Genomic DNA, 57,671 nt, shown 5'->3' on the forward strand with positions numbered 1-57,671 from the left:
CTTGAGGACGATGCCTACACCGGAGTTGAGGAAAGACAGTTCACGAATGCGCTTGGCCAGGATATCCCAGCTGAAGTGAATGTTCTTGAAGGTTTCGCTGGAAGCCTTGAAGTGAATCTGGGTGCCAGTGGTTTCGCTGTCGCCAACGATCGCCATCGGTGCCTGAGGCACGCCGTGGACGTAGGTCTGTTCCCAGATCTTGCCGCTGCGGCGCACGGTCAGGACCAGTTCTTCAGACAGCGCGTTCACGACCGAAACACCTACACCGTGCAGACCACCGGATACCTTGTAGGAGTTGTCGTCAAACTTACCGCCGGCGTGGAGGACGGTCATGATGACCTCGGCGGCGGAAACGCCTTCCTCTTTGTGCACGTCTACCGGGATGCCACGACCGTTGTCTTTAACGGTGATGGACTCATCCGGGTGGATGATGATGCTGATGTCGTCGCAGTGGCCGGCGAGGGCTTCGTCGATCGAGTTGTCGACCACCTCGAACACCATGTGGTGCAGACCGCTGCCATCGTCGGTGTCACCAATGTACATACCGGGACGTTTGCGCACGGCATCCAGGCCTTTCAGCACTTTAATGCTCGATGAGTCGTACGTATTTTCTTCGCTCAATGCCTTCACTCCCGATGGTCGTGGGTCTGGGTGATACGGCCCTGTTCCACGTGGAACAGAGCGACTGGCGTTTCCGTCTGCCAGCCTTCCCTCAATAATTCGTGATCTACACAGGTGATAAAAACCTGGCAGCGTAAGTCTTCCAGCAAACGGCACAGCGCGCGACGGTGGCTCTCGTCCAGTTCGGACGGCAAGTCATCCACCAGATAAATACACTGGCCGCGTCGGGCCTGGCTCACCAGATGCCCCTGGGCAATCCGCAATGCACAGACCACCAACTTCTGCTGCCCCCGGGACAAGATGTCCGCGGCGTTGTGTGCGCCCAATCTAAGACGCAAGTCAGCCCGTTGTGGCCCAGCCTGGGTATGACCCATCTGCTGGTCCCGTTGCACGGATCCGGCGAGTACAGCGCTCAATTCCCGGTCTTTGTCCCAGCCTCGGTAATAGCTGAGCGTCAAACCTTCGAGCTCAACCAGTTCGCTCAAGGTTTGTTCAAAGACTGGTTTCAAGGCTTTGATGTAAGCGCGGCGGTATTCATCGATTTCAGCGCTGGCCTGGCACAGTTCCCTGTCCCAAACCGCTTGCGAAACGGCGTCAAGTGTACCATGCCGCAGCCAGGAGTTTCTCTGGCGCAAGGCCTTCTGCAAACGCTGCCAGGTGGCCATGAACCGCGGTTCAACGTGGAACACGCCCCAGTCGAGGAACTGCCGGCGAATCTTCGGCGCCCCCTCCAGCAGGCGAAAGCTATCGGGGTTGATCAACTGCAGCGGCAGGATCTCCGCCAGTTGTGCCGCACTGCGTGCATTCTGACCGTCAATGCGAATCTGGAACTCGCCCTGACGATCGCGGGATATCCCCAATGCACTATGGCCGCCCTCGGCAAGTTCAACCTGACCGAACACGGTGCAGGCGAGTTGCTCGTACTGGATGACCGGCAACAACCGCGTGCTACGAAACGAACGGGCAAGCCCCAGCAGGTGAATGGCTTCCAGAACACTGGTTTTGCCGCTGCCGTTGGCGCCGTAAAGAATGTTGATTCGGGGGGAGGGGGAGAAGGTCACCGGGTGCAGATTGCGCACCGCGGTGACCGAGACGCGACTTAGCGACATCCAGAATCAGCTGATTACAGACGCATCGGCATGACAACGTAAGCCGAATCGTCATTGTCGGACTCTTGCACCAGCGCACTGCTGTTGGAGTCGGACAGGATCAGACGAACCTGCTCGGTGGTCATCACGCCCAGCACGTCCAGCAGATAGCTGACGTTGAAGCCGATTTCCAGGGAGCCGCCGTTGTATTCCACGCCTACTTCTTCTTCCGCTTCTTCCTGCTCCGGGTTGTTGGCCTGGATCTTCAACTGACCGCTGGCCAGTTGCAGACGGATACCGCGGTACTTCTCGTTGGACAGAATCGCGGTACGGCTGAACGCTTCACGCAGCGCCTGACGATCGCCCAGTACCAGCTTGTCGCCACCTTTTGGCAGAACGCGCTCGTAGTCCGGGAACTTGCCGTCGACCAGTTTCGAGGTGAAAGTGAATTCACCGGTGGTCGCACGGATGTGGTGCTGGCCCAGGACGATGCTGACATTGCCATCCGGCTCGGTGAGCAGACGTGCCAGTTCGAGAATACCTTTGCGCGGCACGATCACCTGGTGGCGATCCTGCTGACCGATGTCGGCCTGCATCGAGCACATGGCCAGACGGTGACCGTCGGTAGCCACGGCACGGATCACACCGGTCGACACTTCCAGCAACATGCCGTTGAGGTAGTAACGCACGTCCTGCTGGGCCATGGCGAAACTGGTGCGTTCGATCAGGCGACGCAGCTTGCTCTGTTCCAGACTGGTAGTCAGCGACCCCGGGCCTTCTTCCACAGTCGGGAAGTCGTTGGCCGGCAGCGTCGAGAGGGTGAAGCGGCTACGGCCGGCTTTCACCACCAGCTTCTGCTCGTCGACCTTGATGTCGATCAGCGCATCGTTCGGCAGGCTCTTGCAGATGTCCATCAGCTTGCGCGCCGGCACGGTGATGGAACCTGTTTCAGCCGGCTCCTCGAGTTGCACGCGACCGACCAGCTCGACTTCCAGGTCGGTACCGGTCAGCGACAGTTGTTGGCCATCGACAACCAGCAGCACGTTGGACAGTACCGGCAAGGTCTGTCGGCGCTCGACGACGCCTGCGACCAGTTGCAGGGGTTTCAACAGGGCTTCGCGTTGAATGGTGAAATGCATGGTCTAGTCCCTTGCCTTAATAAGCTGCGCTGGTGTTCATCAAGTGGTCAGTGTACGCAGCAGGTTCTTGTAGTCCTCGCGGATGTCCGCGTCGGATTCCTTAAGTTCGTTGATCTTGCGGCAGGCGTGCAACACGGTCGTGTGGTCGCGGCCGCCAAACACATCGCCGATTTCCGGCAGGCTGTGGTTGGTCAGTTCCTTGGACAATGCCATGGCCACCTGACGCGGACGAGCGACCGAACGCGAACGGCGCTTGGACAGCAAGTCGGAGATCTTGATCTTGTAGTACTCGGCGACGGTGCGCTGAATGTTATCCACAGAGACCAGTTTGTCCTGCAGCGCCAACAGGTCTTTCAGGGATTCGCGAATCAACTCGATGGTGATGTCGCGGCCCATGAAGTGCGAGTGGGCGATCACGCGTTTCAGCGCGCCTTCCAGCTCACGGACGTTGGAGCGAATACGCTGGGCAATGAAGAACGCCGCATCGTGTGGCAACTCGACTTTGGCCTGGTCGGCCTTCTTCATCAAGATCGCTACGCGGGTTTCCAGCTCCGGCGGCTCGACGGCAACCGTCAGGCCCCAGCCGAAGCGGGATTTGAGGCGCTCTTCAAGGCCTTCGATTTCTTTCGGGTAGCGGTCACTGGTGAGAATGACCTGCTGGCCACCTTCAAGCAGGGCGTTGAAGGTGTGGAAAAACTCTTCCTGGGAACGTTCCTTGCGGGCGAAGAACTGAATGTCGTCGATCAGCAGAGCGTCCACCGAACGGTAGAAACGCTTGAACTCGTTGATCGCGTTCAGTTGCAGCGCCTTGACCATGTCAGCCACGAAACGCTCGGAATGCAAGTACACGACCTTGGCATTCGGGTTCTTCTTTAATAGGTGGTTACCCACCGCGTGCATCAAGTGCGTCTTACCCAGACCTACGCCGCCATAAAGGAAGAGCGGGTTGTAGCCGTGCTTCGGGTTGTCTGCCACCTGCCAGGCCGCCGCACGGGCGAGCTGGTTGGATTTACCTTCGACAAAGTTTTCGAAGGTAAAGGTGCGGTTGAGGTAGCTGGTGTGCTTGAGCGCGCCTTCGACCTGCACGGTGCGCTGTTCGGCGCGAACCGGGGCCTGTTGCGAAGCGGCACCAGCCATCGGATCGAAGCTGTCGCGGGACGGCTCTTCACTGATCTCTTCTGTTTTCTGCGTTGTGCGCTTGGTCGGCGCAGGCGTCGGAGCTGGTGCTGGCGCACTGGCCGGCGCGGCATTGGCCTGAGCCTGGGACACTTGCGCAGCAGCCAACGGTGCGTTCGGTGCGGCACGAGGAGCCGAACTGCGCTTGCTGCCTATTAATAAGGAGAGCGACGGTGCGAGACCGTTGCCATGCTCATCCAGCAGTTCAAGGACGCGCCCCAGGTACTTTTCGTTGACCCAGTCCAGAACAAAACGGTTCGGTGCGTAGACGCGCAACTCGTCGCCTTCGGCTTCGACCTGTAGTGGACGGATCCAGGTGTTGAATTGTTGGGCAGGCAGCTCTTCGCGCAAAAGCTCCACGCACTGCTGCCAAAGTTCCACTGACACGGATATCCCCTAAGTTGAAAGCCGGTGAGGCAAAAACAAGCGGCCATTGTAGCGGCCAGTCGTCCACTTATCCACATGCAGGTTGCCCGGTGGACATGATTTATCAATGCGTTAAACGCGAAAAAGGCGACCGACGGTGTGTGCATAAGCTCTGTGGATAACCCTATCTGAGCACGCTGGACAACTGGGGGCGAAAGTCGGTGGATAACCAGCCTGTGGATAACAACCTATTCCACACACAGGTTATCCGACAGCGCAGCACAGGCTGAACACGGTTTTCCACTGTAGTTGTCATTCTCTGTACATCGCTTGAAACAAGGCCTTGAGCCAGTTATCCACAGACAGTGGCGTTCCTAGCTTTTACAAGCTTTACAGAAAAGCTTTAAATAATTCCCTTCTTTATTTTTTATCTTTGGCAAACGGGTAATCAGGTCCCGACAGCTCCGAAGATCTATTTATAAGGAAACGTTGGTTGGAAATTGACCTATTGGCTTGCTTTCTCTAGAATCCCCGGTCTCTTAAAACGGGGGCCATTCCGGCCCGTTGTGGACGAACCAGGTAACACGACATGAAACGTACTTTCCAACCAAGCACTATCAAACGCGCTCGTACCCACGGTTTCCGTGCTCGCATGGCTACCAAGAACGGTCGTGCCGTACTGTCGCGTCGTCGCGCCAAAGGCCGCGCACGTCTGGCAGTTTGATAATCCGGCACTGGAGGTGAGTCAGGACTTCAGTCGGGAAAAGCGTCTGCTTACTCCCCGGCATTTCAAGGCAGTCTTTGACTCCCCTACCGGCAAGGTTCCGGGGAAAAATCTCCTGCTCCTTGCGCGCAACAACGATCTCGATCACCCCCGTCTCGGGCTGGTTATCGGGAAAAAGAGCGTCAAGCTCTCCGTCGAGCGCAATCGCCTCAAACGTCTGATGCGCGAATCGTTTCGCCTGCACCAGGATTCACTGGTCGGCTGGGACATTGTTATCGTCGCGCGCAAAGGTTTGGGTGACGTAGAAAACCCCGAATTGATTCAGCATTTCGGCAAACTCTGGAAGCGTCTGGCACGCAACAAGCCGGTACCAGCAGTCAAAACCGAAACTGTAGGGGTAGACAGTCCAGATGCGTAAACTGGCACTCGTTCCGATCCAGTTTTATCGCTATGCCATTAGTCCCCTGATGGCCAGTCACTGTCGTTTCTACCCCAGTTGTTCTTGCTACGCGTATGAAGCCATCGAAAATCATGGCCTTCTGCGCGGTGGCTGGCTGACCTTTCGTCGTTTAGGTCGCTGTCATCCGTGGAATCCCGGTGGTTATGACCCGGTTCCACCTATCCCTACCTCCCGTTCTTCTTCGATGGCCGAGTAATCATGGATATCAAACGCACGATCCTGATCGTCGCCCTGGCAATCGTGTCCTACGTCATGGTCCTTAAATGGAACCAGGACTACGGCCAGGCTGCCCTGCCGACTCAGAATGTTGCTTCCAGTACGACTACATCCGGTTTGCCGGACACCGCCACTGGCAATAACGCTGCCGCCAGTGACGATATTCCGCGCGCCGCAAGCGATACCAGCGCACCTGCCGAAACGCCGGTCGCCGCCAGCAAGGATCTGATCCAGATCAAGACCGACGTGCTCGATCTGTCGATCGATCCACAAGGTGGTGATGTTGCTCAGTTGACCTTGCCGCTGTATCCACGTCGTCAGGATCGTCCGGACGTTCCGTTCCAGCTGTTCGACAACGGTGGCGAACGTACCTATCTGGCACAGAGCGGTCTGATTGGCACCAACGGTCCGGATGCAAACCCGGCCGGTCGCCCGATCTACTCTTCGGAGAAGAAGACTTATCAACTGGCTGACGGTCAGGACCAACTGGTCGTCGACCTGAAATTCAGCAAGGACGGCGTCAATTACATCAAGCGTTTCACTCTGAAACGTGGCCTGTATGACGTGACCGTGACCTATCTGATCGACAACCAGAGCGCTCAGCCTTGGTCCGGTTCGATGTTCGCCCAGCTGAAACGCGACGCCAGCGCCGATCCTTCTTCCACGACTGCTACCGGTACCGCGACCTACCTGGGCGCCGCCCTGTGGACAAGTTCCGAGCCATACAAGAAAGTGTCCATGAAGGACATGGACAAGGCTCAGCTCAAGGAAACCGTCACCGGTGGCTGGGTAGCCTGGCTGCAACACTACTTCGTGACTGCATGGGTTGCTCCGAAGGGCGAAAACAACATCGTCCAGACCCGTAAAGACAGCAAAGGCAACTACATCATCGGTTACACCGGTCCTTCGCTGACCGCTGCACCGGGTGCGAAAGTCGAAACCAGCGCTGTTCTGTACGCCGGTCCGAAAAGCCAGGCGGTGCTGAAAGAGTTGTCCCCTGGTCTGGAATTGACCGTCGACTACGGCATTCTGTGGTTCATTGCCCAGCCAATCTTCTGGCTGCTGCAACATATCCACAGCATCGTCGGCAACTGGGGCTGGTCGATCATCTTCCTGACCATGCTGATCAAAGGGATCTTCTTCCCTCTGTCGGCCGCCAGCTACAAGTCGATGGCCCGCATGCGCGCCGTGGCTCCGAAACTGGCTGCACTGAAAGAGCAACATGGCGATGACCGGCAGAAAATGTCGCAAGCCATGATGGAGCTGTACAAGAAAGAGAAGATCAATCCGCTGGGCGGCTGCTTGCCGATCCTGGTGCAGATGCCGGTTTTCCTTTCCCTGTACTGGGTTCTGCTGGAAAGCGTGGAAATGCGCCAGGCGCCGTTCATGCTGTGGATTACCGACCTGTCGATCAAGGATCCGTTCTTCATCCTGCCGATCATCATGGGCGCGACCATGTTCATCCAGCAGCGTCTGAACCCTACACCTCCGGATCCGATGCAGGCCAAGGTGATGAAAATGATGCCAATCATCTTCACCTTCTTCTTCCTGTGGTTCCCGGCAGGTCTGGTGCTGTACTGGGTTGTGAACAACTGCCTGTCGATTGCCCAACAGTGGTACATCACGCGTAAGATCGAAGCGGCGACGAAAAAAGCCGAGGCGTAACTTACTCTGTGGATAACACCACTCAAAACGCCCCCTAGTGGGGCGTTTTGCTATCTGCCATTTTTGTTCTGGATACCGGTTTATGAGCGCACCTCGTGAAACCATCGCAGCTGTCGCCACCGCCCAGGGCCGTGGCGGCGTGGGCATCGTTCGAATTTCCGGGCCGCTGGCCAGTGTTGCGGCCAAAGCCATCAGCGGCCGCGAGCTGAAACCGCGGTTTGCCCACTACGGCCCGTTCTTCAGTGACAATCAACAGGTGCTGGATGAAGGCCTGGCGCTGTATTTCCCCGGGCCGAACTCGTTCACTGGCGAAGACGTACTGGAACTGCAGGGCCACGGTGGTCCGATCGTCCTCGACATGTTGCTCAAGCGTTGTCTGGAATTGGGCTGCCGTCTCGCGCGGCCCGGTGAGTTCAGCGAAAGAGCATTCCTTAATGACAAACTCGACCTGGCCCAGGCCGAGGCCATTGCCGACCTGATCGAAGCCAGTTCTGCACAGGCCGCGAGAAACGCTCTGCGTTCGTTGCAAGGTGCATTTTCCCAACGTGTGCATAACCTCACCGAACAGCTGATCGGTTTGCGGATTTATGTCGAGGCCGCCATCGACTTCCCGGAAGAAGAAATCGACTTCCTCGCCGATGGCCATGTCCTGAGCATGCTCGACAAGGTTCGTAACGAGTTATCCACCGTATTGCGCGAAGCCGGGCAGGGTGCGTTGCTGCGTGACGGCATGACCGTGGTGATTGCCGGTCGTCCGAATGCCGGCAAATCCAGTCTGCTGAATGCACTGGCCGGCCGTGAAGCCGCGATCGTGACCGAAATCGCCGGTACCACTCGGGATATCCTGCGTGAACATATCCACATCGATGGCATGCCGCTGCATGTCGTGGATACCGCAGGTCTGCGTGATACCGATGATCATGTGGAAAAGATCGGCGTTGAACGAGCGTTGAAAGCCATCGGCGAGGCTGATCGAGTACTGCTGGTCGTCGATGCCACGGCGCCTGAGGCCGCTGATCCGTTCGCCCTGTGGCCGGAATTCCTCGAAACCCGACCGGATCCGGCGAAGGTTACATTGATCCGTAACAAGGCCGATCTCACGGGTGAGCCCATTGCCTTGGAAGTCAGTGACGATGGCCATGTGACGATCAGCCTGAGCGCCAAATCTGCGGGAGAGGGTCTGGATCTGCTGCGTGATCACCTCAAGGCTTGCATGGGCTACGAACAAACATCGGAAAGCAGCTTCAGCGCACGCCGCCGGCACCTGGAAGCCCTGCGTCATGCCAGTGATGCCCTGGAACATGGACGTGCCCAACTGACGTTGGCGGGTGCTGGTGAGCTGCTGGCCGAAGACCTGCGTCAGGCCCAACAGTCTCTTGGGGAAATCACCGGCGCCTTCAGTTCAGATGATTTGCTGGGACGAATCTTTTCCAGCTTCTGCATCGGTAAATAACCCTTCCGTTGTCCACAGACAGGTCCGTTCGCGACCTGTCTGTTCTCCCTCCCTCGTATTTCTTTCCTCCAGTGCCGGACAGATTTCTATTCCTGAGTAGATTTTCCGTGTCCGCGATTCCTTCATTCATCCGATTTCTGTGGATTAAGCCCTGTGAATAACTGCCGCTAAGGGCAGTTGATAACAGGGCCTGAAAACTGAAAATAACTGCCGCTGTGGATAACCATCTCATTCATCCACAGGCTTACACCGGTTATCCAAGGGCCTCATGGTCACATGGACACAGGGTTTTTAATCTCTGTACACGTTGAAAATAAAGGTCTGTAGAAATCTATCCACAGAAAGCATGGGCAGTAAGAATAAGCTTTAAAACAAAGGTTTTATAAATTTCTCTCTTTTTTATTCTTTTAATCGCGAGTTATCCACAGCTGGTTAAATTTTGTGCAAAGGGTTCTTTAGGAAGGGCGAAGTCCCTATACTTGCCGACCAGGTCCAGAAACCTGATCTCAAACTATTCCTGAATGACCTACTTAAGCAGGCACGAGGTGCGTGGTGGATTTCCCTTCCCGTTTTGAAGTGATCGTCATCGGCGGCGGTCATGCCGGTACCGAGGCAGCACTGGCCTCAGCACGTATGGGTGCAAAAACCCTTTTGCTGACGCACAACGTGGAAACCCTCGGTGCCATGAGCTGCAACCCGGCCATCGGCGGCATTGGCAAAAGCCATCTGGTCAAGGAAATCGATGCCCTCGGCGGCGCGATGGCCATGGCCACCGATCTGGGCGGTATCCAGTTTCGCGTATTGAACAGCCGCAAAGGCCCGGCCGTACGTGCAACCCGTGCGCAAGCCGACCGTATTCTTTACAAGGCCGCTGTCCGCGAAATTCTGGAAAACCAGCCGAACCTGTGGATATTTCAACAAGCCGCTGACGACCTGATCGTCGAGCAGGAACAAGTACGCGGTGTTGTCACCCAAATGGGTCTGCGTTTCTTCGCGGATTCCGTGGTGTTGACCACCGGTACGTTCCTGGGCGGACTTATCCACATCGGTTTGCAGAATTTTTCCGGCGGTCGTGCCGGAGATCCACCGTCGATCGCCCTGGCGCATCGTCTGCGCGAACTGCCGCTGCGCGTAGGTCGCCTGAAAACCGGTACGCCACCGCGTATCGACGGCAAGTCTGTGGATTTCTCGGTGATGACCGAGCAACCAGGCGATACGCCGATCCCGGTGATGTCGTTCATGGGCAACAAGGAACAGCATCCACGGCAAGTCAGTTGCTGGATCACCCACACCAACGCGCGCACCCACGAAATCATTGCCGCGAACCTCGACCGTTCGCCGATGTATTCCGCTGCAGGCGAAATCGAAGGCATCGGCCCGCGTTATTGCCCGTCGATCGAAGACAAGATCCACCGCTTTGCCGACAAGGAAAGCCATCAGGTGTTCATCGAGCCGGAAGGCCTGACCACCCATGAGTTGTATCCGAACGGGATATCCACAAGCCTGCCGTTCGACGTGCAATTGCAGATCGTGCAATCGATCCGCGGCATGGAAAACGCACACATCGTGCGTCCGGGTTATGCGATCGAGTACGACTACTTCGATCCGCGCGACCTGAAGTACAGCCTGGAAACCAAAGTCATCGGCGGTCTGTTCTTCGCTGGCCAGATCAACGGCACCACCGGTTACGAAGAAGCCGGTGCTCAGGGGTTGCTGGCTGGCGCGAACGCTGCACTGCGTGCGAAAGGCAAAGAAGCCTGGTGCCCGCGTCGCGATGAAGCGTACATCGGGGTATTGGTCGACGACCTGATCACCCTCGGTACCCAAGAGCCGTACCGCATGTTCACTTCCCGCGCCGAGTACCGCCTGATCCTGCGTGAGGACAATGCGGACCTGCGTCTGACCGAAAAAGGTCGCGAACTGGGTCTGGTCGATGATGCGCGCTGGGCGGCGTTCTGCAAGAAACGTGAAAGCATCGAACTCGAAGAGCAGCGCCTGAAAAGCACCTGGGTTCGCCCGGGCACTCAGCAGGGCGATGCGATTGCCGAGAAGTTCGGCACGCCGCTGACTCACGAATACAACTTGCTCAATCTCTTGAGCCGTCCGGAAATCGACTACGCTGGTCTGGTCGAAGTGACCGGACTGGGCGCCGAAGATCCACAGGTGGCCGAACAGGTCGAGATCAAGACCAAATACGCCGGTTACATCGACCGTCAACAGGACGAAATCGCCCGTCTGCGCGCCAGCGAAGACACGAAACTGCCTGTGGATATCGATTACACCAACATTTCCGGTCTCTCCAAGGAGATCCAGAGCAAGCTGGGCGCCACGCGTCCCGAGACGCTTGGCCAGGCTTCGCGGATCCCCGGCGTGACCCCGGCAGCGATTTCGCTGTTGATGATTCACTTGAAAAAACGCGGCGCGGGCCGTCAGTTGGAGCAAAGCGCTTGAGTTCTAAGGTCACCTCGCAACACGCCGAAGAGTTATCCACAGGAGCCCGCACGCTCGGTGTCAATCTCACTGAAACCCAGCACGAATTGCTGCTGGGTTATCTGGCCCTGTTGATCAAATGGAACCAGGCCTACAACCTGACCGCCGTTCGCGATCCGGACGAAATGGTGTCCCGTCACTTGCTCGATAGCCTCAGCGTGATGTCGTTCATCGAAAACGGCCGCTGGCTGGATGTCGGCAGCGGCGGCGGCATGCCAGGGATCCCTCTGGCGATCCTGTATCCAGACTCGCAAGTGACCTGCCTGGACAGCAACGGCAAGAAAACCCGCTTCCTGACCCAGGTCAAACTCGAACTCAAACTGGATAACCTGCAAGTTATCCACAGTCGCGTCGAAGCGTTTCAGCCTGCACAGCCGTTCAACGGGATCATTTCCCGGGCGTTCAGCAGCATGGAGAACTTCACCAACTGGACTCGCCACCTCGGCGACGCCGATACGCGCTGGCTGGCAATGAAGGGCGTTCATCCGGCCGATGAGCTGGTAGCATTGCCGGCAGACTTCAAACTCGATAGCGAACACGCCCTGGCCGTACCCGGTTGCCAAGGCCAACGCCATCTGCTGATACTGCGCCGCACGGCATGATTGGGAACACAAGCAAGAATGGCTAAGGTATTCGCGATAGCGAACCAGAAGGGTGGTGTGGGCAAGACCACCACCTGTATCAACCTCGCAGCATCCCTGGTCGCGACCAAGCGCCGGGTGCTGTTGATCGATCTTGATCCACAGGGCAACGCCACCATGGGTAGCGGTGTGGATAAACATGGCCTGGAAAACTCGGTCTACGACCTCCTGATCGGCGAATGCGATCTGGCCCAGGCCATGCATTATTCGGAACACGGCGGTTATCAACTGCTCCCGGCCAACCGCGACCTGACGGCGGCCGAAGTGGTGTTGCTGGAAATGCAGATGAAGGAAAGCCGTCTGCGCAGCGCGCTGGCGCCGATTCGTGAAAACTACGATTACATCCTGATCGACTGCCCGCCGTCGCTGTCGATGCTCACACTGAACGCACTCGTCGCCGCTGACGGGGTCATTATCCCCATGCAGTGCGAGTACTTTGCGCTCGAAGGTCTGAGCGACCTTGTGGATAACATCAAGCGCATCGCCGAACTGCTGAACCCGAACCTGAAAGTCGAAGGCCTGCTGCGGACCATGTACGACCCGCGCCTGAGCCTGATGAACGACGTCTCGGCCCAGCTCAAGGAACACTTTGGCGATCAGCTGTACGACACGGTGATCCCGCGCAACATCCGTCTGGCTGAAGCCCCGAGCTACGGCATGCCGGCGCTGGCCTACGACAAGCAATCGCGTGGCGCGCTGGCCTATCTGGCCCTGGCGGGCGAAATGGTTCGCCGTCAGCGCAAAAATTCACGCATCGCCGCCGCTCAGCCAACTTAAGGAATCCCCATGGCCGTCAAGAAACGAGGTCTCGGACGAGGACTGGATGCACTGCTGAGCGGTCCGACTGTCAGCTCGCTGGAAGAACAAGCGGCGCAGGCCGACAGCCGTGAGTTGCAGCACCTGCCGCTGGACCTGCTGCAGCGCGGCAAGTATCAGCCACGCCGGGACATGGATCCGCAGGCGCTGGAAGAGCTGGCGCAGTCGATCAAGGCCCAGGGCGTAATGCAGCCGATCGTGGTTCGCCCGATTGGTGGTGGTCGTTTTGAAATCATTGCCGGCGAACGTCGCTGGCGCGCCAGTCAGCAGGCCGGCCAGGAAACCATTCCTGCGATGGTCCGCGACGTGCCGGATGAAACGGCGATCGCCATTGCGCTGATCGAGAACATCCAGCGCGAAGACCTGAACCCGATTGAAGAAGCGGTGGCCCTGCAGCGCCTGCAGCAGGAATTCCAGCTTACTCAACAACAGGTTGCCGAGGCTGTGGGTAAGTCCCGCGTCACCGTGGCCAACCTGTTGCGCCTGATTGCGCTGCCGGAAGTGATCAAGACCATGTTGTCCCACGGCGACCTGGAGATGGGTCATGCCCGTGCATTGCTCGGTCTGCCGGACAATCAGCAGGTGGAAGGGGCGCGACATGTTGTCGCACGCGGTCTCACCGTGCGCCAAACTGAGGCACTGGTTCGCCAATGGTTGAGTGGCAAACCGGAGCCGGTAGAGCCTGCCAAACCTGACCCGGATATCGCCCGCCTCGAACAGCGTCTGGCCGAGCGCCTAGGCTCTGCGGTGCAGATCCGCCACGGCAAGAAGGGAAAGGGTCAGTTGGTGATCGGTTACAACTCCCTCGACGAGCTTCAAGGTGTGCTCGCACACATCCGCTGAAACAATTCCTCTTGTAGCGCGCAGTCGGAAATCACTACCTGACAGTTGAATAGGGGCAGAACCGCCCCTATACTCTGCGCGCATTTTGTCGGCACAAATTATGCCAAGTTATTGAATTTCGGCAGCCGACCATTGGAGAGCAATAGTGATGGAAACCCGCAAGCCAAACCGCCTGCCGTTCCATCGCCTGGCGGTTTTTCCGGTGTTGATGGCTCAATTTGTCATTTTGCTCATTGGCGCTTTGGCGCTCTGGCAATGGCACGGAGTCGTTGCCGGATACTCGGGACTTTGCGGAGGCCTGATAGCCTTGCTGCCCAATGTTTATTTCGCTCACAAGGCATTTCGGTTTTCCGGCGCCCGAGCAGCCCAGTCCATCGTCCGGTCTTTCTATGCCGGCGAGGCAGGCAAACTGATTTTGACGGCAGTGCTGTTTGCACTGGTGTTTGCAGGTGTGAAGCCACTGGCGCCGATCGCTGTATTCGGCGCCTTCGTGCTGACTCAGTCGGTCAGCTGGTTCGCTCCCCTGCTGATGAGAACAAGACTTTCGAGACCTTAGGGCGTTTGAGGCAACCATGGCAGAAACAACCGCTTCGGGCTATATCCAGCACCACTTGCAGAACCTGACCTTCGGTCAGCTACCCAACGGCGGCTGGGGCTTTGCCCACACCGCAGCAGAAGCCAAGGAAATGGGCTTCTGGGCTTTCCACGTCGATACTCTCGGCTGGTCGGTCGCGCTGGGTCTGATCTTCGTTCTTCTTTTCCGCATGGCGGCCAAGAAGGCGACTTCCGGTCAGCCGGGTGCACTGCAGAACTTCGTTGAAGTCCTGGTCGAATTCGTCGATGGCAGCGTGAAAGACAGCTTCCATGGCCGTAGCCCGGTGATCGCACCGCTGGCACTGACCATCTTCGTCTGGGTGTTTCTGATGAACGCCGTCGATCTGGTACCGGTCGACTGGATTCCTCAGCTGGCCATCCTGATCTCCGGCGATCACCACATCCCGTTCCGCGCCGTGTCGACTACCGACCCGAACGCGACCCTGGGCATGGCGTTCTCGGTTTTCGCACTGATCATTTTCTATAGCATCAAGGTCAAGGGCCTCGGCGGCTTCATCGGCGAGCTGACCCTGCACCCGTTCGGCAGCAAGAACATCTTCGTTCAGGCTCTGCTGATCCCGGTGAACTTCCTGCTGGAATTCGTGACCCTGATCGCCAAACCGATCTCTCTGGCTCTGCGTCTGTTCGGCAACATGTATGCCGGCGAGCTGGTGTTCATCCTGATCGCTGTGATGTTCGGCAGCGGCCTGCTCTGGCTGAGCGGCCTGGGTGTTGTCCTGCAGTGGGCGTGGGCTGTGTTCCACATCCTGATCATCACCCTGCAGGCGTTCATCTTCATGATGCTGACCATCGTTTACCTGTCGATGGCGCACGAAGAAAACCATTAAGACCAGTCTCGACTAGTCTGATGTCCTTCCCGGTCAAACGGGAAGGGGCTCCTCACGGGGCACCATGAAACGATTTGTTTTACCGCTTTAATCTAAAAAACCTAAACCATACGACGTAAAAGTCGGGAGGAAAGATGGAAACTGTAGTTGGTCTAACCGCTATCGCTGTTGCACTGTTGATCGGCCTGGGCGCACTGGGTACCGCAATTGGTTTCGGCCTGCTGGGCGGCAAGTTCCTGGAAGGCGCAGCGCGTCAGCCAGAAATGGTTCCAATGCTGCAAGTTAAAATGTTCATCGTTGCCGGTCTGCTCGACGCCGTAACCATGATCGGTGTTGGTATCGCTCTGTTCTTCACCTTTGCGAACCCGTTCGTTGGTCAGATCGCTGGCTAATCATTCGGATCTCCGAGTGATTTGGTGTGATGGACAACGTAACTGCGAGGTGTTGGCGTGAACATTAATGCGACCCTGATTGGCCAGTCCGTTGCGTTCCTGATTTTTGTACTGTTCTGCATGAAGTTCGTATGGCCTCCGGTCATCGCAGCTCTGCACGAACGTCAAAAGAAGATCGCTGATGGTCTGGACGCTGCCAGCCGTGCAGCTCGCGACCTGGAGTTGGCCCAAGAAAAAGCGGGTCAGCAACTGCGCGAAGCGAAAGCTCAGGCAGCTGAAATCATCGAGCAAGCCAAGAAACGCGGTAACCAGATTGTCGAAGAGGCCGTTGAAAAGGCCCGCATCGACGCTGACCGTGTGAAGGTTCAGGCTCAAGCCGAGATCGAACAGGAACTGAACAGCGTCAAAGACAAGCTGCGCGCCCAAGTGGGCTTGCTGGCTGTCGGCGGCGCCGAGAAGATCCTGGGTGCCACAATCGATCAAAACGCGCACGCAGAGCTGGTTAACCAACTGGCTGCTGAAATCTAAGCGAGGGCGATCATGGCAGAACTGACCACGTTGGCCCGACCTTACGCTAAGGCGGCCTTCGAGCACGCTCAGGCCCACCAGCAACTGGCCAATTGGTCAGCCATGCTCGGCCTGGCAGCAGCGGTGTCGCAAGACGACACCATGCAGCGCGTGCTCAAGGCCCCGCGACTGACGAGCGCAGAAAAGGCCGCCACGTTCATTGACGTGTGCGGCGACAAGTTTGATGCCAAGGCACAGAACTTCATCAATGTCGTTGCCGAAAACGACCGTCTCCCGCTTCTGCCGGAGATCGCCGCTCTGTTTGACCTGTACAAGGCCGAGCAAGAGAAATCGGTAGACGTTGAAGTGACCAGTGCTTTTGCATTGAACCAAGAACAGCAAGACAAACTCGCCAAGGTTCTCAGTGCACGACTCAACCGGGAAGTGCGCCTGCAAGTCGAGGAAGACAGCTCCCTTATCGGGGGGGTGGTCATCCGCGCCGGCGACCTGGTTATCGATGGCTCGATTCGCGGCAAAATCGCGAAACTTGCCGAAGCATTGAAATCTTGAGTTTGAAGGGGCAGCAGAGCAATGCAGCAACTCAATCCTTCCGAAATAAGTGAAATTATCAAGGGCCGCATCGAAAAGCTCGATGTGACCTCCCAAGCCCGTAACGAAGGCACTGTCGTCAGCGTATCTGACGGTATCGTGCGGATTCACGGTCTGGCCGACGTCATGTACGGCGAGATGATCGAGTTTCCGGGCGGCGTCTACGGTATGGCCCTCAACCTGGAGCAAGACTCCGTAGGTGCCGTTGTACTGGGCGCATACACGACTCTGGCTGAAGGCATGAGCGCCAAGTGCACCGGCCGCATCCTCGAAGTTCCGGTTGGTAAGGAACTGCTGGGTCGCGTTGTCGACGCACTGGGTAACCCTGTTGACGGCAAAGGTCCACTGGGCAACACCGAGACCGACGCGGTCGAGAAAGTTGCTCCGGGCGTGATCTGGCGTAAGTCGGTAGACCAGCCTGTACAGACTGGCTACAAGGCTGTCGATGCCATGATCCCTGTCGGCCGTGGCCAGCGTGAGCTGATCATCGGTGACCGTCAGATCGGTAAAACCGCTCTGGCGATCGACGCGATCATCAACCAGAAAGACAGCGGCATTTTCTGCGTCTACGTGGCAATCGGTCAGAAGCAATCGACCATCGCCAACGTGGTTCGCAAGCTGGAAGAAAACGGTGCACTGGCTAACACCATCATCGTTGCAGCGAGCGCTTCGGAATCTGCAGCACTGCAATTCCTGGCTCCGTACTCCGGTTGCACCATGGGTGAATTCTTCCGCGACCGCGGTGAAGACGCGCTGATCGTTTATGACGATCTGTCCAAGCAAGCAGTGGCTTACCGCCAGATTTCCCTGCTGCTGCGCCGTCCACCAGGCCGTGAAGCTTACCCAGGCGACGTGTTCTATCTCCACTCCCGTCTGCTGGAGCGCGCATCCCGCGTTTCCGAAGAGTACGTAGAGAAGTTCACCAACGGCGCAGTGACCGGCAAAACCGGTTCCCTGACCGCACTGCCGATCATCGAAACCCAGGCTGGCGACGTTTCCGCGTTCGTTCCGACCAACGTGATTTCCATCACCGACGGTCAGATCTTCCTGGAATCGGCCATGTTCAACTCGGGCATCCGCCCTGCAGTGAACGCCGGTGTTTCGGTATCCCGTGTGGGTGGTGCCGCTCAGACCAAGATCATCAAGAAGCTGTCCGGTGGTATCCGTACCGCTCTGGCTCAGTACCGTGAACTGGCGGCATTCGCCCAGTTCGCTTCTGACCTGGACGAAGCGACCCGCAAGCAACTTGAGCATGGTCAGCGCGTTACCGAGCTGATGAAGCAGAAGCAATACGCGCCAATGTCGATCGCCGACATGTCGCTGTCGCTGTATGCCGCTGAGCGTGGGTTCCTGACCGACATCGAAATCACCAAGATCGGCAGCTTCGAACAAGCGCTGATCGCTTTCTTCAACCGCGATCACGCCGATTTGATGGCCAAGATCAACGTTAAAGGTGACTTCAATGACGAAATCGACGCTGGCCTGAAGGCTGGTATCGAGAAGTTCAAGGCCACCCAAACCTGGTAAGCCGCAGCGGGAGCCGCAAGGCTCCCGCTTGCTAACCTGATAGGTGTTACATGGCAGGCGCAAAAGAGATTCGCAGTAAGATTGCGAGCATCAAAAGCACGCAAAAAATTACCAGCGCCATGGAAAAAGTGGCGGTCAGCAAAATGCGCAAGGCACAAATGCGCATGGCTGCTAGCCGTCCTTATGCGGAGCGTATCCGCCAGGTAATTGGGCATCTGGCCAACGCCAACCCGGAATACCGCCACCCGTTCATGATCGATCGCGAAGTAAAGCGCGTCGGTTATGTCGTAGTGAGCAGTGACCGTGGTCTGTGCGGCGGCTTGAACACCAACCTGTTCAAGGCCCTGGTCAAGGACATGGCGGTAAACCGCGAAAACGGCGTCGAGATCGATCTGTGTGTCGTTGGTAGCAAGGGTGCGGCCTTTTTCCGCAACTTCGGCGGTAACGTCGTTGCAGCTATCAGCCACCTGGGTGAAGAGCCGTCGATCAATGATCTGATCGGCAGCGTCAAGGTGATGCTGGATGCCTATCTGGACGGCCGTATTGACCGCCTGTCCGTGGTATCCAACAAGTTCATCAACACCATGACGCAACAGCCTACCGTGGAGCAGTTGATTCCACTGGTGGCGACCCCGGATCAAGAACTCAAGCACCACTGGGACTACCTCTACGAACCAGACGCCAAAGAGCTGCTTGACGGCTTGATGGTGCGTTACGTGGAGTCGCAGGTGTACCAGGCGGTGGTCGAGAACAACGCGGCTGAACAGGCTGCGCGGATGATCGCGATGAAGAACGCTACCGACAACGCCGGTGATTTGATCAGCGATTTGCAGCTGATCTACAACAAGGCGCGTCAGGCTGCGATCACCCAAGAGATCTCGGAAATCGTCGGCGGCGCTGCCGCGGTTTAACGGTTCAAATATTCAGAGGATCCAGCTATGAGTAGCGGACGTATCGTTCAAATCATCGGCGCCGTTATCGACGTGGAATTTCCACGCGACAGCGTACCGAGCATCTACGACGCCTTGAAGGTTCAAGGCGCCGAAACCACTCTGGAAGTTCAGCAGCAGCTGGGCGACGGCGTGGTTCGTACCATTGCGATGGGCTCCACCGAAGGCTTGAAGCGCGGTCTGGACGTCAACAACACTGGCGCAGCCATCTCCGTACCGGTCGGTAAAGCGACTCTGGGCCGGATCATGGACGTACTGGGCAACCCGATCGACGAAGCTGGCCCGATCGGCGAAGAAGAGCGCTGGGGTATCCACCGCGCCGCTCCTTCCTTCGCTGAACAAGCCGGTGGCAACGAGCTGCTGGAAACAGGCATCAAGGTTATCGACCTGGTTTGCCCGTTCGCCAAGGGCGGTAAAGTCGGTCTGTTCGGTGGTGCCGGTGTAGGCAAGACCGTAAACATGATGGAACTGATCCGTAACATCGCCATCGAGCACAGCGGTTATTCCGTGTTCGCCGGTGTGGGTGAGCGTACTCGTGAGGGTAACGACTTCTACCACGAGATGAAGGACTCCAACGTTCTCGACAAGGTAGCCCTGGTCTACGGTCAGATGAACGAGCCACCGGGAAACCGTCTGCGCGTAGCGCTGACCGGTCTGACCATGGCCGAGAAGTTCCGTGACGAAGGTAACGACGTTCTGCTGTTCGTCGACAACATCTATCGTTACACCCTGGCCGGTACCGAAGTATCCGCACTGCTGGGCCGTATGCCTTCGGCAGTAGGTTACCAGCCGACCCTGGCTGAAGAGATGGGCGTGCTGCAAGAGCGCATCACTTCGACCAAGCAAGGTTCGATTACTTCGATCCAGGCCGTATACGTACCAGCGGACGACTTGACTGACCCGTCGCCAGCGACCACGTTTGCTCACCTGGACGCCACCGTCGTTCTGTCCCGTGACATCGCTTCTCTGGGTATCTACCCGGCGGTAGACCCACTGGACTCGACTTCGCGTCAGCTGGACCCGAACGTGATCGGCAACGATCACTACGAGACCGCTCGTGGTGTTCAGTACGTGCTGCAGCGTTACAAAGAGCTGAAGGACATCATCGCGATCCTGGGTATGGACGAGCTGTCGGAAGCCGACAAGCAGTTGGTAAACCGTGCTCGTAAGATCCAGCGCTTCTTGTCGCAGCCGTTCTTCGTGGCTGAAGTCTTCACCGGTGCTTCGGGTAAATACGTTTCCCTGAAAGACACCATTGCTGGCTTCAAAGGCATCCTCAACGGTGACTACGACCACCTGCCAGAACAAGCGTTCTACATGGTCGGCGGCATCGAAGAAGCGATCGAGAAAGCCAAGAAACTGTAATCCAGGCGCCCGGCAACGGGCGCTAATTTAGGTTGAGGCAATCAGATGGCTATGACAGTCCATTGCGACATCGTCAGCGCGGAAGGAGAAATCTTTTCCGGCCTGGTCGAGATGGTGATTGCGCACGGTGCTCTGGGTGATCTTGGTATCGCTCTGGGCCACGCGCCGCTGATCACTAATCTGAAGCCAGGTCCGATCCGCCTGATCAAGCAAGGCGGGGAAGCCGAGGTGTTCTACATCTCCGGTGGTTTCCTCGAGGTTCAGCCGAACATGGTCAAGGTGCTTGCCGATACCGTGCAACGTGCCGCCGACCTGGATGAAGCTCAGGCTCAAGCAGCTCTCAAGGCTGCCGAAGCTGCTCTGCATGAGAAGAGCGCAGATTTCGACTACGGAGCTGCGTCCGCACGTCTGGCCGAGGCTGCAGCTCAGCTGCGCACCGTCCAGCAGATCCGCAAGAAGTTTGGCGGTTAATCCGTCAGCCACTTGTTGTGCGATTGATAAAAAAGGGTAGCCTCGGCTACCCTTTTTTCTTTTCAGAATTCTACAAACCCGGTCGCAGTTGCTGACCACCCAGGATTGGTAGCCAGTCATGTCTCTTGAAATCGTTATCCTCGCGGCCGGTCAAGGCACCCGCATGCGTTCCGCGCTGCCAAAAGTGCTGCACCCGATTGCCGGCGATTCCATGCTTGGCCATGTTATCCACAGCGCCCGTCAACTTGATCCACAGCGCATTCATGTCGTCATCGGTCACGGCGCTGATGTGGTACGCGAGCGTCTGGCCGCTGACGATCTGAATTTCGTGCTGCAGGACAAGCAACTGGGCACTGGCCACGCCACCGCCCAGGCTGTTCCGTTCATCACCGCCGATACCGTACTGATTCTCTACGGCGATGTGCCGTTGATCGAAGTCGAGACCCTGCAGCGTCTGCTCATGCACGTTGTACCCGGGCAGATGGGTTTGCTCACCGTCGAGCTGGACGACCCGACCGGTTATGGTCGCATCGTGCGCGATGCCGATGGCAAGGTCGCCGCGATCGTCGAACACAAGGACGCCAGCGAAGCACAGCGGGCGATCACTGAAGGCAACACCGGCATCCTGGCGGTGCCGGCCAATCGCCTGGCGGACTGGATGAGTCGCCTGTCGAACAACAACGCGCAGGGCGAGTATTACCTGACCGACGTGATCGAGATGGCAGTCAGCGACGGCCTGACGGTCGCCACCGAACAACCTCACGACCCGATGGAAGTGCAGGGCGCCAACGATCGCAAACAACTGTCCGAGCTGGAGCGTCATTACCAGTTGCGCGCCGGTCGTCGACTGATGGCTCAGGGTGTCACCCTGCGCGACCCGGCCCGTTTCGATGTACGTGGCGAAGTGACCGTGGGTCGCGATGTGCTGATCGACATCAACGTGATTCTCGAAGGCAAGGTCGTCATTGAGGACGACGTAGTTATCGGCCCGAATTGCGTGATCAAGGACAGCACCCTGCGCAAAGGCGTGGTGATCAAGGCCAACAGCCACATCGAAGGTGCGGTGTTGGGCGAAGGCAGCGATGCCGGCCCGTTTGCCCGACTGCGTCCGGGCACTGTGCTGGAGGCCCGCGCCCATGTGGGTAACTTCGTCGAACTGAAAAACGCCCGGATGGGGGAGGGCGCCAAGGCCGGCCACCTGACTTATCTGGGCGATGCGGAGATCGGTGCCCGCACCAACATCGGCGCCGGCACCATCACCTGCAACTACGACGGCGCCAACAAGTGGAAAACCGTGCTGGGTGAGGATGTGTTCATCGGTTCCAACAACTCGCTGGTGGCGCCTGTGGATATCTCTGCCGGTGCAACCACCGCAGCCGGTTCAACCATCACCCAGAATGTGGATAACGCGCAATTGGCCGTAGGTCGTGCGCGGCAGAAGAACATCGATGGCTGGAAGCGGCCAGAGAAGATCAAGAAGAGCTAAGTTATCCACAACGCTGGAATCAAAAAAGACCGCCGCCAGCGGTCTTTTTTTATGGGCGTCGGCTTGACGATTTGCAGCTGATAGGTTTTGATTGCTTCCGTTATCTTTCGAATCGAAACTTAGTCAGCCATGTCGAAACGCAACACACCTCAGCGCCGTCACAACATTCTGGCTTTGCTCAATGAGCAGGGCGAGGTGAGTGTGGATGAACTGGCCAAGCGCTTCGAAACTTCCGAAGTTACGATTCGCAAGGATCTCGCTGCCTTGGAAGGTCATGGCCTGCTGCTGCGTCGCTACGGCGGAGCCATCACCATGCCGCAGGAGCTGGTGGCAGACACCAGCCTCAACGTTTCCAAATACAAGCAGGCGATTGCCCGGGCTGCGGTCAAACGCATCCGTGAACACGCCCGCATCATCATCGACAGCGGCAGCACCACCGCCGCCATGATCCCCGAGCTCGGCCAGCAGCCGGGACTGGTGGTGATGACCAATTCCCTGCACGTGGCCAACGCCCTGAGTGAGCTCGAGCACGAGCCTGTGCTGCTGATGACCGGCGGCACCTGGGATCCGCACTCGGAATCCTTTCAGGGCCAGGTCGCCGAGCAGGTACTACGCTCTTACGACTTCGACCAGTTGTTTATCGGTGCCGATGGCATCGACCTGGTACGAGGTACCACCACGTTCAATGAATTGCTCGGCCTGAGCCGGGTGATGGCGGAAGTGGCGCGGGAAGTGATCGTGATGGTCGAAGCCGACAAGATCGGCCGCAAGATTCCCAACCTGGAGCTGCCATGGAGCAGTGTCCATACCCTAATTACCGATGATCGCCTGCCTTTAGATGCACGCGATCAGATTCAGGCTCGCGGTATCAACTTGATTTGCGCGACTGTCAGTCAGGAGAAATAAGCATGTGTGGAATTGTCGGCGCCGTTGCTGAACGTAATATCACCGCCATCCTGCTCGAAGGCCTCAAGCGTCTGGAATACCGGGGCTATGACAGTGCAGGCGTCGCTGTCTTGACCAACGACGGAACCCTCGAGCGCACGCGCCGGGTGGGCAAGGTCAGTGAACTGGATGCTGCGCTGGCCGAGCACCCACTGGTCGGTCGCCTCGGTATTGCCCACACCCGCTGGGCAACCCATGGTGCGCCGAACGAACGTAACGCCCACCCGCATTTCTCCGGCGGCATCGCCGTGGTGCACAACGGCATCATCGAAAACCACGAAGCGCTGCGCGAACAACTCAAGGCGCTGGGTTACGTGTTCACCTCGGACACCGACACCGAAGTCATTGCACACCTGCTCACCCACAAGCTCAAGGATCTGCACGATCTGACCGTTGCCCTCAAGGCCACCGTCAAGGAACTGCACGGTGCTTACGGTCTGGCGGTAATCAACGCGCAGCAGCCGGATCGTCTGGTCGCTGCCCGCAGCGGCAGTCCGCTGGTGATCGGCCTGGGTCTGGGCGAGAACTTCCTCGCCTCCGATCAATTGGCCCTGCGTCAGGTGACCGACCGCTTCATGTACCTGGAAGAGGGCGATATCGCCGAGATCCGCCGTGACAGCGTGCAGATCTGGGACGTGAACGGCCAGGCGGTCGAGCGCCAGACTGTGCAGTACAGCGATGGCGCCGAAGCGGCAGAAAAAGGCGAGTACCGCCACTACATGCTCAAGGAAATCCACGAGCAGCCGGTCGTGGTGCAACGTACCCTCGAAGGTCGCCTGAGCGAGAATCAGGTTCTGGTACAAGCGTTCGGCCCGCAGGCCGCCGAGCTGTTCGTCAAGGTGCGCAACGTGCAGATCGTGGCGTGCGGCACCAGCTATCACGCCGGCATGGTTGCCCGTTACTGGCTCGAAGAGCTGGCCGGGATTCCATGCCAGGTCGAAGTCGCCAGTGAATTCCGCTACCGCAAGGTGGTGGTGCAGCCGGATACCCTGTTCGTCACCATCTCCCAGTCCGGCGAAACCGCCGACACCCTGGCCGCCCTGCGCAACGCGAAGGAACTGGGCTTCCTCGCCAGCCTGGCGATCTGCAACGTCGGCATCAGTTCGCTGGTGCGCGAGTCGGACCTGACCCTGCTGACCCAGGCCGGTCGTGAAATCGGCGTGGCCTCGACCAAAGCCTTCACCACGCAACTGGTGGGTCTGCTGTTGCTGACGCTGTCCCTGGGCCAGGTACGTGGCACGCTGGCCGATGGCGTTGAAGCCAGACTGGTCGAAGAATTGCGCCGTCTGCCAACCCGCCTCGGCGAAGCCCTGGCGATGGACGGCACCGTGGAAAAGATTGCCGAGCTGTTCGCCGAGAAGAACCACACCTTGTTCCTGGGTCGTGGCGCGCAATTCCCGGTGGCGATGGAAGGAGCCTTGAAGCTCAAGGAAATCTCTTACATCCACGCCGAAGCCTACCCGGCCGGCGAACTGAAACACGGCCCGCTGGCGCTTGTGGATAACGACATGCCGGTGGTCACCGTCGCGCCGAACAACGAACTGCTGGAGAAGCTCAAGTCCAACTTGCAGGAAGTCCGTGCCCGCGGCGGCGAACTGATCGTGTTCGCCGACGAAAAAGCCGGGATGACCAACGGCGAAGGCACCCACGTGGTGCAGATGCCGCACATCCACGACATCCTGTCGCCGATTCTCTACACCATTCCGCTGCAACTGCTGTCGTACTACGTCGCTGTGCTCAAGGGCACTGACGTGGATCAGCCGCGTAACCTGGCGAAGTCGGTGACGGTGGAATAAGTTATCCACAGCTGATCACCCCATAAAATCGCAGCTTCGGCTGCGATTTTTTTATCCGGATCGAGGGCACCATGGATCGCTTCCAGGAAATGCAGGTTTTCGCCATCGTCGCCCAGGAGCAGGGCTTCTCCGCTGCCGCGCGGCGCCTGGGTTTGTCGGCAGCCAGCGTAACCCGGGCGGTGGCGGGGCTGGAGCAGCGGATCGGTACGCAGTTGTTGATCCGCACCACTCGTAGTGTGCATTTGAGCGAAGCGGGCCTGCGTTATCTGGAAGACTGTCGGAGAATTCTCGCCGAGGTGCAGGAAGCGGAGGATTCCGCTGCCGGCAGTCATGCCCAGCCCCGCGGGCAGTTGACGGTGACGGCGCCTGTTTTATTCGGTGAACTGTTTGTCACGCCGGTGATGGCGCGTTATCTGACGCAATACCCGGACGTTTCCATCAATGCCCTGTTGCTCGACCGGGTGGTGAGCATGGTCGAGGAGGGCGTCGACGTCGCGGTGCGAATCGGCGAGTTGCCGGACAGCAATCAGCATGCTATCCGGGTCGGTGAGGTACGGCGGGTGATTTGCGGCTCGCCGGAATACTTCGCGGTCCATGGTCGGCCTGCCCATCCACAGGCCTTGGCTGGGGCGCCGGTGGTGGCGACATCGGCCATCGGTCAACAGCGCAGTTGGCCATTCATGGAACACGGTGAACTGATTGGCGTAAAACCGGAGCCGCGCCTTGTGGTCACGGCCAATCAGGCTGCGATCACGGCGGCGTCGCTAGGCCTGGGGCTCACCCGGGTGCTGTCTTATCAGGTGGCCAGCAAGGTCGCTTCCGGCGAACTGGAAATTGTTCTTGCCGAATTCGAACTGCCTGCGCTGCCGATCCACGTGGTGTATCAGGGCGGGCGCAAGGCGCCGGCGCGAGTGCGCAGTTTTGTCGACTTCATGGTGAACGCATTGCGTGAGCATCCCGCCTTGAAAAATGCCGCTTTATTTCATCCATAGAAATAATGGATTGCGTTTGCTGGTGATTCTGTTGTTTTCACGATAGGTGGAAGATGGCTCCCACGGCCGCCGTCCACCCTGAACGGCGCCATCATCCAGCGGAGTCGACCATGCAAGCGATCAAACTCTACAACTTCCCGCGTTCCGGCCACGCCCATCGTGTCGAGCTGATGTTGTCACTGTTGCAACTGCCGACCGAGCTGATCTTTGTCGATCTGGCCAAAGGCGAGCACAAACAGCCCGGCTACCTGGCGATCAACAGCTTCGGGCAAGTACCGGCCATTGATGACAACGGCGTGGTACTGGCCGACTCCAACGCGATTCTCGTCTACCTGGCACAGAAATACGGCAATGGCCGCTGGCTGCCAAGTGATCCGGTCGGCGCCGCGCATGTGCAGCGCTGGTTGTCGGCAGCCGCCGGGCCGATTGCCTTCGGTCCTGCCGCCGCCCGCCTGATCACGGTGTTCGGGGCGAAGTTCAACGCTGAGGAAGTCATCACCCGCGCGCACAATTTTCTCAAGGTGATGGACTTGGAACTGGGCAAAACCCCGTATTTGGCGGGCACTGAGCCGACCATTGCCGATGTCTCGGCCTACAGCTACATCGCCCACGCGCCGGAAGGCAATGTATCGCTGGACGACTACGCTAACGTTCGCGCCTGGCTCTCGCGTATCGAAGCGCTGCCCGGTTTTGTCGGCATGCCGCGCACCGTTGCCGGCCTGCAAACCACCGTCTGACATTCAATCTGCGCCGACGGCGCAGGGGAGAGACCGTGATGGAACGTTCACCGTGGCACGCTGGCGAGCAACAGTTGCAGGCCCATGTCGGCGTTGCCGAGCGCATGGAGGAATTCGGTCGTAAGGTGATTCGCACCTGGATGCCGGATCAACACCGCCAGTTCTATCAGCAATTGCCTTTCATGCTGTACGGCGCGGTGGATGCCGAAGGTCGCCCCTGGGCCAGTGTGCTGGAGGGGGAGCCGGGCTTTGCTCACTCTCCCGAGCCGACGCAACTGCAGTTCGCCAGTCTGCCGGCTGCCGACGATCCGGCACAGTTACAGGCTGGCGCAGCGATCGGTCTGCTTGGGATCGAACTGCACACCCGCCGGCGCAATCGGCTCAATGGCCACATCGATAATCTCGACGCGAACGGCTTCGGGCTGACGGTCGATCAGTCGTTCGGCAACTGCCCGCAGTACATTCAGTTGCGCCAGTTTCAGCGAGTGCCGCTGACGGATCCGCAGACCCGCAAAGCCGAACACCGTGATAGCCTCGACGCCGCCGCCATTGCGCTGATTGAAAGCGCTGATACTTTCTTCGTCGCCAGTTACGTCGACGTCGACGGCGAGCGTTCGGTGGATGTTTCCCACCGCGGCGGTCAGCCCGGTTTTGTGCGAATCGAGGGTAATCGCCTGACGATCCCTGATTTTGCCGGCAACCTGCACTTCAACACGCTGGGCAATCTGCTGCTCAATCCCTTGGCCGGGTTGCTTTTCATCGACTTTTCCACAGGCGATGTGTTGCAGCTCAGCGGTCGCACCGAGATCATTCTTGACGCGCCGCAGATCGAGGCCTTCCAGGGCGCCGAACGGTTGTGGACTTTCGAGGTGGAAAAACTGGTTCGGCGTCCGGCAGCGCTGGCTCTTCGCTGGCGCTTCGACGGCATGTCACCCACCAGCCTGCTGACCGGTAACTGGGCCCAGGCCGATGCACGATTGCAGGCCAAGGCATTGGGGGACAGCTGGCGGCCATTGCGCGTGGCAAAAGTCGAAATGGAAAGCCGTCACATCCGCTCGATCTATCTGGAGCCGAACGATGGCGCAGGACTGCCGGTGTTTCTCGCCGGGCAGCATCTGCCGCTGCGGTTCACCCTCGATGGCGAGGTGCACATCCGCACCTACAGCCTGTCCGGCGCGCCGTCGGACGATTTTTTCCGGATCAGTGTCAAGCGCGAAGGACGGGTGTCGACGCACCTGCATGAGCAGATTCGCGTAGGCGATGTGCTGGAGGCGCGCTTGCCTCAAGGACATTTCACCGTCGCGGCACTGGAGCGCAAGCCATTGGTGCTGCTCGCCGCCGGCGTCGGCATCACGCCGTTGCTGTCGATGCTGCGTGAGGTGGTGTATCAGGGCCTGCGGACGCGACGGATTCGTCCGACCCTGTTTGTTCAGAGTTCCCGCAGCCTCGCCGACCAGCCGTTCCGCGCAGAGGTGGATCGGTTGCTGGAGGATGCCGGTGATGCCGTGAAAGTGTTGCGAGTGCTAAGTCAGCCGGAAGACGATCTGGTAGAAGGAAAAGACTTCGACCTGCGTGGTCGTATCGATGGCGATCTGTTGCGCAATCTGCTGACCGACGAGGACTTCGATCAGGTCGACTTCGTGCTCTGCGGTCCCGGCGGTTTTACCCAGGGTATTTACGATATCTTGCGCGAACTGAATGTGCGGGACGGGCAGATCCATGCCGAAACCTTCGGCCCTTCGACCCTCAAGCGCCAAGCCGATCCGGACGCGATCGTGATGGAACAACCGCCGGCTGCGACCACGTCGGTGCCGGTGCTGTTCGAGCGTTCGGCCAAGGAAGCGCGCTGGCAGCCCGACGGCGGCAGTTTGCTGGAGCTGGCGGAAAGCCGCGGCCTGCGTCCGGAATTCAGTTGTCGCGGTGGTTCGTGCGGCACCTGCAAGACGCGGCTGATCAGCGGCGCGGTGAATTATCCACAGCCTCCGGCTGAAGTACCGGAGGAAGGGCAGGTTTTGATCTGCTGCGCGGTGCCGGCCCAGAGTGCCCAGCCGCTGGTGCTGGATCTGTAACGGATCAGGCGTAGGACAACGCCTTTTCCTCCAGCAGCTCCTGATACAGCTCGGTCCATTTGCGGCCCATTTCATCGGCTGTGAATAACTGCCGATAGCGGGCCTCGGCCTTGAGGCCCATTTCGGCAGCGAGGGCCGGGTCTTCCCACAGGGTGCGCATCGATTCGCGAAACGCCTGTGGATGACTCGGTGGCACCACCAATCCGGTTTCATTGTGGATATTGATGAAGCTGGTGCCGGTGCCGATCTCGCTGGAGATCATCGGTTTGCCGTACATCGCGCCTTCGAGCAGCGAAATGCCGAATGCTTCCGAGCGCAGGTGCGACGGGAAGACGATGGCGTAGCTCAGTTGCAGCAGGGCGACCTTGTCTTCATCGCTCAGACGACCGAGGAAATGAAGGTTGCGCAGGCCCAGCGCGGCGGCCTGGGCGTGCAGTTCCTGCTCCAGCGGGCCGGCGCCGACGATCACCACCGGGTAATCGACGTCTTTCAAGGCATCGAGCAGGATGTGCAGGCCTTTGTAATAACGCATCACCCCGACAAACAGGAAAAACTTATCCCCAAGCTGCTGCCGCCAACGGTTCATGCGTTCGACGTCGGGCTGTGGATAACCGGCCTTGTTCAAACCGTAGGGAATGACCCGGGTCTTGTCCTGGAACTGCTGCAACACATCGCTGGTGTGCAGATAGTTTGGCGAGGCCGCGACAATCCGGTCGGCACTGGCGAGAAAACGGTTCATCAGCGGGCGATAGAGTTTGAGCAGGTGCTTCTGGCGAATGATGTCCGAGTGATACGTCACCACCGTCGGTTTGTTTACGCCGCTGGCGAAATGCACCAGATCCATGAACGGCCACGGGAAGTGGTAGTTGATCACGTCGGCTTCGGCGGCCAGTTCGCGAAACTGTTTGAACACGCTCCAGGAAAAACCGGTAGAGGCGAACTGGATATCCAGTTTTGCCCGATGCACCTCGTGCTGGCAGAGACGCACCACCGCAGGTTCTGGATGGGCGCTGAGGGTCAGCACCTGGCCTTCGATACCGTGTTGGGCGCCACTCTCGCAGAGTTGAAAGATGACTTGTTCGATACCGCCGACCGAGTCAGGCAGGTACGTCTTGAAGAAATGAAGAACTCGCATTCAACCTCCCATGGCCTGGTGGTAGGCGCTGGCCGTGGCCTGCGCGCAACGCTTCCAGGAAAAAAGCCGTGCCTGCTGCAATCCGGCTTCCCGGCATGCCTGCCAGTGCGCTTGGTCATCGATCAGTCGGCTCATCGCATTACACAAGCCGTCTGCATCGTCAGCTTCAATATAGTTGCCGGCGTCTCCCGCCACTTCCGGCATGGCCGAAGAACGGGTGAGCACCACCGGCGTGCCGCTGGCCATCGCTTCCAGCACCGGCAGGCCGAAACCTTCATAAAGCGACGGAAAAATCAGCGCCCGGGCACCGGCCAGCAATTGCGCGACTTGCTCATCGGGAAGATAGCCGAGCAGGCACACGTGCCCGCAAGCCAGGGCCTGATTCAATTCCTCACTGAACTGGTCGCGCTGCCAGCCGGCCATGCCGACGATCAACAGCGGGAAACGCTGGCGCACGGGGTCCGGTAACAGCGCGTGGGCGCGCAGGGCCAGGTTCAGGTTCTTGCGTGGCTCCAGAGTGCCGACGCAGAGGAAATACTCCCGATACTCGACCGCATGGGCCTTGAGCACCGCATCGATGTCTTGCGGATCGCGCGGATGGAAACGCGCGGCAACACCCAGCGGCGCGACCACGAAGCGCTCGGCAGGCAGTCCGAAATAGTCCCGGGCCTCGTCAGCGATGGCTTGCGAGTCGGTCAGAATGATCCGCGCCTGGCGTACGCCGTCGGCGAGCCGCCGTTCGATTTCCCGCAGCCGTGCCGGCGGCTGAGTCTCGGGGAAATGCAGGTGTGTGAGATCGTGCAGGGTAATCACGGTCGGGCCATCGAAAGCCAGCGGCCACAGGCTCGGTTCGTGATACAGATCGACCGGCTGCGCAGGGCCCTGATCAAAGCGTTTCTGCTCCAGCCACCGGCGGGCCTGATAGGCGCCGGGGATCCGCCGCAGCAGCGGCGTCAGGCGCGAATAACCGGGCATCGCCGCTTCCGGCAGTTGCGAGCTCCAGCCCCAGCCGTGGAACAGCGCCACTTCGATATCGGTTTCAGCGTGCAAGGCATTCACCAGTTCGGCCACGTAATGACCGATACCGGTGCGTGGTGCCTGGAGAATGCGGGCGTTAAGGGCTATGTGCATGTTGCCTCGCCGGCACCTGAGGTGCCTCCAGTACATGGCGCGCGGTACGCTCGACCAGTTGCGCGCTGGCTTCACGCCAGCCAATCCATTGCCAGTCGCTGACATCGCGGGCGGCGGGGAATCGACCGCTGCGCTCAAAGCTCTGCAGCAGATCGGCGAGGCTTTGTGGCGACTGCAGGTCGAAATACGCCATGAACTCGCCACCGATCTCGCGAAACACCGGGATATCGCTGCCCATCGCCGGCAGCCCGCGCTGCATGGCTTCCACCAGCGGCAGGCCGAAACCTTCGACGAACGAGGGAAACACCAGCGCGCTGGCATGGGCGTAGGCGTGTTCGAGGCTGGTGTCGCTCAAGTCGTTGAACATGAACAGGCGTCGGTTCAGTTCGGGATGATGATGGATCCGGGCCAGCAGTGCGTCGCACTTCCAGCCAATGCGCCCGGCGATGCACAACCGGGCGTTCGAGCCGTTCGTCCAGGCATGGTCGAAGGCATCCAGCAGATAGTCGTGGTTCTTGCGTGGCTCGATGGTGCTGACCATCAGGAACATCGGCTCCGGTGTCGCGAACAGCTGTTGCAAACGTGGTTCGACGGCGGCCTCGACGCTCTGCAGATCCAGCTCCGAACCGAGGTGAAAGTAGTCGAACCAGCGTTTGCCGACTTGTGCCGACCCGAGGCGACGCTGCATTTCTGCACGCAGCTGATCACGCACGGTGGCGGAAATGGCCATGAAGCCGTCGGCGTTGCGGGCGATCCAGTCGAACCACTCGCTGTACACCTCGACCAGCCGCGTGTCATAGAACTGCGGGTGGGACAAGGGAATCAGGTCGTAGATCACCGCAACGATGCCCATGCCTTCCTGTTTGAGGCGCTCGGCATGCAGGAAAAAGTCGGAATGCCAGGACGAATCCAGCAGCACCAGTTGATCGCCCGGCTGGTGTTGCAGCGGCTCGCAGCGTTGGGGCATTTGATAGCGATTGACTAGCCCGACCAGCCGCAGCGGTAGCCCGAATGCACCGAACGAGGTCAGGCGATAGCCGACGTACAACACGCGTCGTGCCAGTTTTGTGCGGCAACGGGTGTCCAGCCGTTGATGCAGCTGCCAGAAACGATGAGCCAGCCGTTCCAGACGCTCGCCAAACGTGACGATGGCATTGAACAGCGGCGAATCCAGCGGCGCCAGACGCTTCACTCGGTACAACTGGCCCTTGAGCAGAACCACCGGCACGCATTCGACCCCTTCGGCGCTCGGCGGCAGCTGTTTGATGACGTTGCGCACCACCCGCTGAATCCCCGAATTGACCTTCGGGTGTTTGAACACGTGGGTGCATTCGACCAGCAGGCGGGTCATGGCGCACGCTCCGCGAGGCTGTCCGCGTGGCGGGTGATCGAGGTGCTGGCGCCCAGCCAGGAACAGCCGACGAAATCTTCCTGACGGTTGTTGATCACGTGGAACACCAGCCCGTAGTCACGCCATTCGAAGTTGCGGTCCAGGTGCGAGTCCAGTCGCGACAGGCTCAGGGCCACGGAGTAATTGCCCTTGCCCAGGCCCATGACGAACGCGAAGCGATAGGTGATGCGCTCGCCCGCACGCAGGTCTTCCAGCGCCTGATTCTGGCGGTGGGTATTGATGCCGTACATGGCCTGGCCCAGGCGATCCTTGATCATGAAGCCGAGCACCAGCCGCTCGATGTCCTGGCGAATCTCTACCTCGACTTCCAGGGTCACCGGCTGACCGACTTCGGCAGCGTCGATGGAACGTTCGCGTTCATCGAGCAGGCGTACGCTGAGGATCCCGGCCTCGCCGGTGCCGGACACGGTGCGCACTTGTCCGCCGTCGAGCAGTTCCTGGCGCACGGTCTGGCCTTCGCGTTCAGCAAGCAGGGCGTTGTAGTAATCCATGACCGCTTCGGGCTTGTCGTGCATCACCATGTGGCCGCCTTCGAGCAGGATCGCCGAGTCGCAGATCGACTGGATCGCCGAGCGGTCGTGGGACACGATCAGCAGCGTGGTGCCAGCCTTGCGGAAGCTGCGGATGCGGTCGAAGCTCTTGTGCTGGAAGTAGGCATCGCCCACCGACAGCGCTTCGTCGACGATCAGAATGTCCGGGCGTCGCGCGGTGGCGACGCTGAAGGCCAGGCGCATCTGCATGCCGCTGGAGTAGGTGCGCACCGGGTGATCGATGGCCTCGCCGATTTCCGCGAAGCGTTCAATGTCCGGCATGAGTGCTTCGATGTCTTCGACCTGCATGCCCAGCAGTTGCCCGGCCATCACTGCATTCTGCCGACCGGTGAAGTCCGGATGAAAACCCATGCCCAGTTCCAGCAGCGCCGCGACCCGGCCCTCGAGCTGAATCTGGCCGCAGGTCGGTTGGGTGGTGCCGGTGATCATCTTGAGCAAGGTGCTTTTTCCGGCGCCGTTGACCCCGACAATGCCCACCGCTTCACCGGGGGCGATTTCGAAATTCACGTCCTGCAGCACCCAGTGCTGGCGATGGCGCATCGGCGAAAACGGAATCAGCCATTCGGCCAGGCGACTCCAGCGGGTGGGGTACTGCTTGTAGGCCTTGCCCAGGCCTGTGACGCGTATGTGCCCCATCAGAGTTCATCCACCATTTCGCCGACCCGCCGGCGAAACAGGCGCAGGCCGACCGCGCACAACAGCAGGCCGATCACGAAGATCGGCAGCAGCGAACTCCATACCGGCCACTGACCATAGAGAAACAGATTCTGGTAACTGCCGATCAGGTTGGTCAGCGGATTGAGCTGCAACAGGCGCTGCACCCACTCGGGCAGGATGCTCAGCGGGTACACGATCGGCGTCAGCCAGAACCAGAATTGCAGACAGATGGCGAACAATTGCCCGACATCGCGAAAGAACACGTTGAGCACGCCGAGGATCATCCCCAACCCGGCGCAGAACAGCACTTGCAGCGCCAGCAACGGCACCAGTGCCAACAGGGCCATGCCCGGCCAGCGTCCGGTGATCAACAGAAAGCCGAGGAACAGGCCGATGATGATCGCGAAGTTGATTCCGGCATTGAGCAGCACGATCACCGGCAGGCACAGGCGCGGGAAGCTGATTTTCTTCAGCAGGTTGGCGTTTTCCAGAAACATGTTCTGGCTGCGCAGGGTGATTTCCGAGAACAGGCCCCAGGTCAGCAGCCCGGCGCACAGGTAGACGCTGTAGGCCATGCCGTCGTCGACGCCGGGCAGACGGGCGCGCATGATGTGGGAAAAGATCACCGTGTACACGATGATCATCGACAGCGGGTTGAGTACCGTCCACAGCGCGCCGAACAGCGAATTGCGATACCGCGCTTGAAACTCCCGCTTGACGCTACCGAGGATGAAACCCCGATAGTCGTGCAGCGAGCGGTACAGGGAAAGCAGCATTCACACCGTCCTGCCGTATTGGTCTTCGAAGCGGACGATGTCGTCCTCTCCCAGGTATTCGCCACTTTGCACTTCGATGATCACCAGGTCGATCACGCCGGGGTTCTCCAGACGGTGCTTGTGACCGGCGGCGATGAACGTCGATTCGTTCTTCGCCACCAGCGTCGTGCCGCTGCCATTGTTGGTGACCTTGGCCATGCCTTCGACCACCACCCAGTGTTCATTGCGGTGATGGTGCATCTGCAGCGACAGCTTGCCGCCGGGTTTGACCACGATGCGTTTGATCTTGAAGCGCGGGCCTTCCTCGAGCACCGTGTAGGTGCCCCACGGACGGCTGACCGTGCGGTGCAGGCGATAGGCTTCGTGGGATTTGTCCTTGAGCTGCTTGGCCACCCGCCGCACATCCTGCGCACGGTCGGCGTGGGCTACCAGTACCGCGTCGGCGGTGTCGATGACGATCAGGTCTTCCACACCGACGGCGGCCACCAGCCGGCCTTCGCTCTGAACGAAGTTGTTGCGGCTGTCGATGAAGATCGCCTCGCCGCTCGCACGGTTGTTATCAGCGTCGGCCGGCACCAGCGCAGCAACTGCGCCCCAGGAGCCGATGTCGCTCCAGTCGAAACCGGCGGGTACCACCACGACTTTCTCCGAGCGTTCCATCAAGGCGTAGTCAATGGAGATGTCGGTGATCTCGGCGAACAGCTGCGTGGACAATTCCTGTTGCAGACAACCGGCGGTTTCCACCGGTTCGCTGGCGGCCATGCAGGCGCGCGTCTGTTCCAGCAACTCGGGGGCGTGCAGCGCCAGTTCGGCAATCACCGTTGCGGTGGAGAAGCAGAACATCCCCGAATTCCACAGAAAGTTCCCGCTTTCCAGGTAATGGGTGGCGGTTTGCAGGTCGGGTTTTTCCACGAAACGCTGCACCTTGGCCGCGCCCCGGTCGTTGAGCGGTGCGCCGGTCTCGATGTAACCGAAACCGGTTTCCGGGGCGGTCGGCACCACGCCGAAGGTCACCAGATAGCCGTCCTTCGCCAGATTGACCGCGTGTTCGACCGCGCTTTTGAGCGCCTCTTCATTGACGATCAAATGGTCGGCGGGCATCACCACCATGATTGCCGCATCACCGTGCAGGGCTTGCAGCGACAGTGCCGCCGCCGCAATGGCCGGCGCGGTGTTGCGCCCGGTGGGCTCAAGCAGGAAGTGCCCGCGATGGCGGGACAGGTGCGCGGCCTGATAGTGATCCTTGCTCTGGAAGTAATACTCGCGGTTGGTCACCGTGACAATGTCGCCCCAGCCGTCCAGCAGCGCGGCGGCGCGCCGGTAGGTCTTGCCCAGCAGCGACTGGCCGTCGGGCAGGGTCATGAACGGCTTGGGATGGCCCTCCCGGGACACCGGCCACAAACGGGTGCCGGCACCGCCGGACAGAATCACGGGGATCAGCATGGCCTACTCCTTGGCGACGCGTTTCATGTCCGCATCCATCATCATGCGGATCAGGGTGTCGAGGTCGGTTTTCGGTTTCCAGCCCAGCACGCGCTGGGCCTTGGCCGGATTGCCGAGCAGCACTTCGACTTCGGCCGGGCGGAAAAACGCCGGGTCGATCTTCACGTAATCCCGATAGTTGAGGCCGACGTGATCGAAGGCGATGCGACACATCTCGCGCACGGTGGTGGTGACGCCGGTGGCGACCACGAAATCGTCGGGCTTGTCCTGTTGCAGCATCAGCCACATGGCCTCGACGTAGTCACCGGCGAAGCCCCAGTCGCGCTTGGCATCGATGTTGCCCAGGGCCAGCTCCTGCTGTTTGCCCTGTTTGATCCGGGCGGCGGCATCGGTGACCTTGCGGGTCACGAATTCGATGCCGCGCAGGGGTGATTCATGATTGAACAAAATGCCGCTGCTGGCGTGCAGGTTGAAGCTTTCACGGTAGTTGACGGTGATCCAGTGGCCATAGAGTTTGGCCACGCCGTACGGGCTGCGCGGGTAGAACGGGGTGTTCTCATCCTGTTGCTCGGCCTGGATCAGACCGAACATTTCGCTGGTGGACGCCTGATAGAAACGCGTGTGCGGGCTGAACTGACGGATCGCTTCGAGCAGGTGAGTCACGCCCAGGCCATCGACGATGCCGGTGGTTACCGGTTGGTCCCAGGAGGCGGCAACGAAGCTCTGGGCCGCCAGGTTATACACCTCGTCCGGCGCCGACTTGATCACCGCGCGCTGCACCGAGCAGGCGTCGGCCATGTCGCCGTCCAGGTAAACGATGTCGGCTTCAACGCCCATCTCGCGCAGACGCCAGCGCGAGTCGCTGCTGCGCCGTGCCACGAGGCCGTGAACCTTGTAACCCTTGTCGAGCAACAGCTTGGCCAGATACGCGCCGTCCTGGCCGGTGATCCCGGTGATCAATGCACTTTTTGTCATTGTTGTTGTACTCGCTTCTCCCAGTCGGACAGGATCGCCCGCAGGGATTGTTGTGTAGTGATTTGCGGCGTCCATCCTGTGGTCCGGGCCAGCCGTTGGTGGCTGCCGCAGACGCGACGCTGATCCGCGCGGCGCATGCGTGCCGGATCCTGAACCAGTTGCAGCTTGACCTGGGCCAGGTCGCCCATCTGTTCGATGAGGCTGCGGATGCTTTGCTCATGACCTGAGCAAATGTTGTAGACCTGTCCCGGCGTGCCTTTTTCCAGCAGCGCAAAATAGGCCGAGACCACGTCGCCGACGTCGAGGAAATCGCGGGTGACATCGATATCGCCGACTTCCAGTTGCGGCGCTTGCAGCCCCTGCTTGATGCGGTTGATCTGCCGTGCGGCGCTGGCGATGACGAAGCTGTCCTTCTGCCCGGTGCCGATGTGATTGAACGGACGCGCCACCAGCACCGGCCAGCCTTCGCTCAACCCCCATTGCAGGCTGAGAAATTCCGCCGACAGTTTGCTCACGGCGTAAGGATTGCGCGGGCAGGGTGGTTGTTGTTCGGTGATCGGCAGCGCGGGTTCTTCGACCTGGCCGTAGACATCGCCCGAGCTGACATACAGGAACGTGCCCTTGAAGCCGCGCGCCTTGAGGGCCTGCAACAGGTTCAGGGTGCCGAGCAGGTTGATGTCGAAGGTACGTGCCGGATCGCGGAACGCTTCAGGGACAAAGGTCTGGCCGGCGAGATGAATGACCGCATCGGGCAGTTGCGGCCAAAGGTCGATGAGGCTGTCCGGGTTTGTCAGGTCGTAGGGTGAGGCGGCAGACAGCAGCTCCCACGACGCGTCTTCCCCCTGCAGGCGTGACTGGATGTGTTGTCCCACGAATCCACTGAGACCCGTGATGAACAGACTTTTTTTCAAACAGCGACCCCTTGGTCTTTAACGTTCACCTTTCCCACAGGCTTATAGGGAATGAGCTGTCGGATCGTAGGAATAATTCGGCAGAACCGTAGGTGAAGTCGTTGTTGTAGTTGTTTGGTTGCCAATCTGTGCCAATTGCGCAGCAATTTCAACAGGGCAAATCGTGACCGGTCAGTTCTCGTCAGAGTAGTCGGGTTTTTCTCGCCGGGCGGTTCCCGAAGGCGCGACGGATGTGTTTAGAATGCCCCTCGTCGCGATCCCCGGCGGCTTTTCGCAAGGATCGTGCGACAGGGTAAAACCGACCATTAAAACAAGAACAGAGACGTGCCCGATGATGCAGGACGAACCGCGCTGATGCCGGTTCGATCCGACGCTCGGCCGTCATAGCGTGAAGCTGCCGGGATGGCGGTTGCACCGTGGGATGCCATGAATTTCATTCTCTACTCGGACGTCAACGACCGCTCCATCAGCCAGAGTCTGGGGCGTCCCGAATATAGCTACTACTTCGTGCTCAAGGCCTATCGCCCGGTGCTGGAAAGCCTGGGGCGGGTGCATGTGGTGTCTACCAGCGCCGAGGTTGATCCACTCTATCGGCAACTGCTCGCCGCCGGTGAAAGCAGCGTTTTCCTGTCCTTCACGCCGCCACAAAATACCCCGACCGATCTTGAGTGCCCGACGATCTGCGTGATCGCATGGGAATTCGATTCGATTCCCGATGAGTCATGGGACGATGATCCGCGCCACGACTGGACGCAGATGCTCGCCCGACAGGGACGGGTCATTACGCTGTCGAGCCACACCGCCCGCGCGATTCGCCGCGCCATGGGCGAGGACTTTCCGGTACTCGTGCTGCCGACGCCCTTGTGGGAAAACTTCTCCGCCATTCGTGAGCAGCACGTCAGTGCGCCGATCAATCCCGGCGCGACCCTGGCGATCAAGGGCTGCATTTTCGACAGCCGCACGCTGGGACTGTCTGCCGACGATTTGCTGCCCAAACCGCTGACCGCCGAACAATTGGCTGAAATTGAGGCACTGCGCCCGCCACCGCTGACGGTCAAACGACGCCTGGTGATTGCCCGCCACTATCTGCGTCTGTGGATGCTGGGCGCGGGTGAAGAACGGGTGAAATTCCTGCACCACTGGTATTGGGAAGGTGTGCAGGATCTGCTCTCGGATCGCATACACGCCTGGCTCGAGAAACGCCTGCCGGCCATTGCCGCAGCGCATGCGGTGGCCGTAGCCGAGCCACCGCCGCTGGATCTGCCGGACACGTCCTCGGTGGTCGAGGCCATGGTAGAAGGCGTGATCTACGTGACCGTGTTCAACCCCAGGGACGGCCGCAAGAACTGGCATCATCTGGTTACCGCTTTCTGCTGGGCCTTTCGCGAAACGCCTGACGCGACGCTGGTGCTGAAGATTACCCAGAACGATCTGGCGTCCTACTACAGCGAACTGATGACCCTGCTCGCACAACTTACACCGTTCGCCTGCCGGGTGCTGGTGATGCACGGTTACCTGGACGATGCGCAATACGCGCGGCTTTACCAGGCCGCCAGTTTTTACGTCAACGCTTCACGCTGCGAGGGCCTGTGCCTGCCGTTGATGGAGTTCATGTCCAGCGGCAAACCGGTGATCGCCCCGGATCACACGGCCATGGAAGACTACATCGACGACACCGTGGCCTTCGTCGTCCGGTCCAGCGAAGAGCTGACGATCTGGCCCCAGGACACCCGCATCATCTACCGCACTTTGCGCTATCGGCCGGACTGGGCTTCGCTCAAAAGCGCCTATGAGAACAGCTACCGGATGGCCAAGGCGCAGCCGCAGGAGTACGCGCGGATGTCTGCCGCTGCTGTCGAGCGCATGCACGACTACTGCGCGTTTGCCCCAGTGCAGCAGCGCATGGCGGACTTTTTCGGCCTCGCGCCACTGACCGTCGATGCCGCCCCCGTGACGGACAATGCCTCATGCTGATCATCATTCACTCGGAAACCAACCAGCACACCATCGCGCAGAACCTCGGTCGTTCGGAGTACAGCTATTACTTCGTGCTCAAGGAATACCGGCCGGTGCTGGAACGCCTTGGGCGTGTGGTGGAAGTCGTCGATCCGGCGCGCGAAGTCGATGCGCTGTACCTGGAGTGCCTGTCCCGTGGCGAGCCGTGCGTGTTCCTCTCGTTCTCGCCGCCACACCGCACGCCGATCCACCTGGCATGCCCGACGTTGCCGGTGTTCGCCTGGGAATTCAGCACCATCCCCAACGAACCCTTCGACAACGAGCCACGCAATGACTGGCGCACGGTGCTGCGCGCCTGCGGCGCGGCGATCACCCATTCCACCTACACGGTCAACGCCGTGCGCGAGGCCATGGGCGCCGATTACCCGATTGTCGCGGTGCCGGCGCCGGTGTGGGATCGCTTCGCGGCCCGGGGCGCGCAGCTACAGGGCCAGTCCTCGACTGGGCCCGTGCGCCTGACGATCAAGGGGCTGATCGCTGACAGTCGTCAGCTCGATCTCGACGCGTTTGGCCCGAAACATTTGCGCCGTGGCCAGGGCATCGATTTCCAGGCGCCGGTGCGTGAGCAGGAGTTGTTGCTGGACGGTGTCGTCTACACGTCGGTGTTCAATCCAGGTGACGGCCGCAAGAACTGGGAAGACATGCTCAGCGCCTTCTGCGTGACGTTCCGCGACGTCGAAGACGCGACGCTGGTACTCAAGCTCACGCATCACGATGCCGAAGAAGCGCTCAGCGACATTCTTCATCACCTGTATAAAAACCAGACCTACCGCTGCCGCATCGTGCTGATTTACGGCTACCTCGCGGACGCCGACTACGAGCGTCTGGTGCAGGCCACCCGTTACGTGGTCAACACTTCCTACGGCGAGGGCCAGTGCCTGCCGCTGATGGAATTCATGTCCTGCGGCAAACCGGCCGTGGCGCCGCGTACCACGGCGATGATCGATTACCTGAGCACCGACAACGCCTTCCTGGTCGAGTCCACCGATGAACTCACGGCCTGGCCGCACGACCCGCGCAGGGCATTCCGCACGTTGCGTTACGTGACCAACTGGGCATCGGTCTGCTTGGCCTATCGCGACAGCTATGAGGTGGCGAAGAACGATCCCGGGCGTTATGCGCGAATGTCGGCGCAAGCCGTTGCCAGTCTCCAGGCGTTCTGCAGTCAGGCGGTGGCCGAGCAGCGTTTGCGCGATTTTCTCGCTCAAGTGCACGAGCTCCGCGCTGTCGCTGCAACGGAAGCCACGGGCGCATGATCCGCGCATGGCTGAGGCGTTTGCGTCCGGTTGCGCCATCGGTGCCGGACTCTCTGCCGGATCGTGTGTCCGTCAGCGTGTCGCCGCGGGACGTCGGCCTGCACGATGCCATGCTCGACGGGTGGTTTCACGGCGACAGTGGCGAGTTGCTCAAGGGCTTTGCCATTGACGCGGACGACACCCTGCTCGACGTGGGGTGCGGTGAGGGCGTGGCGACATTGTTCGCCGTGCGCCAGGGGGCCTCGGTGATCTTCACCGACAGCGAGCACGACAAAGTCCGCGATCTCGCCCGGCAAGTCGAGGCGCAGAGCCGCAACGCCAGCCTCGGTCTGGTCAGCAACAGCCTGCCATTGCCGCTGAGCGACGGCTGTGCGAGCAAGGTTGTGTGCATGGAAGTGCTGGAACACATCGACCAGCCCGAGCCGTTCATGGCCGAGCTGGTACGCATGGGCCGGCCCGGTGCGCTGTACCTGCTCAGTGTGCCAGCGCCGGTAGGCGAGCATTTGCAGCAGGGCATTGCCCCGGCGGGTTATTACCAGTCACCCAATCATGTGCAGATCTTTACCCCGGAACGCTTCGCGGCACTGGTGGAGGAGGCCGGTCTGGTGATCGAGCATCGTCAGGCCACGGGGTTTTTCTGGGTCATGGGCATGATTTTTTTCTGGGCCAGCGAACGCGCTGCCGGGCGTGACCTCGGAGGCGCCGTGCGCGACCGGATCCAGGCGCCGTATCCACCGTTGATGGAGAGTTGGGCCAGAACCTGGCAGGACTTGCTGGCGCAGCCAGACGGTTTGGCGATCAAGCAGATGCTCGACCGGTTCATGCCCAAGAGTCAGGTGATCATCGCCCGCAAACCGCTCGATGCAGGACGAGTGTCATGAGCGGCAAGCGGATCATGGACATCGAAGTGCTGCGGGCTATTGCGGTACTCGGCGTGCTGTTTCATCACTTGCAAGGCAGCCTGTTCACCGACCCGGTGCCGCTGCTTGAAAGGATCCATGCCTGGGCGCAGCCATGGTGGGGCGTAGACCTGTTTTTTGCGATCTCGGGGTTTGTCATCGCCCGCAGCCTGATCCCGGCGCTGCGCGGTTGCAGCAACCGCCGGGAATACTGGGAGCAGACGCGCAATTTCTGGCTGCGTCGGGCGTTTCGTCTGTTGCCCTCGGCCTGGCTGTGGCTGGCGCTGATGCTGCTGGCGTGCGTGTTTCTCAATCGATCAGGGGCGTTCGGCACGTGGTCCGCCAACGTCCAGGCCACTCTGGCCGGGGTGCTGCAGTACGCCAACTTCCGCTTTGCCGATGCGTTCTTTCATTACGAATACGGCAGCAGTTTCGTCTACTGGAGTCTGGCGCTGGAAGAGCAGTTCTACCTGTTGTTCCCGCTAGTGATCCTGCTGTGCCGCAAGCATCTGGTGTGGGCATTGCTGGCACTGGTGGCGGTGCAGTTGTTCACGGTGCGTACGCCGCTGCTGATGGTCATTCGCACCGATGCGCTGGCGTTGGGCGTGCTGTTGGCGATGTGGAGCGTGCAGCCGGGTTACTGCCGATGGGAGCCGGTATTCCTGCGGCGGCCATGGGCCGGAGTGCTCGCGTTGGTCGGCCTCGGAGCGCTGCTGAGCTTCATGGCCACCGACCGTTTCACTTTTGCCGGTTACCGCATCGGGTCTATCGCCGTGCTTAGCGCCGTGCTGGTGTGGATCGCTTCGTACGACCGCAATTACCTGCTGCCGGCCGGCAGGCTGCAACGACTGATGGCATGGATCGGCAGCCGCTCCTACGGCATTTACCTGATCCACATCCCGGCCTATCAACTGGTGCGGGAACTGATCTTCCGTTTGCAGAGCGCTGGTCTGCCGAGCCCGGCGGGGCATCCGATCGTGACGCTGCTGATAGCCGGTGGCCTGATCGTGCTGCTCAGCGAACTCAATTACCGCTTGATCGAAATGCCCATGCGCAATCGAGGCGCCACGCTGGTGAAACGCCTCGGCACCTCTCGAACCGTCGTCTCGTCCTCTGGAGCCACCTCATGCTGAGCCTTTTGAAAAAACTCACGGCGGCTCCGGCCCCCGTACAAGCTGTCGCACCGGTCGCCGACAAGGTCGACCCTTATATGCTCGGCCTGCACGACGCGATGCTCAGCGGCTGGTTCAACCAGCAAACCGGTGAGCTGTTCAAAGGCTTCCCGGTAACCGCCGATGACACCTTGCTCGACGTTGGCTGCGGCGACGGTGGCAACGTGCATTTCTGCGGCATGCGCGGGGCGAAGATCATCATTGCCGATATCGATGGCGCCAAGGTCGAAGCGACCCGCCAGCGCCTGAGCGATACGCCGGCGCGTGGGGTCGAATGCCATGTCACCGACTGCAATCCGCTGCCGATCGCCGATGGCACCGCCACTCGCGTGGTATCCACTGAAGTCATCGAGCACGTCGACGACCCGGCGCAGTTCCTGGCCGAACTGGTGCGTGTCGGCCAGTCGGGCGCGCTGTATTTGCTGAGCGTGCCGCACCCCAGCTCCGAAGACCTGCAAAAGGACATCGCCGCGCCGGAGTATTTCCAGAAGCCCAACCACATTCGCATCATCAGCGAAGAGCAGTTCAAGGCGATGGTCAGTGAGGCGGGACTCGAGATCATCAGCCACAGTCAGTACGGCTTTTACTGGTCGATGTGGATGATGCTGTTCTGGGAGGCCAAGGTCGAATTCAGCAACCCGGATCATCCGCTGCTCAATCATTGGGCCGATACCTGGCAAGCGGTGCTCGACTCGCCGCGCGGTGCGCAGATCAAGCAGGCGCTGGATGCGGTGGTGGCGAAAAGTCAGGTCATCATTGCCCGCAAGCCCTGAACGCTTTTGTGTAACCTTGCAGCCTGATGTCTCAGGGATCTGCAAGGTATGCGCTTTATCATCGGGTGGGCAGCTCTGGTCGCTATGTTGTTGCTGTGTGCTTGTGAACGACAGGACGCAGTGCCGCTCGACCAGCAGCTTTACGTCTGGCAACGGCAATGGACGCCGGCCCATGAGCTAGCCCTGAACGACAGTCGCAGCGACTTTTCGACGTTGCGGGTCTTGGCGTTGCAGGCGTTCCCGAATGCCGGATGGAGCCGGGCACGAATCGATACCGCGCTGCTGAAACACGATGCCCGGCCGTTGATCGCGGTGATTCGCCTCGACGGCCAGCTCAAGGCGCTCGACCCGCAAGCGGTTACGGCGCAAATCCTTCAAGTGCTCGCTGACTGGCAAGGGCAGGGGCTCACGCTGGCCGGGGTCGAGATCGATCATGACGCCGGCAGTGCTCGACTGTCCGCTTACACCGAATTTCTCACTCACTTGCGCGGCGCATTGCCGGCCAACCTGCCTCTGAGCATCACTGCGTTGCCCGCCTGGCTCGACAGTCCGCAGTTGCCGGCGCTGCTGGCGACCGTCGACAGCAGCGTGTTGCAGGTGCATGCCGTCAGCGATCCGCGTCGCGGTCTGTTCGATCCCGAGCAGGCGCGGCGCTGGGCCAAGGCCTGGGGGCGGGTGACCGACAAACCGTTTTACCTGGCGCTGCCGGCTTATGGCGTGGCGTTGTTGCCGGAGGCCGATGGCGCCCCGGTGGTGGAAAGCGAAGTGCCGCTCGAGCGCGGTGGCCAGCGGCGCGAATTGCTCGCCGATCCGCAACAACTGGGCCGGCTGGCCATTGAACTTCGCGAGGATCGCCCGGCGCATCTGGCCGGTCTGATCTGGTTTCGCCTGCCGTTGGCCAACGATCGCAGAGCCTGGAGCCTGAGCACGCTGCGTGCGGTCGCCCGAGGCGATGCATTGAGCAGCCAGCTCGGCCTGACGTTCACCAATCAGAATGGCCTGCAAGACATCGCCCTGCGTAATGTCGGTAACCTCGACAGCGCCTGGCCCGCCCGCATCACCATCCAGGCCCGGGGCTGCGAAGGGGCCGATGCGCTCGCCGGTTATGCGTTGCAACAGACGGCGGATCTGCTTACCTTCACCCGCCTGCGCGACGGCCGCCTGCCGGCGGGCGGGCAGCGGGCGATCGGTTGGGCACGCTGCGCAAATATTGATCAAGGAGGTTCGCATGTTGACCCGTAACTGGCCCCGCCATCTGCTTTGCCTGAGCCTCAGCCTGCCGCTGGGCTCGGCGCTGGCCTGTGGCCCGGACTTCCCGATGCGCCTGCTCGACGATCGCGGGCAATCGCTGGCGGAGCTGCCGGAGGGCAACTTCAGGTTCGAGATCAGTCGCCTCGGCAAAACCATTGCCGGGCTGAAGAACGTTACCGCCGCCACCCACAATCCGGATGACATCTACGCCGAGGCGCCAGATCCCGCCGAGGTGCGCGACAAGGCCGAGCAGATCGGCCTGACCCCTGAACAGCAAGCGCTGGTCAAGCAACTGCGCAGCCTGACCGATGCGCATCAGGTTGACGTGCAGGGCGCGAGCCTGCCGGCGGAACTGCGTCTGTATGTGGCGGGCGCGGTGGCGTTCGGCGCCGGTGACCATCAACTGGCGGTCGAGTATTTCCGTCAGTTGCTGGCGCTGCCGGCCGATCAGCGGGCGTTGCGCAGCACCTGGGCTGCCTATTCTCTGGGCCGAGCGTACTTTGCCATGAGCAGCGAAGCGGGCGACGCGCTCGAAGCCTGGGAAAACGCTATCGACGCGTTCCGCCAGGCGCGGCAACTGAGCATCGACGGCTTCAGCGATCCGCTGGAGCTGGGCGTGGCCAGCCTCGGCGAAGAGGCGCGGGCGCTGCGCATGGCGGGTGACTGGAACAACGCCATCAAGCTGTATGCCGCGCAAAACCTGCACGGCTCGAACGTCGGTTACACCTCGCTGAAGCAGTTGATGAACGAACTGGCCGAGGAGCCCGAAGATCGGCTGGCGAAATTGCTGCGCCGCGAAGCGGTGCAGCAACTGGTGACCGCCTCGCTGATTAGCCGCATTGGCTGGTCGTTCGGCGATGAACCGCCGAACGAGAAGAAGCTGGTCAAGGCCCTGCAAGCGAGCACGCGCGGCAGCCTCGATAACGCCGATCGACTGGCGGCGATGAATTATCAACAGGGTGATTACGCCAGCGCCAAGGCGTTCCTCGAACACGCTGGCGACAGCGGTCTGGCGTGGTGGCTGCGGGCAAAACTGGCGGTGCGCGATGGCGACCGGAACGCAGCGGCTGCGGCCTACGCGAAGGCTGCGCAAGCGTTCCCGCAGGGCGAATCCTGGGGCGAGCGGCGCACCGCCGACTGGAATCTCGAAACCGTGCAGCCCAAATGCCGGGTCGAAGGTGAAAGCGCAATTCTTGCGCTGCAACGTGGCGAGTACCTGCAGGCTTTCGACCAGTTGTATCGCAGCCAGCATATTTACTGGTTCGACGCTGCGACCGTGGCCGAGCGAGTGCTGACGGTCGATGAGCTGAAAAACTATGTCGATACCAACGTCCCGGCACCGCCCGCGCTGAGCCAGCAGGATCGCGACAATTACGTGCCACTGCCAGTGGCCGCCAGCCTGCGCAATCTGCTGGGTCGGCGCCTGTTGCGTGAGGGGCATTACGAAGAAGCGGTCGGTTATTTCGACAATGCTGATCTGCAGAACAAGGCCCGGCTCTATGGCCAGCAACGTCTCAAGGCCGACTCGGCTTGGTGGCCGACCAAGCGTGCCAGCGCGCTGTTCAATGCCGCGTGGACGGCCCGTGAGTGGGGCATGGACATCCTGGGCTACGAAATGGCCCCGGATTACGCGACCTTCGGCGGCAACTACAGCCTGGAAAAGACCGAGCTGAAAGTCGGCCCGCTGGTCAGCGAAGCCGAAGTGCAACGTCAGAAGACCAGTGAAGCGCAGCCGGATGAGCGTTATCACTATCGTTTTGTCGCCACGGCGCTGGCCAGCCGTGCGGCAGACAATCTGCCGCACACCAGCCAGGCGTTCGCCGCTGTGTTGTGCTCGGCGGCGGGCTGGAACAGCAGCCTGGAAGAGCAGAGCGCCTTGTACAAACGCTATGTCGACGAAGGGCCGTACGTGCCGTGGGCCGTAGATTTCGGCCATCAGTGTCCTTATCCGGACTTCGAAAGTGCCGACAAGCGCTACGTCACTCAGGTGACCGACTCGGTGCGTTCGACACTGCGGCCGTACAAGTGGCCGGTTCAGATCGGAGCGATCGTAGCCCTCACCGCTGTGGCGTTGTTGCTGATCACCCGCCGCCAGCGCAAGGCCCGCAAAGCCTAAGCCTGCTGGACGAAGGTCAGGCGCACGGCGAAGCCGATCAACAGGCTGCCGAACAGCCACTGTTGCACCCGTTGGGCCGTCGGGCTGTGTTTCAGCCAGCGGCCCAGCGCAGCGCCGGTCAGGGCGTAGGCGCTGTCGAACAACAGACCGGCGCCCACCAGCATCGCGCCAAGCACGGCGAATTGCGTCAGCACCGGTGCGCCATTTGCCACGATGAACTGCGGCAGCAACACCGAGCAGAACAGCAACGCTTTCGGGTTGAGCAGGTTGGTCAACAGGCCGCGACGGATGGCGGCGTACCACTTCGCATGACTGTCCGTGAGGGTGCCGGCGTTCAGATCCGGCAGCAACGTGGTGCGCAGGCATTGAATGCCGATCCACAGCAAGTACGCCGCGCCGGCAATCCGCACGGCATCGAACGTCCACGGCGCCGCCTTGAACAGCGCCGCCAGCCCCAATGCTGCTAACGCGACGTGGCAACCTCGGGCAATCGCAAGACCCACCGCCGTGGCCAGCGCTGCGCCGCGTCCCTGACGGGCACCGGTTTGCAACAGCAGGATCATGTCCGGGCCGGGCAACAGAAAGACCACTGCCAGCGCCAGGAAAAACAGCCAGAGACTTGCCATGTCGCACCCCTTTCGTTGTCGATTCGGTCGCCTCAGTCTAGGGCCGAAAGGCAGGGCAGGTGGTTGCGTAGTCAGCTTCTAAAGGCCTCTGAATTGGCATAATCTGCGCTCTTTCACTGCGTAAACCATCAGGATCTGCCAACCATGAAACTCGATGCCTTCGACCGCAAGATTCTCGCCGCGCTGCAACGGGACGGGCGCCTGAGCAACGTGCAGTTGGCCGACGAAATCGGTCTGTCGGCATCGCCGTGCCTGCGCCGGGTGCGAATGCTGGAGGAGGCCGGGGTGATTCGCGGTTATCAGGCCAACCTGGATCGTGATGAAGTGGGGTTGGGGCTGACGGTGTTTGTCGGGGTCAAGGTCGAGCGGCACAACGACGAACAGGCCGAGGCGTTTCATCGGGCGGTCACGGCGTTACCGGAGGTGATTTCGGCGTTTCTGGTGTCCGGGGAATCGGACTTTCTGCTGCAAGTGGTGGTGCCGGATCTGCGCGCCTATGACCGCTTTCTCACCGGTTGCCTGTTGAAGCTGCCGGGAGTGAGCGATATCCGCAGCAATTTTGCGATCCACACGGTGAAGACACCCGGCGCGTTGCCGCTGGGGCATCTGCCGTCCTGATACTTCCCGCATTGCGCGGGAAGTATTCGCACAGTGCTTACATCTGCGTCGCCATCCCCTCGACATTCATCGCTGCCTGACGCAACGCTTCGGAGCGGGTTGGATGCGGGTGACAGGTCAGCGCGATGTCCTCGGCCGAGGCGCTGAACTCCATGGCCACGCAGAACTCGCCGATCATTTCGCTGACGCTCGGGCCGACCAGGTGCACGCCGAGGACTTCGTCGGTGCGCTCATCGGCGATGACTTTGGCGAAGCCTTCGGTCTCGTGATTGATCTTCGCCCGGCTGTTGGCGGTGAACGGGAATTTGCCGACCTTGTACGCCCGGCCTTCCGCCTTCAGCTGCTCTTCGGTCTTGCCGACGCTGGCCAGCTCGGGGCGGGTGTAGATCACGTTGGGAATCAGGTCGTAATTGACCTCGCCGGCCTTGCCGACGATCTGTTCGATGCAGGCCATGGCTTCGTCTTCGGCCTTGTGCGCGAGCATCGGCCCGGAGGTCACGTCACCGATCACCCACACGCCAGGCGCTTCAGTGCGATGCTGTTTATTGGCGAGCATGCCGCGTTTGTCGGTGCTCAGGCCGACGTTTTCCAGGCCCAGGCCCTGGGTGTACGGACGACGACCGATGGCCACCAGCACGTAATCGGCTTCAAGGATTTCCGCGCTGCCGCCAGCGGCGGGCTCCACGCTGAGTTGTACGCCGTTGGCCGATGAAGTGGCGCTGGTCACTTTCGAGCTCAGCTTGAAGCTGATGCCCTGTTTGCTCAGCGAGCGTTGCAGAGTTTTGCCGGCTTCGCCGTCGACGCCGGGGCAGATGCGGTCGAGGTATTCCACAACCGTCACCTGCGCGCCGAGCCGGCGCCAGACCGAACCGAGTTCGAGGCCGATCACGCCTGCACCAATCACCACCAGATGCTTGGGCACTTCGCTCAAGGACAGCGCACCGGTCGAGTCGAGGATGCGCTTGTTGTCGATCTCCACGCCGGGCAGGGGAGTGGGTTCGGAGCCGGTGGCGATGACGATGTCCTTGGCCGTCAGTTCGATGCGGCTGCCCTGATCACCGGTCACGCTGACTTTTCCGGGGCCGTCGATGTGGCCCCAGCCCTTGATCCAGTCGACCTTGTTTTTGCGGAACAGGAATTCAATGCCTTTGGTCAGGCCGCTCACGCTTTCGTCTTTCTGCTTCATCATTTGCGCAAGGTTGAGCGTGGGTTTGACTTCGATGCCGAGGTTGGCGAACTCCGCGCCCAGCGCCGCTTCGTAGAGCTCTGACGCATGCAAAAGCGCCTTGGACGGCATGCAGCCGACGTTCAGGCAGGTGCCACCCAGCGTGGCGCGGCCCTCGACGCACGCGGCCTTGAGGCCCAACTGGCCGGCGCGGATCGCTGCGTTATAACCGCCGGGGCCACCGCCCAGAATCACCACGTCATAGTTGCTCATGCTCTTGCTCCTGGCTGAAGGATGCGGATCAGTAAAAGTAGTTCGTGCTAAAAATTACGAACGTAATATGAGCGTTTCCCGACATTTCGGTCAAGGCTTCAGGCAAGCGACAGGTTGCGCATCTTTGAATGATGCAAATGAGTACAAATATTTCACGACTTTCGTTATATCGTAACGATATGTGCAGTGAGCCAAGTGTTTTGGGGGGATATGCAAGTCGATCTGGATGAAGGCACGCCGGTCACCGGGTTGCCGCGCTTTCAGCAAGCGGCGACGCAGGGCCGGCGTTTGCGTCGCCTGGCGATCGGTCTGGGTGCGTTGGCCGGGGCAGGGTGGGTGCTGGCGTTTTTTGTCGGACTGTTTGCGCCGCAATCGCTGTGGCCCGCGCTGCTGGTCAATCAGAGCGCGGCGTTGCTGGTGCTGGTGGCTAGCCTGCAATCGGCGTGGTGGGTGACGCAATGGCGGGCGCGGGTGATCAATCCCGTCGTGCCGATGACGGCTGCTGAAGAACCTGCGCCAGAAGGCTGGTACGAGCGACTGTTGGATCGGATGAGCCAGCGCAGTCTGCAACTGCTCGGGCAGATCGGCGCAGCCACGTTGTGGCTGGGCGGGTGGTCGTTGCTGGTGCTGCTGAGCGTCGAACAGACGTGGAATCTGACGCTGCCGGCGGCGGGTGTGGGGGTGTCCGCCACGGTCGGCGCGGCCATCGCGTTGCTCTTGGCGTTCGGTCTGCTGGTGCTGGAGCGACAGCTGGCCCAGGAAAATCCGGCGCAATGGCCCGAGGCCGGAGCGCTGGCGCAGCTGACTCGAGTGGCAATCATCAGTCTGGTGCTGGGCGCGTTGTGTTTGTTGTTCGTCAGTGACAGTGCAATCTGGCCGGTGCGGCTGGCAGTGTTGATTGGCATTTTGCCGGGGCTGGTTGCCCTGGAATTGCTGCTGCGTGCGCTGCTGTCGTTGTTCAGCCCGCGCCGTGAACAACTCGAACCGGTGCTGCTGGCGCGCAGTTTCGTCGCCGATCTGCTGCGCTGGCCGCCACAACCGTTGCTCGCGTTGCAGCATGAGTTGCATAACCGCTTCGGCATCGATCTGCGTCAGATCTGGGCCTTCAGTTACATGCGTCGCGCGTTCTTGCCGGCGTTGGTACTGGTGGCAGCGGTAGGCTGGTTGCTCACCGGCCTTCACGAAATTCCGATGCAAAGCCGTGGCATTTACGAGCGTTTCGGCAAACCGGTGCAGGTGTTCGGGCCGGGGCTGCACGCCGGTTTGCCCTGGCCGCTGGGGCGGGTGCTGAGTGTTGAAAACGGCGTGGTGCATGAACTGGCGACCAGCGTCGGCGAGAACCCGGCGCCCGTGCAGTTGGACCCGGCAGAAGGCCCGGCGCCACTCACCGCCAACCGTTTGTGGGACGCCAGCCACGTCAATGACAAGTCACAGGTGATCGCCAGCAGCCGGGGCGATCAGCAGAGCTTTCAGATCGTCAACATGGACGTGCGCTTCGTCTACCGCATCGGCCTGAGCGATCAAGCCGCGCTGGCCGCCACTTACAACAGCGCCGATGTGCCCACGCTGATCCGCAGCACCGCCAGCCGGATTCTGGTGCATGACTTTGCCTCGCGTACCCTCGACGGATTGCTCGGCGAGGACAGGACCGGGCTCGCCGAAGAAATCGGCCGCGCCGTGCAAAGCGACCTGCAGAAGCTCGACAGCGGTGTGGAAATTCTCGCCACGGTGGTCGAAGCGATTCACCCGCCGGCCGGGGCGGCCAATGCCTATCACAGCGTGCAGGCGGCTCAGATCGGTGCTCAGGCGTTGATCTCCCGCGAGCGCGGTGCCGCTGCCGAAGCGAGTAATCAGGCGCAGTTGCAGGCCAGCCTCGCTCGGGATCAGGCCAGTGCCAACGCCCATGAAATCAACGCCACGGCCCGGGCGGCGGATCTGAAATTCAGCGCTGAACAAAAGGCTTACGCCAGCGCAGGCCAGGCCTTCCTGCTGGAGCAATACCTCAGCCAACTCAGCCAGGGTTTGAGCAAAGCCAAACTTTTGGTACTCGACCATCGTCTGGGCGGCAGCAGTAACGCACCGACCATCGACCTGCGTACGTTCACGCTGCCGGCAGATCCGGCGCGCACCACCGCTCAGCCAGGAGCCACCCATTGAGCCAGTCGCACACTCACGATCACCATGACCACAGCGGCCACGATCATGCTCATGGCGGCGGTCATCACCATCACGGGCATCATCACCATCACCACGGTGCGCCGGAAGAGGCGGGGCCTTTTCCGTGGAAACGCAGTGGCTGGGCAGCGTTGCTGGTGGCGTTCGCCATCGCGGCGGCGAGCCTGGTGCAAGTGCGCTCCGGTGAAGCCACGGTCATCACCCGGTTCGGCAACCCGTCCCGCGTGTTGCTGGAACCGGGACTGAGCTGGCGTTGGCCGGCGCCGTTCGAAGCAGCGATTCCGGTGGATCTGCGTTTGCGCACGACCTCCAGCGGCTTGCAGGATGTCGGCACCCGCGACGGCCTGCGCATCATCGTGCAGGCGTACGTGGCCTGGCAGGTGCAGGGCGATCCCGACAACGTGCAGCGCTTCATGCGCGCCGTGCAGAACCAGCCGGACGAAGCGGCGCGGCAGATTCGCACGTTTGTCGGCTCGGCACTGGAAACCACGGCCAGCAGTTTTGATCTGGCCAATCTGGTCAATACCGATGCCAGTCAGGTTCGAATCGCCGATTTTGAAGCGCAGTTGCGTCAGCAAATCGATCAGCAACTGCTCGCCACTTATGGCGTTCGCGTGGTGCAGGTGGGCATCGAACGGCTGACATTGCCATCGGTGACCCTGACCGCAACGGTTGACCGGATGCGCGCAGAGCGTGAAACCATCGCCACCGAACGCACTGCCATCGGCAAACGTGAAGCGGCGCAGATCCGCTCCGCCGCCGAACGCGATGCGCGAATCGTGCAAGCCGATGCCACGGTGAAAGCCGCCGATATCGAAGCCCAATCGCGGGTGGAAGCGGCGCAGATTTACGGGCGTGCTTACGCCGGTTCGCCGCAGCTGTATAACTTGCTTCGTTCGCTGGACACCCTCGGCACTATCGTTTCGCCAGACACCAAACTGATCCTGCGCACCGACGCCGCGCCATTCCGGGTGTTGGTCGACGGTCCGCCGAATCTCGACAACAAAAGCGGATCGCAGCCATGAATGAAGTTCCACGTGGAACACATTCGCTGAACAGTCCGTGGATTCAGGCGGGACGTCTGGCATTCTTTGCCCTTTACGCGGTAACCGTTCTGGCGGCATTAGCCTGGGCATTTTCCAATGTCCGGCAGATCGATCCGCAAAACCGCGCGGTGGTTTTGCATTTCGGAGCGCTGGATCGCATTCAGAATGCCGGCTTGTTGTTGGCCTGGCCGCAGCCGTTCGAACAGGTGGTTTTGTTGCCGGCGGCTGATCGGGTCATCGAGCGGCGGGTGGAAAATCTGCTGCGCAGTGATCAGGCCGTGCAGGCAGATCGCGTTGCAACCTTCGCTACGCCGCTGAGCGATGCGCTGGCCGGCTCCGGTTATCTGCTCACCGGTGATGCCGGTGTCGTGCAGCTGGATGTGCGGGTGTTCTACAAGGTCACCGATCCCTATGACTTCGTGCTGCAAGGCGAGCATGTGTTGCCGGCGCTGGATCGAGTGGTAACGCGCAGCGCAGTCGCACTGACGGCGGCGCGGGATCTGGACACCATTCTGGTGGCGCGGCCGGAGTTGATCGGCGCTGATAATCAGGCGGCCGAACGCCGCGAACGGTTGCGCGGTGATCTGGTGCAAGGCATCAACCGACGTCTCGCCGAGTTGAAGGCGAGCGGGCAGGGCATCGGCATCGAAGTGGCGCGGGTCGATGTGCAATCGAGTCTGCCGGAACCGGCGGTGAGTGCGTTCAACGCCGTCCTCACTGCCAGCCAGCAAGCCGACAAGGCGGTTGCCAATGCCCGCACCGAGGCCGAGAAACTTACCCAGTCCGCCAACGAACAGGCCGACCGCACCCTGCAAGTCGCCCACGCCCAGGCCGGTGAGCGCCTGGCCAAGGCCTCCGCCGACACGGCGACGGTGTTGAGCCTGGCCAAGGCGCAACAGCAGGGTACGGACCCGCAAATGCTGCTGCGTCTGTACCGTGAGCGGATGCCGAAGATTCTCGGGCAGGCCGGTTCGGTCACCACGGTCGATCCGAAAGACGATTCCCGCCTGATCATTCAGGGAGCCAGTAAATGACTGCCACTACCTCAGCTCCGAGCCTGTTGTCCTCGGCCGAACAACGCCGCGCCGCCCGCCAGTTGACCCTGGCGATGCTCGCCCTCGGCTTGCTTGGTCTGGGGTTGATCTGGCGCTGGTTGATGCCGGAACAGTCGGGCGTCAGTCAGTTGTTGCTCGGATTCGCTTCTTTATTAGTCGCGGTGCCGGTAATGCGTTCGGCCTGGTTCAGCCTGCGTTATCCGAGCCTGCACGGCATCACCGATCAGTTGATCGCCCTGGCGATGATCGGGGCCTGGGCCACGGGCGATCTGCTCACGGCAGCGCTGTTGCCGATCATCATGATCTTCGGCCACGTGCTGGAAGAGCGCAGTGTGATCGGCTCCCAGGAAGCGATTCATGCCCTCGGCCAACTGACGCGCAGCCATGCGCGCAAGGTGCAGGCGGACGGCTCGATCATCGAGGTCGACAACGGCACGCTCAAAGCTGGAGACAAAGTGGAAGTGCGCGCCGGGGATCGGGTGCCGGCGGACGGTCGGGTTTTATCCGGCCAGGCCAGCCTCGACACGGCGTCGATCACCGGTGAATCGGTGCCGGTGGAGGCGGGTGTCGGCATGGCGGTGTTCGGCGGTGCGATCAACCTCGACGGGCTGTTGCGAATCGAAGTGACCCGTACCGGGGATGAATCGACCCTCGGCAAAGTCATCGCGCTGATGCAGAACGCTGAACGCTCCAAACCGCCGATTACGCGTTTGCTCGAACGCTATGCCGGCAGTTACATGGTGCTGGTGTTGTTGCTCGCGGCGGTGACCTGGTTTATCACCAACGATGCACAGGCGATGCTCGCGGTGCTGGTGGCGGCATGCCCATGCGCGCTGGTGTTTTCGGCGCCGGCCACGGCGATTGCCGGGGTGGCAGTGGCGGCGCGGCACGGGATCCTGATCCGCAGTTCGGCATTCCTTGAGGAATTGGCGGATCTCACTTCGCTGGTCGTCGACAAGACCGGAACCCTGACGTACGGCACGCTGCGCTTGCAGTCGATCAACAGCCCGCGAGCGGATCATGGGTCGGTGATGGCGCTGGCTGCAAGCCTGGGTGCGGCGAGCAGCCATCCGGTCAGCCGCGCGCTGGCCGGACTGGTCAGCGCGGAAGAGGTGCTGGTGCTGACCGATATTCATGAGCGGCAGGGGTTGGGCGTAGTGGCCAAGACCGCGCAAGGTGAAGCAGCGCTCGGGCGCCCGGAGCTGTTTGCACAGTTGGGCATCCCGACCACGGCGATCCCCGAACACGATGGCCCGATTGCCGGGTTGGCGCTGAACGGCGAATTCCTTGCCTGGCTGTTGCTGGCCGACACCGTCAAACCGGAAGCTCGATTTGCCCTGAGTGAACTGCGTGACCTCGGATTGGGACGACAACTGCTGTTGACCGGCGACCGGCAAAGCGTCGCGCAGACACTGGCCAAGGATGTCGGCCTGCACGAAGTCGAAGCCCAGGCGTTGCCCGAAGACAAACTCAACCGAGTGCTCAAGGAAATCGACAACGGCTTCCGGCCGATGGTGGTCGGCGACGGGATCAACGATTCGCTGGCGCTCAAGGCGGGCGTGGTCGGAGTGGCGATGGGCGCGGGCGGCGCAGACATCGCGCTGGCGTCCGCCGACATTGTGCTGATTGGCAGTGACCTGCGTCGGCTCGGCACCTGTGTGCGCCTGAGTCGTCAGTGCCGACGGACTTTACAAGTTAACGTAATCATCGGTCTGGGCTGGACGCTGGCCATCGTGGTGTTCGCTGCTTTCGGCTGGCTCGGTGCGGCGGGGGCGATGATCGCCGCATTGCTGCACAACCTGAGCACGCTGTTGGTGCTGGGCAATGCCGGACGCCTGCTGCGTTTTCAGGAACCACTGCTGAAGCTGAAAGCGTCGGACTGATCAATTTTCGAACTGTGCGCCGCTCTCGCAGTCATTTGAGAAGGCGCACTGAACCAGGGATGACAGCGCCATTACAGCCACTGCGGCTGATAGTCGGCGACTATCAAATCGATAGCCTGCTAATTTTCAAGGATGGTCTACCCTCAGATCAGACGTCTGAAACCAGGGGGATATTCCATGCTCGCGCAACTTCCACCGGCCTTACAGAATCTGCAGCTTCCGCTTCGCCTGCGACTCTGGGACGGCCATGAATTCAATCTGGGCCCGACGCCCAGTGTCACCATCGTGGTCAAGGACCCGTTGATGGTGTCCCAGTTGACTCATCCAAGTCTCGACGCGCTGGGGGCGGCGTTCGTCGAGGGCAAGCTCGAGCTGGAGGGCTCGATCAGCGAAGTCATCCGGGTGTGCGATGAGCTGAGCTCCGCGCTACTCGATGAAGACGATGACAGTCAGCCGGTGCGCACGCTCCACGACAAGGAAACCGACGCCAAAGCCATTTCCTACCATTACGACCTGTCCAACGCGTTCTACCAGCTGTGGCTGGACAGCGACATGGCGTATTCCTGCGCGTATTTCGAAACCGGCAGCGAATCCCTGGAGCAAGCCCAGCAAGCCAAGTTCCGGCACCTGTGCCGCAAGCTGCGCCTGCAGCCCGGCGACTATCTGCTGGACGTTGGTTGCGGTTGGGGCGGGCTGGCGCGGTACGCCGCCCGAGAGTTTGGCGCCAAGGTCTTCGGTATCACCCTGAGCAAAGAGCAACTGGCCCTGGCCCGCGAGCGGGTCAAAGCCGAGGGGCTGGAAGATCAGATCGAACTGCAACTGCTCGACTACCGCGATCTGCCCCAGGACGGGCGTTTCGACAAAGTGGTCAGCGTCGGCATGTTCGAACATGTCGGACACGCCAACCTCGCCGAATACTGCAAAACCCTGTTCGGCGCGGTGAAAGAGGGCGGTCTGGTGATGAACCATGGCATCACCGCCAAGCACACCGATGGCCGCCCGGTGGGACGCGGTGCCGGGGATTTCATCGAGAAGTACGTGTTCCCCAACGGCGAGTTGCCGCATTTGGCGATGATCTCGGCTGAGATCAGCGAAGCGGGTCTGGAGATCGTCGACGTCGAGAGTCTGCGCCTGCATTACGCGCGTACCCTGGACCACTGGAGCGAACGGCTGGAGGACAACCTCGAAGCCGCTGCGAAACTGGTGCCGGATCAGGCGCTGCGCATCTGGCGTCTGTACCTGGCGGGCTGCGCTTATGCGTTCGCTCGCGGCTGGATCAATCTGCACCAGATCCTCGCCGTGAAGGCCCATGCCGACGGCAGCCATGAACTGCCATGGACCCGGGACGACATCTACAACCCTTGAACCTAT

General features: G+C 60.5%; 52 protein-coding genes (2 of these 52 only partly in view). 37 read left to right on the plus strand and 15 right to left on the minus strand.

The window, feature by feature from the left end; all coding sequences use genetic code 11:
• The 4 genes in view from gyrB to dnaA are tightly spaced (at most 39 nt apart) and all read right to left on the minus strand, a layout consistent with a single transcriptional unit that may run on beyond the window.
• Nucleotides 1-621, minus strand: partial view of a DNA topoisomerase (ATP-hydrolyzing) subunit B gene (gene gyrB, locus JKA62_RS23490; RefSeq protein ID WP_011331734.1) — the start only. Its footprint begins 1,797 nt before the window's first position; only the first 621 of its 2,418 coding nucleotides appear in the window; the start codon lies at nt 619-621; its stop codon lies beyond the left edge, outside the window.
• Between the two features lie 5 nt (nt 622-626).
• A complete protein-coding gene (recF, locus tag JKA62_RS23495) occupies nt 627-1,730 on the minus strand; it encodes a DNA replication/repair protein RecF (protein ID WP_003220208.1) in 1,104 nt (367 codons plus the stop codon).
• Nucleotides 1,731-1,744: 14 nt separating this feature from the next.
• The gene (gene dnaN, locus JKA62_RS23500) at nt 1,745-2,848 is read right to left on the minus strand and encodes a DNA polymerase III subunit beta (RefSeq protein ID WP_011331733.1); all 1,104 of its coding nucleotides are present in this window, start codon (nt 2,846-2,848) and stop codon (nt 1,745-1,747) included.
• A gap of 39 nt (nt 2,849-2,887) precedes the next feature.
• Complete coding sequence (gene dnaA / locus JKA62_RS23505; RefSeq protein WP_011331732.1) at nt 2,888-4,411, minus strand: chromosomal replication initiator protein DnaA; 1,524 nt, start codon at nt 4,409-4,411, stop codon at nt 2,888-2,890.
• Between the two features lie 568 nt (nt 4,412-4,979).
• Here dnaA and rpmH point away from each other — a divergent pair.
• From rpmH to JKA62_RS23625, 24 genes are all read left to right on the plus strand, one after another.
• Nucleotides 4,980-5,114, plus strand: coding sequence for a 50S ribosomal protein L34 (gene rpmH, locus JKA62_RS23510; protein ID WP_003213577.1), 135 nt, complete (start codon nt 4,980-4,982; stop codon nt 5,112-5,114).
• 16 nt (nt 5,115-5,130) lie between these two features.
• Nucleotides 5,131-5,532, plus strand: coding sequence for a ribonuclease P protein component (gene rnpA / locus JKA62_RS23515; protein ID WP_011336726.1), 402 nt, complete (start codon nt 5,131-5,133; stop codon nt 5,530-5,532).
• Nucleotides 5,525-5,770 (plus strand): membrane protein insertion efficiency factor YidD, encoded by a 246-nt coding sequence (yidD, locus tag JKA62_RS23520; protein WP_010465488.1) that lies wholly within the window; start codon nt 5,525-5,527, stop codon nt 5,768-5,770. The genes rnpA and yidD overlap by 8 nt, the downstream gene beginning before the upstream one ends.
• A 2-nt stretch (nt 5,771-5,772) precedes the next feature.
• Nucleotides 5,773-7,455, plus strand: coding sequence for a membrane protein insertase YidC (yidC, locus tag JKA62_RS23525; protein ID WP_197868967.1), 1,683 nt, complete (start codon nt 5,773-5,775; stop codon nt 7,453-7,455).
• A gap of 82 nt (nt 7,456-7,537) precedes the next feature.
• Complete coding sequence (gene mnmE / locus JKA62_RS23530; RefSeq protein ID WP_011336723.1) at nt 7,538-8,908, plus strand: tRNA uridine-5-carboxymethylaminomethyl(34) synthesis GTPase MnmE; 1,371 nt, start codon at nt 7,538-7,540, stop codon at nt 8,906-8,908.
• 552 nt (nt 8,909-9,460) lie between these two features.
• Nucleotides 9,461-11,359, plus strand: coding sequence for a tRNA uridine-5-carboxymethylaminomethyl(34) synthesis enzyme MnmG (gene mnmG / locus JKA62_RS23535; RefSeq protein WP_011336722.1), 1,899 nt, complete (start codon nt 9,461-9,463; stop codon nt 11,357-11,359).
• Nucleotides 11,356-12,000 carry a 16S rRNA (guanine(527)-N(7))-methyltransferase RsmG gene (gene rsmG / locus JKA62_RS23540; protein WP_201819684.1) on the plus strand — a complete coding sequence of 215 codons (645 nt, stop codon included), beginning with the start codon at nt 11,356-11,358 and terminating at the stop codon, nt 11,998-12,000. Before mnmG ends, rsmG begins: the two co-directional genes overlap by 4 nt.
• A gap of 18 nt (nt 12,001-12,018) precedes the next feature.
• Nucleotides 12,019-12,816 (plus strand): ParA family protein, encoded by a 798-nt coding sequence (locus tag JKA62_RS23545; RefSeq protein ID WP_007954142.1) that lies wholly within the window; start codon nt 12,019-12,021, stop codon nt 12,814-12,816.
• 9 nt (nt 12,817-12,825) lie between these two features.
• Entirely contained in the window at nt 12,826-13,698 is an 873-nt protein-coding gene (locus tag JKA62_RS23550; RefSeq protein WP_011336720.1) for a ParB/RepB/Spo0J family partition protein, read from the plus strand.
• 148 nt (nt 13,699-13,846) lie between these two features.
• Nucleotides 13,847-14,254 (plus strand): F0F1 ATP synthase subunit I, encoded by a 408-nt coding sequence (locus JKA62_RS23555; protein ID WP_201819687.1) that lies wholly within the window; start codon nt 13,847-13,849, stop codon nt 14,252-14,254.
• Nucleotides 14,255-14,270: 16 nt separating this feature from the next.
• Nucleotides 14,271-15,140, plus strand: coding sequence for a F0F1 ATP synthase subunit A (gene atpB / locus JKA62_RS23560; protein ID WP_007954148.1), 870 nt, complete (start codon nt 14,271-14,273; stop codon nt 15,138-15,140).
• Between the two features lie 134 nt (nt 15,141-15,274).
• The gene (atpE, locus tag JKA62_RS23565) at nt 15,275-15,532 is read left to right on the plus strand and encodes a F0F1 ATP synthase subunit C (protein WP_003097235.1); all 258 of its coding nucleotides are present in this window, start codon (nt 15,275-15,277) and stop codon (nt 15,530-15,532) included.
• A 57-nt stretch (nt 15,533-15,589) separates the two neighbouring features.
• Entirely contained in the window at nt 15,590-16,060 is a 471-nt protein-coding gene (locus JKA62_RS23570) for a F0F1 ATP synthase subunit B (RefSeq protein ID WP_011336718.1), read from the plus strand.
• Nucleotides 16,061-16,072: 12 nt separating this feature from the next.
• Entirely contained in the window at nt 16,073-16,609 is a 537-nt protein-coding gene (locus JKA62_RS23575; RefSeq protein ID WP_011336717.1) for a F0F1 ATP synthase subunit delta, read from the plus strand.
• 21 nt (nt 16,610-16,630) lie between these two features.
• The gene (gene atpA / locus JKA62_RS23580) at nt 16,631-18,175 is read left to right on the plus strand and encodes a F0F1 ATP synthase subunit alpha (protein WP_011336716.1); all 1,545 of its coding nucleotides are present in this window, start codon (nt 16,631-16,633) and stop codon (nt 18,173-18,175) included.
• Nucleotides 18,176-18,225: 50 nt separating this feature from the next.
• A complete protein-coding gene (atpG, locus tag JKA62_RS23585) occupies nt 18,226-19,086 on the plus strand; it encodes a F0F1 ATP synthase subunit gamma (RefSeq protein WP_007954161.1) in 861 nt (286 codons plus the stop codon).
• A 27-nt stretch (nt 19,087-19,113) separates the two neighbouring features.
• Entirely contained in the window at nt 19,114-20,490 is a 1,377-nt protein-coding gene (gene atpD / locus JKA62_RS23590) for a F0F1 ATP synthase subunit beta (protein ID WP_007954162.1), read from the plus strand.
• A gap of 45 nt (nt 20,491-20,535) precedes the next feature.
• Nucleotides 20,536-20,961 carry a F0F1 ATP synthase subunit epsilon gene (locus JKA62_RS23595; RefSeq protein ID WP_007954164.1) on the plus strand — a complete coding sequence of 142 codons (426 nt, stop codon included), beginning with the start codon at nt 20,536-20,538 and terminating at the stop codon, nt 20,959-20,961.
• A gap of 118 nt (nt 20,962-21,079) precedes the next feature.
• Nucleotides 21,080-22,447 carry a bifunctional UDP-N-acetylglucosamine diphosphorylase/glucosamine-1-phosphate N-acetyltransferase GlmU gene (gene glmU, locus JKA62_RS23600; protein ID WP_201819690.1) on the plus strand — a complete coding sequence of 456 codons (1,368 nt, stop codon included), beginning with the start codon at nt 21,080-21,082 and terminating at the stop codon, nt 22,445-22,447.
• A gap of 129 nt (nt 22,448-22,576) precedes the next feature.
• Complete coding sequence (locus JKA62_RS23605; protein WP_011336714.1) at nt 22,577-23,353, plus strand: DeoR/GlpR family DNA-binding transcription regulator; 777 nt, start codon at nt 22,577-22,579, stop codon at nt 23,351-23,353.
• Between the two features lie 2 nt (nt 23,354-23,355).
• Complete coding sequence (gene glmS, locus JKA62_RS23610) at nt 23,356-25,188, plus strand: glutamine--fructose-6-phosphate transaminase (isomerizing) (RefSeq protein WP_011336713.1); 1,833 nt, start codon at nt 23,356-23,358, stop codon at nt 25,186-25,188.
• A 71-nt stretch (nt 25,189-25,259) separates the two neighbouring features.
• Complete coding sequence (locus JKA62_RS23615) at nt 25,260-26,180, plus strand: LysR family transcriptional regulator (protein ID WP_201819692.1); 921 nt, start codon at nt 25,260-25,262, stop codon at nt 26,178-26,180.
• A 110-nt stretch (nt 26,181-26,290) separates the two neighbouring features.
• Nucleotides 26,291-26,917 (plus strand): glutathione S-transferase family protein, encoded by a 627-nt coding sequence (locus JKA62_RS23620; protein ID WP_041475473.1) that lies wholly within the window; start codon nt 26,291-26,293, stop codon nt 26,915-26,917.
• Between the two features lie 38 nt (nt 26,918-26,955).
• Entirely contained in the window at nt 26,956-28,986 is a 2,031-nt protein-coding gene (locus tag JKA62_RS23625; protein WP_011336680.1) for a 2Fe-2S iron-sulfur cluster-binding protein, read from the plus strand.
• Nucleotides 28,987-28,990: 4 nt separating this feature from the next.
• Here JKA62_RS23625 and JKA62_RS23630 read toward each other — a convergent pair whose 3' ends face one another.
• Genes JKA62_RS23630 through JKA62_RS23665 form a run of 8 tightly spaced genes read right to left on the minus strand, consistent with a single transcriptional unit; the run spans nt 28,991 to nt 37,976 of the window.
• Nucleotides 28,991-30,121 (minus strand): glycosyltransferase family 4 protein, encoded by a 1,131-nt coding sequence (locus JKA62_RS23630; RefSeq protein WP_201819695.1) that lies wholly within the window; start codon nt 30,119-30,121, stop codon nt 28,991-28,993.
• Nucleotides 30,122-31,252 carry a glycosyltransferase family 4 protein gene (locus JKA62_RS23635; RefSeq protein WP_201819696.1) on the minus strand — a complete coding sequence of 377 codons (1,131 nt, stop codon included), beginning with the start codon at nt 31,250-31,252 and terminating at the stop codon, nt 30,122-30,124.
• Nucleotides 31,236-32,603 (minus strand): glycosyltransferase family 4 protein, encoded by a 1,368-nt coding sequence (locus JKA62_RS23640; RefSeq protein WP_201819699.1) that lies wholly within the window; start codon nt 32,601-32,603, stop codon nt 31,236-31,238. The genes JKA62_RS23635 and JKA62_RS23640 overlap by 17 nt, the downstream gene beginning before the upstream one ends.
• Nucleotides 32,600-33,850 carry an ABC transporter ATP-binding protein gene (locus JKA62_RS23645; protein WP_011336676.1) on the minus strand — a complete coding sequence of 417 codons (1,251 nt, stop codon included), beginning with the start codon at nt 33,848-33,850 and terminating at the stop codon, nt 32,600-32,602. Before JKA62_RS23645 ends, JKA62_RS23640 begins: the two co-directional genes overlap by 4 nt.
• Nucleotides 33,850-34,647 carry an ABC transporter permease gene (locus tag JKA62_RS23650; protein WP_011336675.1) on the minus strand — a complete coding sequence of 266 codons (798 nt, stop codon included), beginning with the start codon at nt 34,645-34,647 and terminating at the stop codon, nt 33,850-33,852. Before JKA62_RS23650 ends, JKA62_RS23645 begins: the two co-directional genes overlap by 1 nt.
• Nucleotides 34,648-36,090 carry a mannose-1-phosphate guanylyltransferase/mannose-6-phosphate isomerase gene (locus tag JKA62_RS23655; protein ID WP_201819701.1) on the minus strand — a complete coding sequence of 481 codons (1,443 nt, stop codon included), beginning with the start codon at nt 36,088-36,090 and terminating at the stop codon, nt 34,648-34,650. It abuts the gene before it with no gap.
• Nucleotides 36,091-36,093: 3 nt separating this feature from the next.
• The gene (gene gmd / locus JKA62_RS23660) at nt 36,094-37,065 is read right to left on the minus strand and encodes a GDP-mannose 4,6-dehydratase (protein WP_011336673.1); all 972 of its coding nucleotides are present in this window, start codon (nt 37,063-37,065) and stop codon (nt 36,094-36,096) included.
• Complete coding sequence (locus tag JKA62_RS23665) at nt 37,062-37,976, minus strand: GDP-mannose 4,6-dehydratase (protein ID WP_201819704.1); 915 nt, start codon at nt 37,974-37,976, stop codon at nt 37,062-37,064. Before JKA62_RS23665 ends, gmd begins: the two co-directional genes overlap by 4 nt.
• A 426-nt stretch (nt 37,977-38,402) precedes the next feature.
• Here JKA62_RS23665 and JKA62_RS23670 point away from each other — a divergent pair, with 426 nt between their 5' ends.
• Genes JKA62_RS23670 through JKA62_RS23700 form a run of 7 tightly spaced genes read left to right on the plus strand, consistent with a single transcriptional unit; the run spans nt 38,403 to nt 47,459 of the window.
• Nucleotides 38,403-39,950 (plus strand): glycosyltransferase, encoded by a 1,548-nt coding sequence (locus JKA62_RS23670; protein ID WP_236676643.1) that lies wholly within the window; start codon nt 38,403-38,405, stop codon nt 39,948-39,950.
• The gene (locus JKA62_RS23675) at nt 39,944-41,248 is read left to right on the plus strand and encodes a glycosyltransferase (protein ID WP_201819711.1); all 1,305 of its coding nucleotides are present in this window, start codon (nt 39,944-39,946) and stop codon (nt 41,246-41,248) included. The genes JKA62_RS23670 and JKA62_RS23675 overlap by 7 nt, the downstream gene beginning before the upstream one ends.
• Nucleotides 41,245-42,129 (plus strand): class I SAM-dependent methyltransferase, encoded by an 885-nt coding sequence (locus JKA62_RS23680; protein ID WP_201819714.1) that lies wholly within the window; start codon nt 41,245-41,247, stop codon nt 42,127-42,129. The genes JKA62_RS23675 and JKA62_RS23680 overlap by 4 nt, the downstream gene beginning before the upstream one ends.
• Nucleotides 42,126-43,280: an acyltransferase family protein gene (locus JKA62_RS23685; RefSeq protein ID WP_011336668.1), complete on the plus strand. Its 1,155-nt coding sequence runs from the start codon at nt 42,126-42,128 to the stop codon at nt 43,278-43,280. The genes JKA62_RS23680 and JKA62_RS23685 overlap by 4 nt, the downstream gene beginning before the upstream one ends.
• Complete coding sequence (locus JKA62_RS23690; RefSeq protein WP_201819717.1) at nt 43,274-44,092, plus strand: class I SAM-dependent methyltransferase; 819 nt, start codon at nt 43,274-43,276, stop codon at nt 44,090-44,092. Before JKA62_RS23685 ends, JKA62_RS23690 begins: the two co-directional genes overlap by 7 nt.
• 48 nt (nt 44,093-44,140) lie before the next feature.
• Nucleotides 44,141-45,334 carry a DUF3142 domain-containing protein gene (locus tag JKA62_RS23695; protein WP_011336666.1) on the plus strand — a complete coding sequence of 398 codons (1,194 nt, stop codon included), beginning with the start codon at nt 44,141-44,143 and terminating at the stop codon, nt 45,332-45,334.
• Nucleotides 45,321-47,459 carry a hypothetical protein gene (locus tag JKA62_RS23700; protein WP_201819720.1) on the plus strand — a complete coding sequence of 713 codons (2,139 nt, stop codon included), beginning with the start codon at nt 45,321-45,323 and terminating at the stop codon, nt 47,457-47,459. The genes JKA62_RS23695 and JKA62_RS23700 overlap by 14 nt, the downstream gene beginning before the upstream one ends.
• Here the strand turns inward: JKA62_RS23700 and JKA62_RS23705 are convergent.
• A complete protein-coding gene (locus tag JKA62_RS23705; protein WP_201819723.1) occupies nt 47,456-48,085 on the minus strand; it encodes a LysE family translocator in 630 nt (209 codons plus the stop codon). The genes JKA62_RS23700 and JKA62_RS23705 overlap by 4 nt on opposite strands.
• A 144-nt stretch (nt 48,086-48,229) precedes the next feature.
• Between JKA62_RS23705 and JKA62_RS23710 the strand changes: the two genes are divergently transcribed.
• Nucleotides 48,230-48,703, plus strand: a complete 474-nt coding sequence (locus tag JKA62_RS23710) for an Lrp/AsnC family transcriptional regulator (RefSeq protein WP_007954205.1) — start codon at nt 48,230-48,232, stop codon at nt 48,701-48,703.
• 37 nt (nt 48,704-48,740) lie between these two features.
• Here JKA62_RS23710 and lpdA read toward each other — a convergent pair whose 3' ends face one another.
• Nucleotides 48,741-50,141 carry a dihydrolipoyl dehydrogenase gene (gene lpdA / locus JKA62_RS23715; RefSeq protein ID WP_011336663.1) on the minus strand — a complete coding sequence of 467 codons (1,401 nt, stop codon included), beginning with the start codon at nt 50,139-50,141 and terminating at the stop codon, nt 48,741-48,743.
• Nucleotides 50,142-50,351: 210 nt separating this feature from the next.
• Here lpdA and hflK (JKA62_RS23720) point away from each other — a divergent pair, with 210 nt between their 5' ends.
• The 5 genes from hflK (JKA62_RS23720) (at nt 50,352) to cfaB (ending at nt 57,665) form a co-directional block, all read left to right on the plus strand.
• Nucleotides 50,352-52,298 (plus strand): protease modulator HflK, encoded by a 1,947-nt coding sequence (gene hflK, locus JKA62_RS23720; protein ID WP_201819836.1) that lies wholly within the window; start codon nt 50,352-50,354, stop codon nt 52,296-52,298.
• Nucleotides 52,295-53,341, plus strand: coding sequence for a protease modulator HflC (gene hflC, locus JKA62_RS23725; protein ID WP_201819725.1), 1,047 nt, complete (start codon nt 52,295-52,297; stop codon nt 53,339-53,341). The genes hflK (JKA62_RS23720) and hflC overlap by 4 nt, the downstream gene beginning before the upstream one ends.
• A complete protein-coding gene (hflK, locus tag JKA62_RS23730; RefSeq protein WP_011336660.1) occupies nt 53,338-54,396 on the plus strand; it encodes a protease modulator HflK in 1,059 nt (352 codons plus the stop codon). Before hflC ends, hflK (JKA62_RS23730) begins: the two co-directional genes overlap by 4 nt.
• Nucleotides 54,393-56,300: a heavy metal translocating P-type ATPase gene (locus JKA62_RS23735; RefSeq protein WP_201819728.1), complete on the plus strand. Its 1,908-nt coding sequence runs from the start codon at nt 54,393-54,395 to the stop codon at nt 56,298-56,300. The genes hflK (JKA62_RS23730) and JKA62_RS23735 overlap by 4 nt, the downstream gene beginning before the upstream one ends.
• A 177-nt stretch (nt 56,301-56,477) precedes the next feature.
• Nucleotides 56,478-57,665: a C17 cyclopropane fatty acid synthase CfaB gene (cfaB, locus tag JKA62_RS23740; protein WP_011336658.1), complete on the plus strand. Its 1,188-nt coding sequence runs from the start codon at nt 56,478-56,480 to the stop codon at nt 57,663-57,665.
• A gap of 2 nt (nt 57,666-57,667) precedes the next feature.
• Here the strand turns inward: cfaB and cls are convergent, their stop codons facing one another.
• A protein-coding gene (gene cls, locus JKA62_RS23745) for a cardiolipin synthase (protein WP_011336657.1) crosses the window boundary here: on the minus strand, nt 57,668-57,671 show its 3' end. 1,436 nt of this gene lie beyond the right edge of the window; only the last 4 of its 1,440 coding nucleotides appear in the window; the start codon falls outside the window, past its right edge; the stop codon is at nt 57,668-57,670.

The organism is Pseudomonas sp. B7 (assembly GCF_016735645.1).
Taxonomy (GTDB): Bacteria; Pseudomonadota; Gammaproteobacteria; order Pseudomonadales; family Pseudomonadaceae; genus Aquipseudomonas; species Aquipseudomonas glycinae.

Bases quoted from the DNA above. Each gene is read 5' to 3' on its own strand.
- recF (WP_003220208.1), bottom strand. From the start codon at position 1,730: ATGTCGCTAAGTCGCGTCTCGGTCACCGCGGTGCGCAATCTGCACCCG.
- dnaN (WP_011331733.1), bottom strand. From the start codon at position 2,848: ATGCATTTCACCATTCAACGCGAAGCCCTGTTGAAACCCCTGCAACTG.
- rpmH (WP_003213577.1), top strand. From the start codon at position 4,980: ATGAAACGTACTTTCCAACCAAGCACTATCAAACGCGCTCGTACCCAC.
- yidD (WP_010465488.1), top strand. From the start codon at position 5,525: ATGCGTAAACTGGCACTCGTTCCGATCCAGTTTTATCGCTATGCCATT.
- yidC (WP_197868967.1), top strand. From the start codon at position 5,773: ATGGATATCAAACGCACGATCCTGATCGTCGCCCTGGCAATCGTGTCC.
- mnmE (WP_011336723.1), top strand. From the start codon at position 7,538: ATGAGCGCACCTCGTGAAACCATCGCAGCTGTCGCCACCGCCCAGGGC.
- JKA62_RS23545 (WP_007954142.1), top strand. From the start codon at position 12,019: ATGGCTAAGGTATTCGCGATAGCGAACCAGAAGGGTGGTGTGGGCAAG.
- JKA62_RS23550 (WP_011336720.1), top strand. From the start codon at position 12,826: ATGGCCGTCAAGAAACGAGGTCTCGGACGAGGACTGGATGCACTGCTG.
- JKA62_RS23555 (WP_201819687.1), top strand. From the start codon at position 13,847: ATGGAAACCCGCAAGCCAAACCGCCTGCCGTTCCATCGCCTGGCGGTT.
- atpB (WP_007954148.1), top strand. From the start codon at position 14,271: ATGGCAGAAACAACCGCTTCGGGCTATATCCAGCACCACTTGCAGAAC.
- atpE (WP_003097235.1), top strand. From the start codon at position 15,275: ATGGAAACTGTAGTTGGTCTAACCGCTATCGCTGTTGCACTGTTGATC.
- JKA62_RS23575 (WP_011336717.1), top strand. From the start codon at position 16,073: ATGGCAGAACTGACCACGTTGGCCCGACCTTACGCTAAGGCGGCCTTC.
- atpA (WP_011336716.1), top strand. From the start codon at position 16,631: ATGCAGCAACTCAATCCTTCCGAAATAAGTGAAATTATCAAGGGCCGC.
- atpG (WP_007954161.1), top strand. From the start codon at position 18,226: ATGGCAGGCGCAAAAGAGATTCGCAGTAAGATTGCGAGCATCAAAAGC.
- atpD (WP_007954162.1), top strand. From the start codon at position 19,114: ATGAGTAGCGGACGTATCGTTCAAATCATCGGCGCCGTTATCGACGTG.
- JKA62_RS23595 (WP_007954164.1), top strand. From the start codon at position 20,536: ATGGCTATGACAGTCCATTGCGACATCGTCAGCGCGGAAGGAGAAATC.
- glmU (WP_201819690.1), top strand. From the start codon at position 21,080: ATGTCTCTTGAAATCGTTATCCTCGCGGCCGGTCAAGGCACCCGCATG.
- JKA62_RS23605 (WP_011336714.1), top strand. From the start codon at position 22,577: ATGTCGAAACGCAACACACCTCAGCGCCGTCACAACATTCTGGCTTTG.
- glmS (WP_011336713.1), top strand. From the start codon at position 23,356: ATGTGTGGAATTGTCGGCGCCGTTGCTGAACGTAATATCACCGCCATC.
- JKA62_RS23615 (WP_201819692.1), top strand. From the start codon at position 25,260: ATGGATCGCTTCCAGGAAATGCAGGTTTTCGCCATCGTCGCCCAGGAG.
- JKA62_RS23620 (WP_041475473.1), top strand. From the start codon at position 26,291: ATGCAAGCGATCAAACTCTACAACTTCCCGCGTTCCGGCCACGCCCAT.
- JKA62_RS23625 (WP_011336680.1), top strand. From the start codon at position 26,956: ATGGAACGTTCACCGTGGCACGCTGGCGAGCAACAGTTGCAGGCCCAT.
- JKA62_RS23630 (WP_201819695.1), bottom strand. From the start codon at position 30,121: ATGCGAGTTCTTCATTTCTTCAAGACGTACCTGCCTGACTCGGTCGGC.
- JKA62_RS23635 (WP_201819696.1), bottom strand. From the start codon at position 31,252: ATGCACATAGCCCTTAACGCCCGCATTCTCCAGGCACCACGCACCGGT.
- JKA62_RS23640 (WP_201819699.1), bottom strand. From the start codon at position 32,603: ATGACCCGCCTGCTGGTCGAATGCACCCACGTGTTCAAACACCCGAAG.
- JKA62_RS23645 (WP_011336676.1), bottom strand. From the start codon at position 33,850: ATGGGGCACATACGCGTCACAGGCCTGGGCAAGGCCTACAAGCAGTAC.
- JKA62_RS23650 (WP_011336675.1), bottom strand. From the start codon at position 34,647: ATGCTGCTTTCCCTGTACCGCTCGCTGCACGACTATCGGGGTTTCATC.
- JKA62_RS23655 (WP_201819701.1), bottom strand. From the start codon at position 36,090: ATGCTGATCCCCGTGATTCTGTCCGGCGGTGCCGGCACCCGTTTGTGG.
- gmd (WP_011336673.1), bottom strand. From the start codon at position 37,065: ATGACAAAAAGTGCATTGATCACCGGGATCACCGGCCAGGACGGCGCG.
- JKA62_RS23670 (WP_236676643.1), top strand. From the start codon at position 38,403: ATGAATTTCATTCTCTACTCGGACGTCAACGACCGCTCCATCAGCCAG.
- JKA62_RS23675 (WP_201819711.1), top strand. From the start codon at position 39,944: ATGCTGATCATCATTCACTCGGAAACCAACCAGCACACCATCGCGCAG.
- JKA62_RS23680 (WP_201819714.1), top strand. From the start codon at position 41,245: ATGATCCGCGCATGGCTGAGGCGTTTGCGTCCGGTTGCGCCATCGGTG.
- JKA62_RS23685 (WP_011336668.1), top strand. From the start codon at position 42,126: ATGAGCGGCAAGCGGATCATGGACATCGAAGTGCTGCGGGCTATTGCG.
- JKA62_RS23690 (WP_201819717.1), top strand. From the start codon at position 43,274: ATGCTGAGCCTTTTGAAAAAACTCACGGCGGCTCCGGCCCCCGTACAA.
- JKA62_RS23695 (WP_011336666.1), top strand. From the start codon at position 44,141: ATGCGCTTTATCATCGGGTGGGCAGCTCTGGTCGCTATGTTGTTGCTG.
- JKA62_RS23700 (WP_201819720.1), top strand. From the start codon at position 45,321: ATGTTGACCCGTAACTGGCCCCGCCATCTGCTTTGCCTGAGCCTCAGC.
- JKA62_RS23705 (WP_201819723.1), bottom strand. From the start codon at position 48,085: ATGGCAAGTCTCTGGCTGTTTTTCCTGGCGCTGGCAGTGGTCTTTCTG.
- JKA62_RS23710 (WP_007954205.1), top strand. From the start codon at position 48,230: ATGAAACTCGATGCCTTCGACCGCAAGATTCTCGCCGCGCTGCAACGG.
- lpdA (WP_011336663.1), bottom strand. From the start codon at position 50,141: ATGAGCAACTATGACGTGGTGATTCTGGGCGGTGGCCCCGGCGGTTAT.
- hflK (WP_201819836.1), top strand. From the start codon at position 50,352: ATGCAAGTCGATCTGGATGAAGGCACGCCGGTCACCGGGTTGCCGCGC.
- hflK (WP_011336660.1), top strand. From the start codon at position 53,338: ATGAATGAAGTTCCACGTGGAACACATTCGCTGAACAGTCCGTGGATT.
- JKA62_RS23735 (WP_201819728.1), top strand. From the start codon at position 54,393: ATGACTGCCACTACCTCAGCTCCGAGCCTGTTGTCCTCGGCCGAACAA.
- cfaB (WP_011336658.1), top strand. From the start codon at position 56,478: ATGCTCGCGCAACTTCCACCGGCCTTACAGAATCTGCAGCTTCCGCTT.